The organism is Haloarcula vallismortis ATCC 29715, assembly GCF_000337775.1.
GTDB lineage: Archaea > Halobacteriota > Halobacteria > Halobacteriales > Haloarculaceae > Haloarcula > Haloarcula vallismortis.
In genome coordinates this window covers 53,902-109,941 of sequence record NZ_AOLQ01000012.1, presented here as the reverse complement: position 1 = coordinate 109,941, position 56,040 = coordinate 53,902, and the positions used below count along the sequence as shown (strand labels likewise).

The 56,040-nt window shown below is 63.1% G+C and carries 60 protein-coding genes and 1 tRNA gene (2 of these 61 cut by a window edge); 38 read left to right on the top strand and 23 right to left on the bottom strand.

The features are described 5' to 3' along the window. Positions 1-1,289, top strand: partial view of a DNA topoisomerase VI subunit B gene (locus tag C437_RS04510; RefSeq protein WP_004515705.1) — the 3' portion only. Its footprint begins 1,102 nt before the window's first position; the window shows 1,289 of its 2,391 coding nt (coding positions 1,103-2,391); its start codon lies off the left edge, out of view; it ends in the stop codon at positions 1,287-1,289. Between the two features lies 1 nt (position 1,290). Continuing rightward, the gene (locus C437_RS04505; RefSeq protein WP_004515704.1) at positions 1,291-2,397 is read left to right on the top strand and encodes a DNA topoisomerase IV subunit A; all 1,107 of its coding nucleotides are present in this window, start codon (positions 1,291-1,293) and stop codon (positions 2,395-2,397) included. A gap of 668 nt (positions 2,398-3,065) precedes the next feature. Here C437_RS04505 and C437_RS04500 read toward each other — a convergent pair. From C437_RS04500 to C437_RS04480, 5 genes are all read right to left on the bottom strand, one after another. Then, complete coding sequence (locus tag C437_RS04500; protein ID WP_004515703.1) at positions 3,066-3,812, bottom strand: MBL fold metallo-hydrolase; 747 nt, start codon at positions 3,810-3,812, stop codon at positions 3,066-3,068. A gap of 64 nt (positions 3,813-3,876) precedes the next feature. Next, positions 3,877-5,538: an ATP-dependent DNA ligase LigA gene (gene ligA, locus C437_RS04495; RefSeq protein WP_004515702.1), complete on the bottom strand. Its 1,662-nt coding sequence runs from the start codon at positions 5,536-5,538 to the stop codon at positions 3,877-3,879. Positions 5,539-5,576: 38 nt separating this feature from the next. Next, the gene (locus C437_RS04490; RefSeq protein ID WP_004515701.1) at positions 5,577-8,024 is read right to left on the bottom strand and encodes a type II secretion system F family protein; all 2,448 of its coding nucleotides are present in this window, start codon (positions 8,022-8,024) and stop codon (positions 5,577-5,579) included. A 1-nt stretch (position 8,025) separates the two neighbouring features. Beyond that, positions 8,026-9,645, bottom strand: coding sequence for a type II/IV secretion system ATPase subunit (locus tag C437_RS04485; RefSeq protein ID WP_004515700.1), 1,620 nt, complete (start codon positions 9,643-9,645; stop codon positions 8,026-8,028). A gap of 132 nt (positions 9,646-9,777) precedes the next feature. Then, positions 9,778-10,278 carry a TIGR04206 family protein gene (locus C437_RS04480; RefSeq protein WP_004515699.1) on the bottom strand — a complete coding sequence of 167 codons (501 nt, stop codon included), beginning with the start codon at positions 10,276-10,278 and terminating at the stop codon, positions 9,778-9,780. A 102-nt stretch (positions 10,279-10,380) separates the two neighbouring features. Here C437_RS04480 and C437_RS04475 point away from each other — a divergent pair, with 102 nt between their 5' ends. Beyond that, positions 10,381-10,806 (top strand): DUF5793 family protein, encoded by a 426-nt coding sequence (locus tag C437_RS04475; RefSeq protein ID WP_004515698.1) that lies wholly within the window; start codon positions 10,381-10,383, stop codon positions 10,804-10,806. A 16-nt stretch (positions 10,807-10,822) separates the two neighbouring features. Here C437_RS04475 and C437_RS04470 read toward each other — a convergent pair whose 3' ends face one another. After that, the gene (locus C437_RS04470; RefSeq protein WP_004515697.1) at positions 10,823-11,605 is read right to left on the bottom strand and encodes an NAD-dependent protein deacylase; all 783 of its coding nucleotides are present in this window, start codon (positions 11,603-11,605) and stop codon (positions 10,823-10,825) included. A 213-nt stretch (positions 11,606-11,818) separates the two neighbouring features. Between C437_RS04470 and sucC the strand changes: the two genes are divergently transcribed. From sucC to C437_RS04445, 5 genes are all read left to right on the top strand, one after another. After that, a complete protein-coding gene (sucC, locus tag C437_RS04465) occupies positions 11,819-12,967 on the top strand; it encodes an ADP-forming succinate--CoA ligase subunit beta (RefSeq protein ID WP_004515696.1) in 1,149 nt (382 codons plus the stop codon). Continuing rightward, entirely contained in the window at positions 12,964-13,836 is an 873-nt protein-coding gene (gene sucD / locus C437_RS04460; protein WP_004515695.1) for a succinate--CoA ligase subunit alpha, read from the top strand. Before sucC ends, sucD begins: the two co-directional genes overlap by 4 nt. Before the next feature lie 43 nt (positions 13,837-13,879). Continuing rightward, positions 13,880-14,872 carry an ATP-binding response regulator gene (locus C437_RS04455; protein WP_004515694.1) on the top strand — a complete coding sequence of 331 codons (993 nt, stop codon included), beginning with the start codon at positions 13,880-13,882 and terminating at the stop codon, positions 14,870-14,872. Positions 14,873-15,113: 241 nt separating this feature from the next. Beyond that, positions 15,114-15,353, top strand: a complete 240-nt coding sequence (locus tag C437_RS04450) for a hypothetical protein (RefSeq protein WP_004515693.1) — start codon at positions 15,114-15,116, stop codon at positions 15,351-15,353. Positions 15,354-15,608: 255 nt separating this feature from the next. Beyond that, positions 15,609-16,673 (top strand): sensor histidine kinase, encoded by a 1,065-nt coding sequence (locus C437_RS04445; RefSeq protein ID WP_049919607.1) that lies wholly within the window; start codon positions 15,609-15,611, stop codon positions 16,671-16,673. 19 nt (positions 16,674-16,692) lie between these two features. Here C437_RS04445 and C437_RS04440 read toward each other — a convergent pair whose 3' ends face one another. Next, positions 16,693-17,124, bottom strand: coding sequence for an SRPBCC family protein (locus C437_RS04440; RefSeq protein ID WP_004515691.1), 432 nt, complete (start codon positions 17,122-17,124; stop codon positions 16,693-16,695). 60 nt (positions 17,125-17,184) lie between these two features. On the opposite strand from C437_RS04440, the gene C437_RS04435 reads away from it, so the two are divergent. The 5 genes from C437_RS04435 to C437_RS04415 are packed head-to-tail and all read left to right on the top strand — an operon-like array spanning position 17,185 to position 22,421. Next, a complete protein-coding gene (locus tag C437_RS04435; protein ID WP_004515690.1) occupies positions 17,185-18,087 on the top strand; it encodes an ABC transporter ATP-binding protein in 903 nt (300 codons plus the stop codon). Further along, the gene (locus tag C437_RS04430; protein ID WP_004515689.1) at positions 18,088-19,968 is read left to right on the top strand and encodes an ABC transporter permease family protein; all 1,881 of its coding nucleotides are present in this window, start codon (positions 18,088-18,090) and stop codon (positions 19,966-19,968) included. Then, positions 19,961-21,049, top strand: coding sequence for an ABC transporter permease (locus C437_RS04425; protein WP_004515688.1), 1,089 nt, complete (start codon positions 19,961-19,963; stop codon positions 21,047-21,049). The genes C437_RS04430 and C437_RS04425 overlap by 8 nt, the downstream gene beginning before the upstream one ends. Positions 21,050-21,092: 43 nt before the next feature. Then, on the top strand, positions 21,093-22,070 hold the full coding sequence (locus C437_RS04420; protein ID WP_004515687.1) for an aldo/keto reductase: 978 nt from the start codon (positions 21,093-21,095) through the stop codon (positions 22,068-22,070). Positions 22,071-22,127: 57 nt separating this feature from the next. Then, on the top strand, positions 22,128-22,421 hold the full coding sequence (locus C437_RS04415) for a hypothetical protein (protein ID WP_004515686.1): 294 nt from the start codon (positions 22,128-22,130) through the stop codon (positions 22,419-22,421). 7 nt (positions 22,422-22,428) lie between these two features. Here C437_RS04415 and C437_RS04410 read toward each other — a convergent pair whose 3' ends face one another. Beyond that, the gene (locus tag C437_RS04410) at positions 22,429-22,929 is read right to left on the bottom strand and encodes a macro domain-containing protein (protein ID WP_004515685.1); all 501 of its coding nucleotides are present in this window, start codon (positions 22,927-22,929) and stop codon (positions 22,429-22,431) included. Positions 22,930-23,048: 119 nt separating this feature from the next. Here C437_RS04410 and C437_RS04405 point away from each other — a divergent pair, with 119 nt between their 5' ends. The 11 genes from C437_RS04405 to C437_RS04365 all read left to right on the top strand — a co-directional run bounded on the left by C437_RS04405 (position 23,049) and on the right by C437_RS04365 (position 30,191). After that, complete coding sequence (locus tag C437_RS04405; protein ID WP_004515684.1) at positions 23,049-23,753, top strand: YqjF family protein; 705 nt, start codon at positions 23,049-23,051, stop codon at positions 23,751-23,753. A 21-nt stretch (positions 23,754-23,774) separates the two neighbouring features. Next, positions 23,775-24,449: a DUF2071 domain-containing protein gene (locus C437_RS04400; RefSeq protein ID WP_004515683.1), complete on the top strand. Its 675-nt coding sequence runs from the start codon at positions 23,775-23,777 to the stop codon at positions 24,447-24,449. 80 nt (positions 24,450-24,529) lie between these two features. Beyond that, on the top strand, positions 24,530-25,915 hold the full coding sequence (locus C437_RS04395; protein ID WP_004515682.1) for a response regulator: 1,386 nt from the start codon (positions 24,530-24,532) through the stop codon (positions 25,913-25,915). A gap of 36 nt (positions 25,916-25,951) precedes the next feature. Further along, the gene (locus C437_RS04390; protein WP_004515681.1) at positions 25,952-26,746 is read left to right on the top strand and encodes an HAD-IIA family hydrolase; all 795 of its coding nucleotides are present in this window, start codon (positions 25,952-25,954) and stop codon (positions 26,744-26,746) included. 66 nt (positions 26,747-26,812) lie between these two features. Beyond that, positions 26,813-27,403, top strand: a complete 591-nt coding sequence (locus C437_RS04385) for a DJ-1/PfpI family protein (protein WP_004515680.1) — start codon at positions 26,813-26,815, stop codon at positions 27,401-27,403. A gap of 226 nt (positions 27,404-27,629) precedes the next feature. Then, complete coding sequence (locus C437_RS04380) at positions 27,630-27,854, top strand: zinc ribbon domain-containing protein (RefSeq protein ID WP_049919606.1); 225 nt, start codon at positions 27,630-27,632, stop codon at positions 27,852-27,854. 2 nt (positions 27,855-27,856) lie between these two features. Continuing rightward, positions 27,857-28,027, top strand: coding sequence for a hypothetical protein (locus C437_RS20315; RefSeq protein ID WP_004515678.1), 171 nt, complete (start codon positions 27,857-27,859; stop codon positions 28,025-28,027). 159 nt (positions 28,028-28,186) lie between these two features. Then, positions 28,187-28,435 carry an MTH865 family protein gene (locus tag C437_RS04375; protein WP_004515677.1) on the top strand — a complete coding sequence of 83 codons (249 nt, stop codon included), beginning with the start codon at positions 28,187-28,189 and terminating at the stop codon, positions 28,433-28,435. A 127-nt stretch (positions 28,436-28,562) separates the two neighbouring features. Further along, positions 28,563-28,712, top strand: coding sequence for a hypothetical protein (locus C437_RS20470; protein WP_004515676.1), 150 nt, complete (start codon positions 28,563-28,565; stop codon positions 28,710-28,712). Between the two features lie 82 nt (positions 28,713-28,794). Next, positions 28,795-29,487, top strand: a complete 693-nt coding sequence (locus C437_RS04370) for a metal-dependent transcriptional regulator (protein WP_049919600.1) — start codon at positions 28,795-28,797, stop codon at positions 29,485-29,487. Further along, positions 29,484-30,191, top strand: a complete 708-nt coding sequence (locus tag C437_RS04365) for a TMEM165/GDT1 family protein (protein WP_004515674.1) — start codon at positions 29,484-29,486, stop codon at positions 30,189-30,191. Before C437_RS04370 ends, C437_RS04365 begins: the two co-directional genes overlap by 4 nt. Before the next feature lie 46 nt (positions 30,192-30,237). Here the strand turns inward: C437_RS04365 and C437_RS04360 are convergent, their stop codons facing one another. Genes C437_RS04360 through C437_RS04350 form a run of 3 tightly spaced genes read right to left on the bottom strand, consistent with a single transcriptional unit; the run spans position 30,238 to position 33,097 of the window. Next, the gene (locus tag C437_RS04360; protein ID WP_004515673.1) at positions 30,238-31,209 is read right to left on the bottom strand and encodes a metal ABC transporter permease; all 972 of its coding nucleotides are present in this window, start codon (positions 31,207-31,209) and stop codon (positions 30,238-30,240) included. Further along, positions 31,206-32,003 (bottom strand): metal ABC transporter ATP-binding protein, encoded by a 798-nt coding sequence (locus C437_RS04355; protein ID WP_049919605.1) that lies wholly within the window; start codon positions 32,001-32,003, stop codon positions 31,206-31,208. Before C437_RS04355 ends, C437_RS04360 begins: the two co-directional genes overlap by 4 nt. Positions 32,004-32,011: 8 nt before the next feature. Beyond that, positions 32,012-33,097, bottom strand: coding sequence for a metal ABC transporter substrate-binding protein (locus C437_RS04350; RefSeq protein ID WP_004515671.1), 1,086 nt, complete (start codon positions 33,095-33,097; stop codon positions 32,012-32,014). 152 nt (positions 33,098-33,249) lie between these two features. Between C437_RS04350 and C437_RS04345 the strand changes: the two genes are divergently transcribed. The 3 genes from C437_RS04345 to C437_RS04335 all read left to right on the top strand — a co-directional run bounded on the left by C437_RS04345 (position 33,250) and on the right by C437_RS04335 (position 38,382). After that, positions 33,250-33,840 (top strand): winged helix-turn-helix transcriptional regulator, encoded by a 591-nt coding sequence (locus C437_RS04345; RefSeq protein ID WP_004515670.1) that lies wholly within the window; start codon positions 33,250-33,252, stop codon positions 33,838-33,840. Between the two features lie 128 nt (positions 33,841-33,968). After that, positions 33,969-36,575, top strand: coding sequence for a heavy metal translocating P-type ATPase (locus tag C437_RS04340; RefSeq protein WP_004515669.1), 2,607 nt, complete (start codon positions 33,969-33,971; stop codon positions 36,573-36,575). Between the two features lie 52 nt (positions 36,576-36,627). Then, on the top strand, positions 36,628-38,382 hold the full coding sequence (locus tag C437_RS04335) for an ABC1 kinase family protein (RefSeq protein WP_049919599.1): 1,755 nt from the start codon (positions 36,628-36,630) through the stop codon (positions 38,380-38,382). Positions 38,383-38,414: 32 nt separating this feature from the next. Here the strand turns inward: C437_RS04335 and C437_RS04330 are convergent, their stop codons facing one another. Next, positions 38,415-39,941, bottom strand: coding sequence for a cryptochrome/photolyase family protein (locus tag C437_RS04330; protein ID WP_004515667.1), 1,527 nt, complete (start codon positions 39,939-39,941; stop codon positions 38,415-38,417). 170 nt (positions 39,942-40,111) lie between these two features. Here C437_RS04330 and C437_RS04325 point away from each other — a divergent pair, with 170 nt between their 5' ends. Continuing rightward, positions 40,112-40,687, top strand: a complete 576-nt coding sequence (locus tag C437_RS04325) for a halocyanin domain-containing protein (protein ID WP_004515666.1) — start codon at positions 40,112-40,114, stop codon at positions 40,685-40,687. 23 nt (positions 40,688-40,710) lie between these two features. Here C437_RS04325 and C437_RS04320 read toward each other — a convergent pair whose 3' ends face one another. Further along, positions 40,711-41,013, bottom strand: a complete 303-nt coding sequence (locus C437_RS04320; RefSeq protein WP_004515665.1) for a DUF7521 family protein — start codon at positions 41,011-41,013, stop codon at positions 40,711-40,713. Further along, entirely contained in the window at positions 41,010-41,372 is a 363-nt protein-coding gene (locus C437_RS04315) for a winged helix-turn-helix domain-containing protein (protein ID WP_004515664.1), read from the bottom strand. The genes C437_RS04320 and C437_RS04315 overlap by 4 nt, the downstream gene beginning before the upstream one ends. A gap of 317 nt (positions 41,373-41,689) precedes the next feature. Here C437_RS04315 and C437_RS04310 point away from each other — a divergent pair, with 317 nt between their 5' ends. Next, positions 41,690-42,496, top strand: coding sequence for a halocyanin domain-containing protein (locus C437_RS04310; RefSeq protein WP_004515663.1), 807 nt, complete (start codon positions 41,690-41,692; stop codon positions 42,494-42,496). Positions 42,497-42,533: 37 nt separating this feature from the next. Here the strand turns inward: C437_RS04310 and C437_RS04305 are convergent, their stop codons facing one another. Further along, a complete protein-coding gene (locus tag C437_RS04305; protein WP_004515662.1) occupies positions 42,534-43,307 on the bottom strand; it encodes a fumarylacetoacetate hydrolase family protein in 774 nt (257 codons plus the stop codon). A gap of 163 nt (positions 43,308-43,470) precedes the next feature. Here C437_RS04305 and C437_RS04300 point away from each other — a divergent pair, with 163 nt between their 5' ends. From C437_RS04300 to C437_RS04285, 4 genes are read left to right on the top strand one after another with little or no spacing between them, the layout of a single operon-like run. Continuing rightward, positions 43,471-44,205 carry a prephenate dehydrogenase gene (locus C437_RS04300; RefSeq protein ID WP_004515661.1) on the top strand — a complete coding sequence of 245 codons (735 nt, stop codon included), beginning with the start codon at positions 43,471-43,473 and terminating at the stop codon, positions 44,203-44,205. Next, entirely contained in the window at positions 44,202-45,617 is a 1,416-nt protein-coding gene (locus C437_RS04295) for a small ribosomal subunit Rsm22 family protein (RefSeq protein ID WP_004515660.1), read from the top strand. Before C437_RS04300 ends, C437_RS04295 begins: the two co-directional genes overlap by 4 nt. A 36-nt stretch (positions 45,618-45,653) precedes the next feature. Then, entirely contained in the window at positions 45,654-46,463 is an 810-nt protein-coding gene (gene surE, locus C437_RS04290; RefSeq protein WP_004515659.1) for a 5'/3'-nucleotidase SurE, read from the top strand. A gap of 7 nt (positions 46,464-46,470) precedes the next feature. Further along, positions 46,471-47,394, top strand: coding sequence for a DMT family transporter (locus C437_RS04285; RefSeq protein ID WP_004515658.1), 924 nt, complete (start codon positions 46,471-46,473; stop codon positions 47,392-47,394). Positions 47,395-47,410: 16 nt separating this feature from the next. Here C437_RS04285 and C437_RS04280 read toward each other — a convergent pair whose 3' ends face one another. After that, on the bottom strand, positions 47,411-48,655 hold the full coding sequence (locus C437_RS04280; protein WP_004515657.1) for an alanyl-tRNA editing protein: 1,245 nt from the start codon (positions 48,653-48,655) through the stop codon (positions 47,411-47,413). A 232-nt stretch (positions 48,656-48,887) separates the two neighbouring features. Between C437_RS04280 and C437_RS21045 the strand changes: the two genes are divergently transcribed. Continuing rightward, a complete protein-coding gene (locus C437_RS21045) occupies positions 48,888-49,016 on the top strand; it encodes a hypothetical protein (protein ID WP_004515656.1) in 129 nt (42 codons plus the stop codon). Between the two features lie 145 nt (positions 49,017-49,161). Then, on the top strand, positions 49,162-49,302 hold the full coding sequence (locus C437_RS20465; protein ID WP_169331080.1) for a PALP domain-containing protein: 141 nt from the start codon (positions 49,162-49,164) through the stop codon (positions 49,300-49,302). Between the two features lie 110 nt (positions 49,303-49,412). On the opposite strand, the gene C437_RS04275 is transcribed toward C437_RS20465, so the two are convergent. The 4 genes from C437_RS04275 to C437_RS04260 form a co-directional block, all read right to left on the bottom strand. After that, the gene (locus C437_RS04275) at positions 49,413-49,811 is read right to left on the bottom strand and encodes a hypothetical protein (protein ID WP_049919604.1); all 399 of its coding nucleotides are present in this window, start codon (positions 49,809-49,811) and stop codon (positions 49,413-49,415) included. Positions 49,812-49,873: 62 nt separating this feature from the next. Next, positions 49,874-50,686: an HD domain-containing protein gene (locus tag C437_RS04270; protein ID WP_004515653.1), complete on the bottom strand. Its 813-nt coding sequence runs from the start codon at positions 50,684-50,686 to the stop codon at positions 49,874-49,876. A 46-nt stretch (positions 50,687-50,732) separates the two neighbouring features. Then, on the bottom strand, positions 50,733-51,200 hold the full coding sequence (locus C437_RS04265) for a peroxiredoxin (RefSeq protein ID WP_004515652.1): 468 nt from the start codon (positions 51,198-51,200) through the stop codon (positions 50,733-50,735). A gap of 55 nt (positions 51,201-51,255) precedes the next feature. Further along, entirely contained in the window at positions 51,256-51,501 is a 246-nt protein-coding gene (locus C437_RS04260) for a hypothetical protein (protein ID WP_004515651.1), read from the bottom strand. Between the two features lie 558 nt (positions 51,502-52,059). Here C437_RS04260 and C437_RS04255 point away from each other — a divergent pair. From C437_RS04255 to C437_RS04245, 3 genes are all read left to right on the top strand, one after another. Then, positions 52,060-52,299, top strand: coding sequence for a twin-arginine translocase TatA/TatE family subunit (locus C437_RS04255; protein ID WP_004515650.1), 240 nt, complete (start codon positions 52,060-52,062; stop codon positions 52,297-52,299). A gap of 77 nt (positions 52,300-52,376) precedes the next feature. Beyond that, positions 52,377-52,450 (top strand) — tRNA-Arg (locus C437_RS04250). 301 nt (positions 52,451-52,751) lie between these two features. Then, positions 52,752-54,383, top strand: coding sequence for a GMC family oxidoreductase (locus C437_RS04245; protein ID WP_004515649.1), 1,632 nt, complete (start codon positions 52,752-52,754; stop codon positions 54,381-54,383). Here the strand turns inward: C437_RS04245 and C437_RS04240 are convergent. The 3 genes from C437_RS04240 to C437_RS04230 all read right to left on the bottom strand — a co-directional run. After that, positions 54,380-54,958 carry a metal-dependent hydrolase gene (locus C437_RS04240; protein WP_004515648.1) on the bottom strand — a complete coding sequence of 193 codons (579 nt, stop codon included), beginning with the start codon at positions 54,956-54,958 and terminating at the stop codon, positions 54,380-54,382. The genes C437_RS04245 and C437_RS04240 overlap by 4 nt on opposite strands. Positions 54,959-55,041: 83 nt before the next feature. Next, positions 55,042-55,494: a hypothetical protein gene (locus C437_RS04235; RefSeq protein ID WP_004515647.1), complete on the bottom strand. Its 453-nt coding sequence runs from the start codon at positions 55,492-55,494 to the stop codon at positions 55,042-55,044. Positions 55,495-55,542: 48 nt separating this feature from the next. Then, on the bottom strand, positions 55,543-56,040 hold the 3' portion of the coding sequence (locus tag C437_RS04230; protein ID WP_004515646.1) for a chemotaxis protein CheC. It continues 201 nt past the right edge of the window; the window shows 498 of its 699 coding nt (coding positions 202-699); its start codon lies off the right edge, out of view — the gene reads right to left on this strand; it ends in the stop codon at positions 55,543-55,545.

Here is a 56,040-nt window from a genome sequence, read left to right as displayed (position 1 = left end):
TCGGTTCGACAGTCCGCGAGAACGCCGTCGAGGCCGCCTGGAGCGCCGTCTCCGCCGAGCTGACCGCCGACCTCTACGCGCTCGTCGACGATGTGACGACGAAACGCAAAGACGACGCCGCAATCGAGGGACTTGCGAGCCGACTGGCCGACAAGTTCGCCGACGAGGGCCGCCACCGGCTGACCCGCGACGAACTGCGGGGCTACATCGACCGCGCGGCCGACATGACCGAGGAACAAGACGACGCCACATACGGCGAGACGGCCCGGGAAAACGTCCTCGAAGCGCTCTGGGCGGCCGCCGAGGGCGTTCCGGAGGAGCCGCCGAAAGTCTCTGACATCGCCGACGACCGCGACACTGCGAGCCAGTTGCTGTCGGCGATGCGTGAGACGGACATCATCGCGCCACCGACGGACTGCCTTTCCCCAATCAGCGCGGAACTCGTTGAGGAAGGGCTTCGAAAGGAGTTCGACGCGGACTTCTATGCCGCGTCGACGCGGGACGCGTCGGTCCACGGCGGCGACCCGTTCATCGTCGAGGCCGGCATCGCCTACGGCGGTGAACTCGAAAGCGAGGGCACCGTCGACGTGATGCGATTCGCCAACCGCGTGCCGCTGGTGTACCAGCGCGGGGCCTGTGCGACGACGGACGTGGTGAAGTCCATCCGCTGGCGCAACTACAACCTCGACCAGCCCGGCGGCTCAGGCATCCCGAAGGGGCCGGCCGTCATCATGGTCCACGTCGCCTCGACGAACGTCCCCTTCACCAGCGAATCCAAGGACGCCATCGCGAACGTCCCCGAGATGGAAGACGAGATCGAACTCGCCATCCGGGAGGCCGCCCGCGAACTCAAGAGCTACCTGAACAAGCGCCAGTCGATGCAACAGCGCCGCGAGAAACAGGACAAGCTCGCGACCATCCTGCCGGAGATGGCCGAGAAGCTCACCGAGGTAACCGGCAACGACGACCTCCACATCGACGACTCGCTGGCCCGCATCATGAATAACGTCCTCGTCGAGCGAGAAGTCGAGGACGGCACCGTTCGAGTCCGCATCGAGAACAACGACGACACGAACGCGGACGTTGAACTGACCGACATCGTCACCGCCGAGCCACAGGACACCAACGGCGCGACGGTCGTCGAGATGGACGGCGAGTGGTTCGTCAAGTGGTCCCCGACCGTCGGGGCTGGCGAGACCGCCGTGCTGGAATACAGCGTGTCCGGCGAGGCCGAGTTCACCGTCTCGGTCGACGGCATCGAAGACGAGAAACTCACGGTGAACGCCTGATATGAGCACCGACTCAGACACCACACCAGACACCGAGGAAGCGCGCGAGCAACTCATCGACCTCGCGGCGGACTTTTACGACCAGTTCGCCGGCGGCGAGGTGCCGACGATGACCATCCCGACCCGGACCAAATCGAACATCGTCTTCGACGAGGACGAGCAGGTCTGGGTGTACGGCGACCGGGACTCCACCCGGTCGGCAAAGACGATCTCCGGAGCCGAGAAGATTCTGAAGGCCGTCTACACCATCGATTTCCTCTCCCAGCAACTGGAGGAAGACCGCTCTTCGACCCTGCGTGAACTGTACTACCTCTCGGAGTCCTGGGACCTCGACGAGGCCCAGTTCAACACGCAGGACGAGTCGAACAACCTCATCGAAGACCTCGAAATCGTCTCCGATGTGAAACGCGAGGACTTCCACATGCGCCCGGAGGAGTCCGGCGCGAAGGTGATGGGGCCGTTACTCCTCCGCGAGCAGACCAACCGCGGCGACCGCGAAATCCACTGCCAGGACGACGTGGGCCAGGGCGGCTACCAGATTCCGAACAACCCCGACACCATCGAGTTCCTCGACAACGATGCGAAGTTCGTCCTCTGTGTGGAGACCGGTGGGATGCGCGACCGCCTCGTCGAGAACGGCTTTGACGACGAGTACGACGCGCTGGTCGTCCATCTGGGCGGCCAGCCAGCGCGGGCGACCCGGCGGCTCATCAAACGACTGCACGACGAACTCGACCTCCCGGTCACGGTGTTCACTGACGGTGACCCGTGGTCGTACCGCATCTTCGGGTCGGTCTCGTATGGCTCTATCAAGAGCGCGCACCTCTCGGAGTACCTGGCGACCCCTGAGGCACAGTTCATCGGCATCCGCCCGGAGGATATCGTGGAGTACGAACTGCCGACAGACCCGCTGGCGGACTCCGACGTGAACGCTCTGGAGAGCGAGCTTGAAGACCCGCGGTTCCAGACTGACTTCTGGGAGGAACAGATCGAACTCCAACTGGACATCAACAAGAAGGCCGAGCAGCAGGCACTCGCGTCTCGGGGGCTTGATTTCGTGACGGACACGTATCTGCCAGAGCGGCTGGACGAGATGGGCGTGCTGTAGCGGCCGAAGTTGCGTTCAAAACCTGTCTGTCCGCCGGTTAGGCGTGTTTACTATTCCGTTCAGCCAGAAAGGTGGAGTTCCTTTGGTCAAGAGCGCCGCTGCCAGACGATTGTGACCGTAGTTAGACAACCACCAACGAAGGCCACAAGCCCCCCTCCAGCTTTATACAGCCGCCAGTTACTGAAACAGTCAGTGACAAATAAGCCACTTGTTATATATACTGTATTTTTGTATTCTATCTCTTTGTTTGAGATGTTTTGTACCGTAGAAGCGTTGTGATAAACCTGAGTGGTATTACTCGTCAGGATTTCTTCGAATGTACGTTGATCGCGTGAAGATAGGTTCTGAAATGAGAGGCGTTCCACAGCAGAACTGCTCGTTCTATTCTCCTCAATGGTCTCAATAGTAACCCCGTACCCATCCTCGCAGGCAAGATTGGACTCAAGATATACACCCAGTCCACCGCTCGCAATACCTCCAACTAGTAATATCAAACCAATCATCCGTATGGCACGGATAGCGGGATTCATATAATATCATCAATAGCTTGACTTGAGTACTTTCTGTGTTATATTTCACAAATCCAAAATAGTAGGATAGCACTGTTCCAGAAGGCAATCAAATAGCTTTCAAATTTTTGCCAGACTTACACTGCCACCTCGCTGCGCTCAGTTCTCGTCAAGCACGACCGGAACACCGCGTTTCGCGACATCCTCAGCGAACGCGCCGGAGTCAGCTTCCAACGACGTGAACGTGTTGTAGTGCATCGGGAGCACGAGGTCCGGGTCCATTGCCTCCGCCAGATCGGCGGCCTCGTGGCGGTTCATCGTGTAGTTCTGGGCGATAGAGGGGACGAACAGCGACACGTCGAGTTCGGCGTGACCGTCCAGCACGTCGGTGTCGCCGGGCCAGAACACGCGGGTGTCATCGAGCGCGACGAGGAAGCCACAGCCGATGCCCTTCGGATGAATCGGACTGCCGTCGTCGTTGACGTTCGGCCCGTCCTCGTGGTTGTAGGCTGGCATCGTCCAGATGGGTACGTCGTCGACCAGCAGGTCGGCTTCCATCCCTACCTTTCGGACCTCGTAGTCGAGGTCGGCCAGGCGGTCGAGGTCACGGTCGGTCGCGTGGACGTTGATGCCCTCGAACGCGACGACGGTGGCGTCCTCAGCGGCGACGCGGCGGATGCCGTCCGGGTCGTAGTGGTGGATGTGGGTCACGCAGACGATGTCCCCGTCCTTCGGCGCGTAGTCCTGCGTCGGCGGGTGGCCGATACCGGGCGTGTCCGGTTCCCACTCACCGGTGAGGACACCGTAGCGACCGGGGTCGAAGTAGACGACAGTGTCGTCGCCTTCCAGCCGCAGCGTCGCGTAGCCGAGCCACTCCGCGGTGATGCCGTCGTGTCTGACTGTCATGTGCGAGGGTACTCGGAGCGGCCCATTACGCGTGTCGGTCCATTTCGAAATAGCCCCAGCGGCGCTACTGTGACGCTGCCAGCCGCTTGACCCGTTCCAGCGAGTCGGCGTCCTCTGGCGTCTTGTCCTCGCGGACCGAGATGAATCGGGGGAACCGAAGCGCGTAGCCCGAATCGTAGGACTGGGACGCCTGAATCTCCTCGTAGCCGACCTCGAAGACGATGGCTGGGTCAAGGGTCACGTCGCGGCCGTCCTCACTGCGGATGTGCGCCTCGAAGCGCTCGGTCAGGTCGTCGAGTTCCGCGTCGGTGATGCCTGTCGCGACGTTGCCGACGGTGGCGTAGCCGTCGTCGGTTCGCACCGAGAGTTCGAACGACCCTAGGGCGTTCGCCCGGCGGCCCTCGCCCCACTCCGCGCCGGTGACGACGCAGTCCAGCGTCTCCACGTCGGGCTTGCGCTTGCGCCAGTGCTTCCCCCGCTTCCCGGGGGAGTACGACGCGGTCGGGTCCTTCAGCATAATTCCCTCCTGCTCGGCGTCGAGGGCCTCCGTTTCCAGGTCTTCAATCCCACCGGCGTCATCGGACAGCCACATCTGCGAGACTATTTCGCTGTCGGGTGGAAACAGCGATTCGAGGCGGTCGTGGCGCGTCTCCAGCGGGGCGTCGAGCAGGTCCTCGCCGTCGGCGTGCAGGCAGTCGAAGGCGTGCAGGCGGACGGCCACGTTCTCGCGGGCGGCGGCCACATCATGCTTCCGGCGGAAGCGACGCAGCACCTCCTGGAACGGGAGCGGCTCGCCGTCCGCGTCGACCGCGACCACTTCGCCGTCAAGGATTGCCGGCGCGTCCAGCGTCGATTCGACAGTATCGACGACTTCCGGAAGCGGGTCCGTGACTTCCTCCATGTTCCGAGAGAAGAGCCGCGCGTCCTCGCCGTCGAAGTGGACCTGCACCCGAGCGCCGTCGTACTTCCACTCGACTGCGGCGCGGTCCCAGTCCTCCAGCGCGCCGGCGACGGTCCCAGCCTGTGCCAGCATCGCCTGAACGGGGCGGCCGATTTCGAGCCTGATTGTGTCCAGTCCAGCCTCGCCTTCGTCGCGGGCCACCTCGGCGACCATGCCGTAGTCGTTTGACACCTGCACGGCCCGTTCGACGGCGTCGACTGGAACACCGAAGGCGGCCGCGACGGCGTCCCGGACGGTCCCCTCGCCGACGCCGATGCGCATCTCCGAAAGGACGAGCCGAGCGAGGTAGCTCGCTTCCGTCGGAGAACACCGCGAGAACAGGCCAAAGAGGATGTCCACTTTCGTCCCCTGGCTCCCGCTGCCGTCGACGGCCGCGAGGTCCCGTAGCTCGGCGTCGAGTTCCGCGACGGTCAGCGCGTCACTCCCGCCGCCAGCGCCGAACGCGGCGAGGCCCTGCTGGCCGCCGAGGTCGTAGCTGGCCGCGACGGCCCCGATTTCGCCCATGTCCGCAAGGCGCTGCTCCACATCGTCAGCACTGATGTTTTGGCCCGCTGCCCGGGCAATCGCCTCGTAGCAGAGCCGCGGCCCGATATCGAGCGTTCGGGCTTCGTAGGCTGGAAACACCCGGCCCTGCACGAAGCGAGCGAGCGTCGGGAGGTCCGACCCCGCGTCCGTGAACAGGTCGGTTACTGCCTCGGTAATCGCGGTGTCGGCGCTCTCGGCTTCGATTTCCTCGGCCCGGTCGGCGAAGGCGGCGAACTCCATCAGCGCACTCTATCCGGTTGGACACCGTAAATCCAGCGTCACTCGACCGTGTACTCGACCGTGACGTTCTCGCCGGCCGTCGACGACGCATATGGCTGGTCCGGCGACCCCGAATTGTCGCCGAAAGGATAGTCGAGCTGCTGGTTCCCATTGGTGTCCTGATGCACGACGAGCACGAGTGACTGGCCGGTCGACGGCGGCCTGTCCAGCGGTATCTGGACATCGCTGTGGGACCCCGAGGAGAGGTACTCGGAAGTCCCGAGTACGCGCCCGTCGGCCTCGAACTCGCGGACGACAATGAACCCACCCTCTGACAGCGATGCTGATTCGACCGTTATCTGGTCGCCGGAAACAGCGGGGCTGGTGACCGTCATCGACGCGACTGGCGAGGACAGCAGGATGAACGCAACGTAGGCGACGCCCAGCAGAATTGCGGCGTGTTTCGCGCCGTCCTTGAGCGTGCCCTCGCCAAGCTGGCCGCCGATGAAGCCGGTCAGGACCGCCTGAATGAGCGCGGTGTGGAAGAACACGAGCGTGTATGCGGCCTTGTCGACGCGGCCGAACCGAGCGAACTGGTCGACACCGACGCCAAGGCGGTTCGACTCGCCGGCCGGCGTGGGCACGCTCGACGGGAGGCTCGGGACCAGCACCTCCTGAACGGCGACGATGATGACCAGAAACACCAGGAAGGCGATGTAGATGACGACGAGGTACGTGAGCATCTGCTGGCGTCGCCGGCGTTTCAGCCGGAGGTCAGCCCGCGATTGGGTGGCCGCGATACGGAACACCGGCCCGAGCTGGCCCGAGGCGTGCATCGCGTGGGTCAACAGCGTCACGATGCGTGTTATCGCCGTGGTCTGGACCCGGCGGCCGAATCGGACCAGAGCGTCATTGACGTTCGCACCCATCCGGATGTCGGCCCAGATGCGGTGCATCTCCTGAGTGAGTACGCCGATGTCACTGCCACGGACCCGGCGGAGGCTCTCGACGACAGTCATCCCGGCCTCGTTCAGGCTTGCCAGCCGCTCAAGCAGGTCCGGTGTGGCGTTCTCGATACGTGAGAGCCGCTGCGTGTAGACGAACCGCACCAGTGCGAACGGCCCCAGAACCAGCAGGATGGACTGGATGACGAGGTCGTCGAGAATGCGGACGTTGACAGACGACGTCTGGAACGCCGCGGGGGAACGGACGAGCAGCAACACCACCGCAACTGGCACGGCGAGATAGAGGACGTAGACTGGATTCCAGACGAGCGACTGAACGGGAGAGCCGAGGAGGTCCCGAAGCGACTTGATGCGGTCGTAGAACTGCAGTCGGAGCCAGTTCGCCTCGTCGGCCGGGACGACGCCGCCATCGGTCAGGCCGAGACGGCCGGTTCCCAGGCTGGGCTTGCCGAGCGACGCCGTCTCGTAGCGCTCTAGAACGTCCGTCGTGCCGGCACTCCCGATACCGAGCGACTGGAGCTTACTGTCCAGATACACCATGAATCCGACGTTAGCCAACGGAATGACGAGATACGCCATCATCTGTAACAGCCAGAGCGTGTCCGTCGTCGTCAGGCCGAAGACGAGCAGAATCGTCATCAGGAAGAGTACGGCGGCGACGAACACGGTGACGTACGCCTCCGCGACCGTTGCCAGCCGTTCGAGCAGGTCTGCCTGCCGCTCGGCGGCCTCTTCTTGATGGCGTTCGTACTGCTCGCGGAGGAACGGGGCCAGCGACTGGCCGCTCTGGAGGACGCTTGAGAGGTTCTCGGTGAACGTCTTGAACTGTTCACTCGGGGTTCGCCGAGAGACGTGTTCCAGCGCCGTAATCATATCCCGGCCGAACAGGTCCATCTCTCTGACGGCGACGCCGACTTCCTTCGCGGTGTCGCCGTAGATTTCCTGATTCCGGGCCAGAACGCGCATCACATCCGGGAAGGACATCCCACCGCGGGAGAGGGCGTACATGAACGCGATGGTCCGGGCCATCCCCTCGTCGATGTTCCGGCTCCGGACATCGGCCTGATTTTTCAGTCGCTCCCAGCGGTAGAGATACGTGAGTCCGGCCGTCGCCGCGCCGGAAAGCACGCCGCCACCGATAAGAATGTACAGCGTCTGTGTCGGCGTCAACACGAGTTCGAACGTGCGCAACCCAAAAGCGGTCACCATCGTCGAGGGGAGTCCCTGCGCAAGCTCTACCAGCGCCGGCAGAATCAACAGCAGGCCGCCGATAGCGTACGCCCCGGTTATTGCTCCCGAAACAGCACCAGCACAGGCGTACACCAGCGTTCTGGCGGCATAGCCGCGGTAGGTCTCGTCGACGTATGCGGCTTCGAGCTGGCGTTCCCGCTCGGGCGACTGTCCCACGTACCGACCGAAAAGCCGTCGTGATAGCCGCGTGACGTTGCGGTCGAAGTGCTCGTTGACCGTGCTGTAGCTGATAAGCCCGAGGATTCCGACGACGACAGCGAGCGGTGCCAGACCGAGCGGGTTCAGCGCCATGTCAGGCTATCTCGTCGTCGATGTTTGCTATGACCTGCTCTTTGTCCGCATAGTACTTGTTGACCATCGCCGTGAACTTCCGGTAATCGGTGATGCCCTCGGACTGGAGATAGCGGAGGAACCGCTGGCGGTTACGGAGTTCGGTGAGTAGTTCCGACTGCGTCCAGCCGCGTTCCTCACGGATCTCGTCCAGCAGCTCGCTGTTGTTCTCGGAGAAGTGGTCCTCCGTGGCCCGCCAGTTGTACGTCGTTGAGTAGTCCAGTTCGCCGGTTCGCTGGTCGATGCCTTCGATCTCAGCGAGCGTCTTCGCGCGGCGGACGCGCTCGTCGCCCGAGCGGGCCAGCACCTGCACACAGAGGATATCGAGGCTCTGGACCATCGGCCGTGGAACGTTTATCGGCTCGTTTTCCAGCCGGTTGATGACCGTCTGTACCGAGTCCGCGTGCATCGTCGAGAACGTCGTGTGGCCGGTGTTCATCGCCTGGAACAGCGTAATCGCTTCCTCGCCACGAACCTCGCCGACGATGATGTATTCGGGGCGGTGGCGCAGCGCTGACCGCAGCAAGTCGTACATCGTGATGTCCGAATCGCCCAGTCGCTCGCGGGTGACCGAGGAGAGCCAGTTGTCGTGGTACAGCGACAGCTCGCGGGTGTCCTCGATGGAGAGCACCTTCGACCGAGGCGGCAGAAACATCGCCAGCGCGTTCATCGACGTGGTCTTGCCGGCCGCCGTCCCGCCCGCGAAAATGAGCGACTTGTTTGACTCGATGGCGAGCCAGAGGTAGGCCAGCATCTCCACCGAGAACGTGCCATACTCCAGCAGTTCGATTGGCGTGAACGGCTCGTCGGCATATTTCCGGATCGTGAACGCCGAGCCGCGCGGGGTGACTTCTTCGCCGAGCGCCAGCTCGATACGCGAGCCGTCCGGGAGCGTCGTGGAGACGACAGGGTCCGAAACGGAGACGTGTCGTCCCGAGCGCTGGGCCAGTTGGATGACGAAGTCGTTCAGTTCGTCGGCGTCGTAGGTGATGTTCGTCTCGATGTCCGTGTAGCCGTCGTGGTAGACGAAGATGGGGAGGTTCGCTCCGTCACAGGAGATGTCCTCGATGTCCGGGTCGTGCATCAGGGGGTCAATGTGGCCGTAGCCCTGGAAGGAGCGATACAAGTAGTAAAACAGTCGGTGGAACGTCTCTGGTTCGATAACGACGCCGTACTCTTCGAGCCTGGCTTCGAGTTCCTCGGCGAGGACTCGCTCCGGGTCGGTGTCGACGTCCTCGCGGTAGATGAGCGGGATGCGGATGTCCTCGAACAGGCGGTCGAGCAGTTCTCGCTCGATATCAGTCAGTGACGGCTCGACGACGTGATACAGGTGTTCGTCGCGGTCGGGGTCGTGATTGATAGAGGCGAAGGCAAACGGGGCGTTCAGCCAGTAACGTTCCACTTCGTTGTAGCCGTCAAGACCGTCGAACTCGACCAGCGCCCCGTGGCGGCTCGGGTCGTAGTTCGCCGTTGGAACCGCAGCCCCGCTCAACACCGTCGCGGTTCGCGAGAGCCACGATTGGATGTGGCCGAGCGGGTCCGAAACGAAGTCACCGGGTTCGGGGGATTCTGGGTTCGACATCTGTGGTGCGGTGGGGAGCACACGGTGCTCCGCGGAATATACCTCTGCTATCGTATCCACCTACTTAAATTCGCTCGCCAAATTATCAGGAGTATAATCGACAGCGGTCGGACGAACGGGAGGACCCTGCCCTCACGCTCGGTCGACGGTCAATAAGAGATAGGCGAACACGAGGGCGACGAGCGCCCCGATGGGGACGGTGATGCCGGGAAAGGACGTGATGAACAGCCCGCTGGCCGCGAGCGTAAGAACGCCAACAAGGCCGAGCAGCCCGCCGAACAGTCGGACGGGGTCCACAGGGAGAGCCGCCTCAACGCGGTCTTCAGCGGCGTAATAGTAGAGGCTGAGGCCGAACGGCAACAGGAAAACGGCCAGGGCCGCGGCCCCGAGTGTCCCGGCGAGCACAAGCGGGGCCGACTGCTGAAACGCGGCGACCTGCCAGGCCCAGAGAAAGGGCCGCTCGCCGGGGAGCGTCGCACCGAAGATGAACTGAAACCGGAACGGGAGAAAGCGGAGTCCGATGACAGTAACCCCCTCGATCTCGAACAGTGACACCGACCACGGGGCCAATCCCACGAGCCACGTCGCAAGCACCGCGAACTCCCCCGCGTACTCTGATTTCACCCAGGCCATACTACTGTCAGAGGGTGGGCCGGTCCGGTAAAAGCTACCGATACCGACAGTCGGTGCGCCGTTACGTTCATTTGGCCGGGCCACGTACCGATAAGTACCGGAATGAGGCGTGATTACTTCACCGTCGACATCCAGGCTTCGGCCACCGACAACGACGACCCGACGATCGCGATTGTATACGATGGGCCGACAGGAGAGCTCCGCGAGCGCCTCAGCAAAGTAGACGGCGGCACCCTCGATGGCGAGGACATTGACGTGACCTTCCGCCGCCAGCCCGAAAGCGACGGCGTGCTCTCGCTAACGAACCGACTCACCGGCGAGTACGTCTTCGAAGCGACAGCCCCGACGGCGGACGTCGACGCGCTCGTTTCTGCGGCGGACGCTCAAGAAGACCCACAGTTTACAGTCCGTCTCACTGACGGCGACGGCGAGTCACGGACCTACGAGCTGCGGACGCTGCTCGTCTACGACCACGACGGGGATCTCCTGCGCGGGCAAAGCCTGATTCCCGGCGGCGTCGAGCTTTAGATCCGTCTCCGCGCTGTCACACTCGCTCGGCAATCGCCGGGAGCACCTGCGTGACATCCGCACGAAGCACGTGCGTCGCACTCCCGTCACGCGGCGTCTCCTCGTAGTTCATGACGACCAGTGTGCTGTCCGCCTCTGCCGCGATTTTCGGCAGGAGCGATGCCGGCCGAACCGACAGCGACGACCCCACGGCCAGGAACACGTCGCTGTCCCGGGCGAGGCGCTGGGCCTCGTTCATCGCCACGTCGGGCATGGGTTCGCCGAACAGCACCACATCGGGGCGGTAGACGCCGCCGCAGTCACAGCGGGGCGGCAGGTCGCCGTCCCCGGAAGCCGCCTCGAACACCGCCTCGGCATCCCGGCGGTGGCCGCAGTCGTCACAGACCACGCGCCGGTGGGTCCCGTGCAGTTCGATGACTCGGTCCGTGCCAGCGGCGTCGTGCAGTCCGTCGACGTTCTGCGTGAGCACGGCCTCTATGTGCCCCGTGGATTCGAGTGTCGCCAGCGCCTCGTGGGCGGCGTTGGGTTCGGGGTCTACGTCGCCGTAGATGGCCTCCCGGAGTGAGAGCCGGTCTTCCCAGAAGCCAGCCGGGTCAGCGTCGAGCCGGCGGCGGTGGAAGTCCGCCGGGTCGTGGCGCTCCCAGATACCGTCATCGCCGCGAAAGGAGGGGATGCCTGACGCCGTCGAGACACCAGCGCCGGTGAGCGCAACAGCGGTTTCGGCGGTGCGAAGTGCCTCAGCTACGGCATCGAGCGTCTCACTGTCAACGTTGCCGATTCCGTGCCTGTCCTCGGCCATACGCTCGCTTCGGAGTGCGACGGTGTGGGTCTATCGGATCGAACCTAACGACCGTGGATGCGCTCTCACAGCCTGAGTCGCCGTACAATAACACGTCACACTGTGCTTCAAACACAGTCGCGGTACCCACAGTAAACTGGGACGCTCCCCCGCGTGGTCGCAGGAAGAGAAACGGACGGATTTAAATCGCCACCGCTCGCCTTTCTGCATGACATGCGCTTGCACGAATACCAGGCGAAGCAAGTCTTCGCTGACGCGGGCATTCCGACGCCCGCCTCGCAGCTGGCCGAGACAGTAGACGAGGCCGTCGACGCGGCCGAGGAAATCGGATATCCGGTCGCAATCAAGGCACAGGTACACGTCGGCGGCCGCGGTAAGGCCGGCGGCATCAAGCTCGTCGAGTCCAAGGAGGAGGCTCGCGAGGCCGCCGAGGACATCATCGGGATGGACCTCAAGGGCTACCACGTCTCGAAGGTGCTCGTCGAGGAAGCCGTCGACTTCGTCAACGAGCTGTACGTCGGCGTGACAATGGACCGCAACGAGGGCCGGCCCGTCGCGATGGTCTCGACGAAAGGCGGCGTCAACATCGAGGAGGTCGCCGAAGAGGACCCCGACGCTATCGCCCGGGAACACATCGACCCCGCCTTCGGGATGCACCCGTTCCAGGCCCGGAAGGTCGTCTACGAAGCCGGTGTCGACCGCGAGGTCGCAAACGACGTGGCGAGCGTCCTCACGACGCTGTACCAGCTCTGGGACGACCGCGACGGCGCTGACACGGAAATCAACCCACTGATGATTACGGCCGACGACGAGGTCATCGCGGCCGACGCCGTCATGAACATCGACGGCGACGCCCTGTTCCGCCAGCCCGAGATTGCCGAGATGGGCGAGGAGGCCGCGGAGGGCGACGAGCTCGAACAGAAGGCCGACGAGTACGGCTTCGACTACGTCCGACTGGACGGTAACGTCGGCATCATCGGCAACGGTGCGGGCCTCGTGATGACGACGCTCGACCTCGTGGACTACTACGGCGGCGAACCCGCCAACTTCCTCGATGTCGGTGGCGGCGCGAAGGCCGACCGAATCGCCAACGCGCTCGATATGGTGTTTTCCGACGACAACGTCGACTCGGTCGTGTTCAACATCTTCGGCGGCATCACCCGCGGTGACGAGGTCGCCAACGGCATCAACCAAGCGCTGGAGCAGTTCGACGAGATTCCAAAGCCGGTCACCGTCCGACTCGCGGGGACCAACGCCGAGGAGGGCATGGAGATTCTGAACGAGGACCTGGTTACGGTCGAGCACACGCTGGAGGACGCCGTCCAGCGTGCGGTTGAGTACGCAAAGGAGGTGGAAGCATGAGTGTTCTAGTCGACGAAGACACCCGAGTCGTTGTACAGGGAATCACCGGCGGTGAAGGGAAGTTCCACACCGAACAGATGCTTGAGTACGGCACGAACGTCGTCGCCGGCGCAGTGCCCGGCCGCGGTGGCCAAGAAGTCGCTGGCGTGCCGGTGTTCGATACTGTGCAGGGCGCGGCCCGCGAAGCCGATGCGAACGCCGCCGTCGTGTTCGTGCCGCCGGCCTTCGCCGGTGACGCCTGTTTCGAGGCCCTCGATGCAGACGGCATCGACCTCGTCGTCGCCATCACTGAGGGCATCCCGACCCAGGACATGGCCCGGGTCTACCGCAAACTGCAGGAGACCGACACGCATCTGGTCGGTCCGAACTGTCCCGGCGTCATCACGCCGGGCGTCGCCAAACTCGGCATCCTCCCGGGGAACATCTTCTCGTCCGGGAACGTCGGGCTCGTCTCCCGCTCGGGGACGCTGACCTACCAGGTCGTCGACAACCTCACCAACCGCGGTATCGGTCAGTCGACGGCCATCGGTATCGGCGGCGACCCAATCATCGGGACGGACTTCATCGGCGCGCTCGAACAGTTCGAAGCCGACCCCGACACCCACGCCGTCGTGATGTGCGGCGAAATCGGTGGCGAGGACGAGGAAGAGGCCGCCCGCTATATCGGCGAGCACATGGACACGCCGGTCGCCGGCTTCATCGCCGGTCGAACCGCGCCGCCCGGAAAGCGCATGGGCCACGCCGGCGCTATCGTCTCCGGCTCCGGCACCGGGACCGCACAGTCGAAGATCACCGCGCTGGAGGACAACGGTGTCCCGGTCGGTGACACACCCGAGGAAGTCGCCGACCACGTCGAAGACCTGCTGTAGGGCACCGTCGGTTTCTTATCACCTGTTTTCGTAGTGCCAGAGGATGACGCCTGCTCGTGGGACCGTCTATCTCGTCGCCGGTAGCGAAGTGACTGATCTAGCTGGGACACTTTCTGACGCACTGGCCACGGACGAGGCAACAGCCGAGGCGGTCCCAGACACGAGTGACATACAGGACCGGCTGCGTGACGGGAACATCAGAGGTGCCGTTATCAGTGATGACGGTGATTGTGACGGGGTTGCGGTATTCGAAGCGCTACGGGCAGCAGGCACCGATATTCCGATTGTACTCGTCGGGACAGACCCCGAGCCCGACCGGGTCACCGAGGCGCTCCGAGCCGGCGTCACCGAATACGTGACCGCAGCAACGCCGGCATCACTGCTGGCCGCGAAGCTCGAAGCGTACGCGACCCGGTGGCCGACGGACTGGCGGGTCGGTGCCAGCCAGTGGGACGATATTTCAAGCGGCATCTCCCACGACGCAAAGAATCCCCTGAACGTCGTCATGGGCCGGTTAGAGCTACTCGATATCGGTGAGCCCCATGAAGACGCATTGCTTCGGTCCGTCACCCGAGTCGAGTCGCTGCTTACCGACCTGTCTCGTATCGGAAGCATTGGACGCCCTGTTTCGGAAACCGACTCGGTGTCGCTTTCTGACGTCGCCACTTCGGTCTGGGCCGCAGCGAGCTACGAGGATGCGACGCTCGACGTGACGACAGACGCGGCTATCGACGCCGAAAACGACCGACTGCAGTTGTTGCTTCGCGAACTGTTCGACAATGCCATCGCTCACACCGAGGGGCCGGTGACCGTCACCGTCGGTGACACCGAGTCAGGATTCTACGTGGCCGACGACGGCCCGGGGATTCCCGAATCAGACCGCGACAGAGTGTTCGAACAGGGCTTTGGGACAACGCGAGAGGGGGAGGGATACGGGTTGTTCCTCGTCGACACCGTGGCGCGGGCACACGGATGGACAGTGTCAGTCGGGACCAGCGAATCCGGCGGCACGCGCATCGACGTAGCGACAGCTTAGCGGCGTTGGGACAGACGATAAACGACACTCCTGGAACGGTAGCTTGCGTCTGGTCCCGAACTGGCTTTGCCGAGATGTGCACATCGGTAGTCAGCGTTGTCAACCATTACTGTCCAAGATATGAGGTGTACAACATATCGAAAATCGACGGACGGCGGGCGGCCCGAATCCTCCGTCAACGGAAAGAAGCGGCCGTGAACGTTCCGGTATCGCTATAAGGGATGAATTTGTATCTTCGAATATGCCTCATATTTGTCGGAACTGCAAGCGGACCTTCGGCACAGAACTCGAACTCGAACTTCACCGCGACACGTGTTCGGACGGGCAGCTCTACTGTGACGAATGTGGTGACCGGTTTACCGAGCGAGCGGCGACAGAGGATGGCTGGCACTATCGATGTCCGAATGACGACTGTGACGGCACCGGAATCGACGACGACATCCACAAAGTATCGGACGCACGCGTAACCAAACGCAGCTAGAAGGAATAGCCGGCTAGCAGTTCGGTGGACGACAGCGCGGACAACTCGACATGTGCCTGTTCCGCTGGCCAACAGCGGTAAATGTTCATCCAACAAACTACTGGGGAAGTGACAGATCCAGAGCGCCACTCCGATTCCCTGCCAGCCCTTATTCAGGGAGTTGGATGGCTCCTGCTGCTCGGGATCATCGGCAATTATTTTTACTTCTCCGATGCTGGACTTCCAGCTGTTCTCACGGCCGATTTCGTCGTCAGTATGCTGGCAGTCGTGCCGTTTGCCGCGGTGATTATCGTTGGTGGCTTCTGGCTGGGGAACTCAGACCTAACCTCGTCGCGGTACCAGCGAGTCGGAATCTGGTTCATCGGTGGACTCGGCGGCTTCCTGCTGTTGAACCTGATGATGATGTGGACCTGGCCCGCTGGGTCGCTACGGTGGACCATCGGATGGGCACTGTTTGCCGTTGCTGTCGGCGGCTCCGGCGGTCTGGTCGCGGGCATCTTCGAGGCTCGTGCGATATCTAGAGCCGTCGAAGCCGAGCGACAGCGGCTCCAGCGAGAAGCTGTCGAGCAGCGCAACGAACGCCTTGACGAGTTCGCGGCCGTTGTCGCACACGACCTCCGGAACCCGCTCAACGTCGCGTCCGGTCAGCTCGAACTCGAACGAATGGACCGCGACTCGGAGCACCTGCAGACGGCTGCGACAGCCATGGGCCGGATGGAGACACTCATTGACCGGACGCTGACGCTGGCTCGGAGCGGACACGTCATCAGTGAGACGGAGGCCGTTGATATCGGAGCGCTGGTCGATAGCTGCTGGGAGGCCGTGCCAACAGGGGACACAACGCTGCAAAACGAAACGACAGCCGTCATCGACGCTGACCCGGATCGGCTCCGTCACCTGTTCGAAAATCTGTTTCGGAACGCCGTGGAGCACGGCTCCACGGGGAGTCGGACAGAGTCCGATGACAGTGTGAGGTACAGTCACACAGGCAGTCGGCCGGGGGCCGACGACCTCGAACGTGGCAGCACCGGCCTGACAATTCGTGTCGGCGATATTACTGGTGGGTTTTATATCGCCGATAACGGCTCCGGAATCCCGCCAGAAAAGCGTGAGGCGGTACTCGACGACGGCTACACCACTACCGACGGCGAAGGTGGGCTTGGACTGGCAATCGTCCAGCGAATCGTCGAAGCCCACGACTGGAACATTGACGTGACGGAAAGCAACGAGGGCGGAACGCGCTTCGAGATTACGGATGTAACGAGAGACCGCTCAAAGAACGGCACCGACACCCGCTCGAAGACGCCAATACAGCCCTGATTGGGCGGCCCAGCGCTGCCTACGCCTCGCGTTGCTGTGACAGAGCGGCGATCCGTTGGCACGCTCGGGCACACACCGGAGCGTAGCCAGTCGCCAGCGGCGGGATTTCGAACCCGACGACGGAGCCGCCGGCCCGTTCTTCAGCGAAATGGCCCGTCGCAGGGAGCCGTGCGACGGTCCACGTCCAGCGGTACGGCGCACATGTTGTCACTTCAAACGGGAGCCACACTGCGCCAGCGACGCGAACGCGACCGGTCGTCCCCCCGGTGATGTACCGGTCCGCTGTCTCAACGGCTGTGACAGACGGGCCCCAGTCTGCCCAGCAGTCGGTGTCAGTCAGGACGTTCCAGACGGTGTCGACCGACGCGTCGACGTCGTGCCGGACGAGCAGTCGTCGGCCGTCCGGTGTTCGTTCGAGTGAGACGCGACGCCCGCCGAGTTCGAGTGCCATTATCAGAAGCAATAGACCGGAGCCAAGGTATAGGTTGGTTCACTCACAACCAATCGCCAGATGATTGACGCCCGGGATATTCGAAAGGAGTACGGCGGTTTCGTCGCTGTACAGGGCAGTTCGTTTTCGGTCGACCGCGGCGAGGTGTTCGGTATCATCGGGCCGAACGGGGCCGGCAAGACGACGACGCTGAAGATGCTCGCGGGCCTGCTGGAGCCGACGAGCGGTACCGCCGAAATCGCAGGCCTGGACACCGAAACGGCCGAGATGCGCCAGCAGTTGGGCTTTCTCCCCGAGGAGTCGCCGCTGTACGAAGAGATGACGCCGATCTCCTATCTGAAATTCTTCGCAGACCTCTACGACGTGCCACCGGACGTGGCCGAGGAGCGGATGCACGACACGCTTGACGAACTGGAGCTCGAACACCGGGACCGGAAGCTCGGCGACATGTCCAAGGGCATGAAACGGAAGGTCGCTATCGCCCGCTCGCTCATCAATGACCCTGACGTGCTTATCTACGACGAGCCAGCCTCGGGACTGGACCCGCTAACGACGAACTACGTCATCGAGTTCACGGAGCAGTTGGCGAAAGAAGGCAAGACCATCGTTTTCTCCGCACACAACCTCTTTCACGTCGAATCTATCTGCGACCGGGTCGTCATCATGAACGAGGGTGAAATCGTCGCCCGCGGTGACCTCGACGAACTCCAGGCCGAGTACGGCCACACGCGGTATCACGTCTATACGACCGTCGATGTGCCCGACGGAGTGCAGGAAAACGGGTCGTACAAGCGGGTGGTCGAGAGCATGGACGCCGTCGAGAAGACACGCGAACAGGCGGAGGCAAACGGCGGTGACGTGGTCGACATACGAACGGAGGAGTCCAGCCTGGAGGAGGTGTTCCTCAACGTCGCCGAGGCCGGGACCCGCGGCACACGGTACGTCGAGGAGGACGCGGAGTAGATGCAACTCGACAAGCTCCTGCGCGTCGCGAAGTGGGAGGTGACGAAAAACGCCGGCGGCGTCGACAAGCGGACCATCCTCGTGATGGCGCTGTCGCTCGTCGCGATGGGCGCGGTCGCCGCGATAGCCGTCAGCGGCGGTACCGGCGCGGGCATGGATAATGGCATCTACCGCATCGGCGTCGACGAGAGCAGCCCGTACTACGGCGTCGCGGCCGACGACCCGACCTTCGACATCCGAGAGCCCGACCCCGCGGCTATTGAACGACGCCAGCAGGAACTCCTGTATCGGGGGACCCAGCTCCAGAGCGTTCCGCAGACGGCGAAAGAGCGGGCCGCACTCACCGAACTCCGCGACAGCACGGCGCGGTATAACGACCGAACACTCGCCCGGGACGACAATCAGACCGCCGCCTTCCCCGTATCTGTGACGCTCGTCTACGAGCAACAGTCAGGGAGTAGCCAGCTTGACCCCCGTGGTGGGGACAGCAGTGACGGGTCGGGCTCCTCGGACGGCGGGTCCGGTACCTCGGACAGCAGCGATTCGAGCGCCGGCGGCAGCGGCGACGGTTCAGACACCGATACCGCCGGCGGTAGCGGCGACGGTGGAACCGCCGGCGGCAGCGGTGCAAACCTCGGCGCTATCGGCGCGCGGCTGACCGGCGACGTGCAGGGCGGCACCCCCTCTGATATCTCGCCGCCGTTCCCCTTCGAGTCGCTCGTCCTTGCCTTCCTCTACATCGTGCCGATGAACTTCGTCATCCAAGCGTACGGCTCGTCGATGCTCTCGGAACGGCTCAATCGGCGCGGTGAACTCCTGCTGGTGACGCCAGCCTCGCGGGGCGACATCATCGGCGGAAAGACACTCCCGTACCTCGCGGGTGCTGTCGGCGTGGCGGCACTCATCACCGCGGCGCTACGGTTCGGGAACATCGCGCCAGCGGGAAGTTACGTCGCGGTACTGGCGGTGGTCCCGCTCGTCGTTCTGTTCCTCTCGGCAACGTTCTGCGGGGCGATGTTCGCTCGCTCATTCAAGGAGCTCACCTTCGTGACGGTGACCATAACGGTGACGCTGACCTCCTACGCGTTCGTGCCGGCCATCTTCACCGACGTGACGCCGATTGCGCTCATCTCACCACTGACGCTGGTCGTCCTCGACCTCACTGGCCAGCCGGTCGGGCTCTCGTCGTTCGTCTTCTCGACGGCCCCGCCACTTTTGACCGGGCTGGTGCTGTTCGGTCTGGGGGCCGGCCTCTACCGGGAAGAGGATATGTTCACCCAGCGCCCGATTCCGCTGAAGGTGCTCGATGCGCTGGCCGGCGGTATCAACTCCCGTCGTAGCGCGCTGAAGATGAGCATCGTCCTGTTGCCATTGGTCATCGTCGCCGAGCTGGCAGCCATCGCGTTCCTGTTCGTCCTCGACTCGGTGTCGCTGAACGTCTTCGGGACGAACCAGTCGCTCGGCATCGTGCTCGTGCTCGGCGTCATCGTCGTCATCGAGGAACTGGCAAAGAGCCTGCACGTCTACGCCGGCTACGAGCACGCCCGATACGAGCGGACGCTCCGGTCGGCGCTCGGCATCGGCGCGCTCTCCGGACTCGGCTTCTTCATCGGAGAGAAAGGGCTGCTTATCGCAAGGCTGTCTGACTTAGAGAGCCTGCCTATCGGCGAGGCGGCGCTGCAGGGTGCAACGTTGCCTGCTGGCCTGCCGCTGTGGGTTGCAGGGCTCCTGTTCCTGCTCCCGCTGGCGCTGCACACGGTGACAGCGGCCATCTCGTCGGTTGGCGCGAGCCGCGGGCGACGGGCCTACGCCGCTGCCCTGACCGTGGCTATCGTCGTCCACTTCGCGTACAACTTCACGGTGGTGAGCACCCTTGTCTGAAGATCGCCCCTTCTGGCGCGACCCGCGAGTCGTCATCGCTCGGCGGGACATCCGGTCGCTGTCCCGCGAGAAGACCATCGTGCTGGCGCTGCTCATTCAGCTGTTCGTCGCGGGATTCTCTTCGTTTCTCGTTGTCGGCCTCACGTCGCTGTACGACCCCGGCTCGGTCGCAGCCGGCGAGGTGGAGATGGCCGTCACCGGTGACGCCCGGGAGGAACTTGAGGCCGCGGCCGCCGAACAGGACGGCACAAGCGTCACCGCCTTCGAGAGCGAGGCCGCCGCACAGCGGGCGTTCGACCAGCGGCGGGTCGACGCGATACTGCGCGGAGAGTACGTCCCGTCGGCGCGCGGGCCAGGGGAGCAGATACAGGTCACTGCCGTCGTCCCCGAGGGAAGCATCCGGTCGACGCTCATCGTCGTCGAAGTGCGCCGGGTCCTCAGCGCCTTGGAGCGCCAGGAGCGACTGGAGCGGACGCCGTATCTCGACCAGCCGCCGGTGCCACTGCCTGACACTGTGAGCGCGAGCCAGTACTTCGGGTTCACCTACACCATCCTGATTCCGCTGCTGCTGTTCCTCCCGCCCTTTATTAGCGGCTCAGTGGCCGTCGACACCGTCACCGAAGAACTCGAACGCGGCACGATGGAACTGCTCCGCGTGGCTCCGGTATCGCTGCTCGACATCATCGACGGAAAGGCCCTCGGGATGGTGTTGCTTGCCCCTGCACAGGCGCTGCTGTGGCTCGGGTTGCTGTCCACGAACGGCATCGCCGTCTCGAACCCGGCGGCAATCTTGCTGTTCATCACGGCCGTCACCGTCGTCGTCGTGACGCTCGGGGTCGTGCTGGGCATCACGCTCCAGAACCGTCGCCCGGCGCAGTTGCTGTTCTCCGTGCTCACGCTCGTACTCTTTGGCGGGGCCGTGCTCCTTCCGGAGCACCCGGCGACAACGGTGGCGAAGCTTGCGGTCGATAGTCCGACCTTACTGACTTACGGCCACGTCGGTGGGGCGGTCGTGCTGGCGGTTGCTGGCTACGCTGTGGCCAGAGTGTACATGGGGCGAATTGCGGCAGAATCGCTGTAGCCGACGCCGAACCTTTTTCGCCAGCGCGTACGCGACTCCGAGCATGGAGTACACGACACTCGGGTCGACTGGCATGGAGGTCAGCCGGCTCTGTCTGGGCTGTATGAGCTTCGGAACCTCGGAGTGGCGCGACTGGGTGCTCGACGAAGAGGAGAGCCGCGAGGTCATCGAGCGGGCCATCGACCTCGGCATCAACTTCTTCGATTCCGCCAACATGTACTCGATGGGTGAGTCCGAGCGCGTCCTCGGGACCGTCCTCGACGACTACGACCGCGACAGCCAGGTCGTGGCGACGAAGGGGTACTTCCAGATGGACGAGGACAACCCCAACTCCGGGGGGCTCTCGCGGAAGGCCATCGAACAGGAGTTGTCGAACTCGCTTTCCCGGCTCGGGATGGACACCGTCGACCTCTACCAGATTCACCGCTGGGACTACGACACGCCCATCGAGCAAACGCTCCGGGCGCTTGACGATGCCGTCCGGCGCGGACAGACGCGCTACGTCGGCGCGTCGTCGATGTGGACCCACCAGTTCGCCGATGCGCTGCGGACGAGCGAGCGCGAGGGGCTGGAGCGATTCGAGACGATGCAGAACCACTACAATCTGCTGTACCGCGAGGAGGAACGCGAGATGCTCCCGCTGTGTGACAAAGAGAACGTCGGCGTCATCCCGTGGAGCCCGCTTGCACGGGGCTATCTCACCCGGCCACACGAGCAGGTCGAGGAGACAGTTCGGGGTGAGACAGATGACTACGCTCGTGAACACCCCTACTACGAGGGTAACGGCCGCGAGGTCAACGAGCGCGTACAGGAACTGGCCGACGAGTACGACGCGTCGATGGCACAGATCGCGCTGGCCTGGGTACTGGACAAGGAGTGGGTCGACGCACCGATTATCGGGACGAGTAGCCTCGAACACCTCGAAGAAGCCGTCGCGGCGCTTGAAATTGACCTCTCACCGAGCGACGTAGAGTGGCTCGAAGCCCCCTACGAGCCAGTTCGGGTGTCGGGCCACGAGTAAGCCGCCGAAACGGTTAATGCGCTGTGTGGTGAACTCTAACAATGAGGAAAGGTAACAATGACCAACGCTCGGGGACCGAGCAACGAGAGACTCGATGAGACAACGGGCGGTGACGGTTGTGTCTGCTCGATAGGGAACGCGGCCGAACACTACGTGACCGGGATACTCGGACTCGTCGTGACGCTCATCATTGGTGTGCAAGCGTATCCGTGGCTCCAGCCCATCGCTGGAACCACGACGTACCTCGGCTCGACGTGGCTCGTGTTTACTTTCGCGGCGATATGGCTCGTCTGCTGGATCGCACTGGAACTCGCCTGGGAGTGGCGCGCCGGGCGCGTGCACCTGCTATAGGGGACCGTCAGTCGCGAACGTCGGCCGCGGCCCGTTGCATTTCTTCGAAGTCGTCGTCGGCGTAGGCGATGAGTCGAACGTCTGTCAGGGAGTCGGGCTGGTACTCGTCGACGACAGTGCAGATAATTCTGATACCCGCCTCGAAGTCGAACCCGGCGATGCCACAGCCGATGGCTGGGAGAACCAGTGATTCGCAGTTCAGCGCGTCTGCCTCCGCCAGCGTATTCCGGGTCGCAGTGCGGATGCTTTCCGCTGTCGACTGCCCACCCGGCGGCATCGCGGCGGCGTGGATGACGTACTCGGCGTCGAGGTCGTAGGCGTCGGTCGTGGCGACACCGCCGAGCTCGACGGGACCTTTGGCGACGGCTTCGTCGTTCAGCCCAGACCCGGCCGCGCGCTTGAGCGCCCCCGCGACGCCCGAGCCCATCCGCAGGCTGGTGTTCGCCGCGTTGACCAGTGCGTCCGCCGACTGTGCAGCGATGTCGCCCTGGATCACCTCGAACTCCATACGCGACGCTGGGAGTGGCACTGACAAAGTTTTAGCGCCGGCGCGACCGGTGGCTTTCATTGGTGCCTGTCATCGTACCCCACGTCAGGCAAAAACCCCTCTGGCCACTACAAACAGGTATGGACCTGTTGACGATGACGTGGCGGGACGTGGGGTTCATGCACTGGCCGGTCGAGCCAGACAGTGTCCAGGCGACACTACCGGATGGGCTCGATGTCGACACGTACGATGGGCAGGCATGGCTCAGCGTGGTGCCGTTCCAGATGGCGGATATCAGACCGCGAGGCAGCCCAATCGGGCGGTCCTTCGGAGAGCTGAATCTCCGGACCTACGTGGTCGCAGACGGGACGCCGGGCGTGTACTTCTACAACCTCGACGCCGACGACCGCCTCAGCGTCACGATGGCCCGGCGACTGTTCCAGTTGTCCTACTACCGGGCGTCGATGCAGGTCCGGACCGACGGCGACAGCGTCGAGTTCCGGAGCCGTCGGACCAGTTCGCGGGCACCGCCGGCGGATTTCCACGCCACATACGAGCCGACTGAGCCGCCGTCGACGCCCGAACCGGGCTCGGTGGAGTCGTTCCTGGTGGAGCGGTACCGCTTCTACGCCGCGAGCGACGACGGGACGGTGTATTACGCAGACATCGACCACGAGCCGTGGCCGCTTCAGATGGGGCAGGCAGACATTCGGACGAACGGCCTGTTCGCCGCGTCGGGGTTCGACAGACCCGGCGGCGACCCGCTCGTCCACTACTGCGCCGAGATTCCGGTGACTGCGGGCCGTCTCCACCGGCTCGACGGGGTTACCCAGTACACTGATTAGCGTGTCGACCCCAGTGAGTATGTGGTCGCCCTCCGCCCGCTGCAGGTCACGCTCGATGACGTGTGCTTCTGTCACTGGCCGGTCTCGGAGACAGCGGTGCGAGCGGCAGTTCCCGACTGGGTCACCGTCGATACGGCCGACGGCAACGCCTGGGTGTCAGCCGTCGCAGCGACCGTTGACTGCGTCGAAACGTTCGGTGTCGAAGTCGCCGGGTCGTCGGAGTTGCTCACAGTTCGAACCTACGTCCGCGGCCCGACCGGCCAGCGTGGGGTCTGTGTGCTGGGGCTGTTCGGTGACGACAAACGGACAACGACGGCAGTTTCGGAACTGTTTCGAATCACGGTTGGCGATGCCGTCCCGCGGACGCTCTCGACGGCTGACCGTCGCCGAGTCCTTGATGCCGGGGAGCGACGACTGTTCGAGTGTCGGTACACGGCTGGCGGTGAGCCAGTGGCGATTCCACCGGACTCGCTGGCTTCCTTCCTCGTCGACCGACAGCGCTACTTCACGACCGGGCGCTTCGGGACGCCCCTCGTCGGCAGCGTCGGTCACGACCCGTGGCGACTCGACCGCGTTGACGCCACTGTGATTGGATCTGTCCTCTCACTGGTTGGTGTATCGGCCCCTAACTCGGACCCGCTAGTCCATCACAGCCCGGCGCTTCGAGTGTCGATTGCCCTACCGGTACCGCCATAGCCGGAATCTGCGGGCAACCTGACTCCCTTGAAATATAAGTACGGACAGACCGTTGAGGGGACAAGGACCTTGCCGCCCATATGACAGCTGAAACCAATATACGAACCCTTGTTGTTGACGATAGCGATTTTTTCGCGGAGATGACCGCCGATACGCTCACGCAACAACACGGCATCGAGTCCGTTGCTGCAAACAGCGCTATGGAAGCGCTGGAACGACTTGACGGGGGCGGGTTTGATTGCGTCGTCAGTGACTACGAAATGCCTGAAATGGATGGGCTAGAACTGCTCGAGGCGATCAGAGAGACGAACCCGTCTATCCCGTTCATTTTGCTGACCGGGCGCGGGGACGAAGAGACGGCGAGCGCGGCTATCGCGGCAGGCGTCGCCGACTACCTCCTCAAACTCGAAGTTGTCGAAGACAAGCAGTACGGTCGGCTGGCGAACCGAATCGAGAACGGCGTTTCCCAGGAGCGGACCCGCAAGAAGTTCGAATCGCTCGTGTCGGACTCACCGGACGGTATCGTCCACCTGACGACTGACGGGACCATCCTCTCAGCGAACCCCTCGATGGCACGCAGACTGAGTGCCGAGCCGGACACGCTTGTCGGACAGCAACTGAGCGAGGTGATGGACAGCGAGGCGGCCAGCCAGCGTCTCGAAGCCGGAAAGAGCGCAGTCGAAAATGGGACTGCGACACGCTCCGAGGACGCCGTTGGGGGACGACATTATCATAACCAGTACATCCCCGTTGACAGCCACCGCAAGGCAGATACCTTTCAGTTGGTCTCACGCGACATCACGGAGCGTGTCGAACGCCAGCGCGAACTGGAACGCCAGAACGAGCGACTCGAAGAGTTCGCCAGCGTCGTCAGTCATGACCTGCGGAACCCGCTAAACGTCGCGCATGGCGCGGTCGACCTGCTCGAAGAGCCCGCCGATAGCGAGGAAGCCGAACTGGTCGCCAAGATCGACCGGTCGCTGGACCGGATGGGCTGTATCATCGAGGATGTGCTCACGCTGGCGCGGCAAGGCCAGACGGTCAGTGACCCACAGGAGACAGAGCTGTCGACGCTGGCGTCGACTGCGTGGACCTGGATCGAGGCTGAGCAGGCATCCATGTCGGTCGATTCAAGCACGGAACTCAACGCCGACAGCGGTCGTGTACAGGACCTGCTGGCGAACCTGTTCCGGAACGCCATCGAACACAACGACGGCGACGTGGAAATCGAGGTCGGCCTGCTGGAGTCAGACAACGGTTTCTACATCGCAGACAACGGCGAGGGTGTCAAAGGCGACGCTGAGGACGTGTTCGAGATGGGCTACTCTTCGACGACGGACGGCACCGGGTTCGGTCTGGCCATCGTCGAACAGGTCGCTGAGGCCCACGGCTGGGAAGTATCACTGACCGAGAGTGACAGCGGCGGGGCGCGGTTTGAAGTGACAGGCGTCGAACTGCACGACTGAGACGGACTTTTCACTGCCGGGGCCCGAATAGTGGCAATGACAGTTGCAGGGGCTATCATCGACCTGGATGGAACGGTGTACCACGGAGACACGCTATTGCCGGGCGCGGCCTCGGCGGTCGACGTGTTCAGGGAGCGGGGCATGGGAATCTGCTTTTTTTCGAACAACCCGATCCACGACGGGAACGAGTACGTCGAGCGGTTACAGGGAATGGGCGTTGACGCCCGTGAGGGTGAGGCCTGTTCCTCCGGCGTCGTCACCCGCGAGTACCTCAACGAGTCCCATGCGGGTGACGACGTGTTCGTCATCGGGAGCGAACCGCTCCACAGCATGGTCATGGGGACAGAGGCACGGCTCACCGAGACCGCTGCCGAGACCGACGTGTTACTGGCCTCCTGGACGGACAGCTTCCACTACAACGACATGGTCGACGCGCTCCGGGCCGTCGATGACGACACCGTCTTCCTCGGGACTGACCCGGACCGGACGTTCCCCGGCGAGAACGGCGACCCGGTTCCCGGCTCCGGGGCGATAATTAACGCCGTTGCCGGCGTCATCGAGCGGGACCCGGACCGGATACTCGGAAAGCCATCAGAGATTGCTGTTCAGGCGGCGCTAGAGCGGCTAAACTGTGCGCCGGCGGATTGCCTCATCGTCGGCGACCGGCTGGAGACAGACATCGCGATGGGCGAGCGGAACGGAATGACGACCGTTCTCGTCCGGACCGGCGTGTCAAACGAGCGGTCGCTTGAACAGAGTGCCGTGACGCCCGACTACGTCATCGATTCGCTGGCGGACATCGACGAAGTGCTGGCATCGCTCGACGAGTGACACGGAACTGGTAATTCACCTGCGACTTTATTTCGACGGCGACCGTAGCGCTCAGTGGTGTTTCCAATGGGCAAAGACATCCTCATGATCGTCGGCGATTTCGGCGAAGACTACGAGATAATGGTGCCGTTCCAGGCGCTCCAGATGGTCGGCCACAAGGTCGACGCGGTGTGTCCCGACAAAGCGGCTGAAGAGACCATCAAGACAGCGATACACGACTTCCGCGGCGACCAGACCTACATGGAGTCCCGCGGCCACGACTTCGTCCTGAACGCGACGATGGCCGATGTGAATCCCGGCGACTACGACGCGCTGTGTGTGCCCGGCGGTCGCGCCCCCGAGTATCTCCGAACGTACGACGAGGTATTGGACGCGGTACGGCACTTCTTCGAGGAAGACAAGCCCGTGGCGGCACTGTGTCACGGCCCGCAGATTCTCGCCGCCGCCGACGTACTGGACGGTTACGAGATGACGTCGTACCCGGCCTGTCGCGCCGAGTGCGAGGCCGCCGGCTGCTCGTGGGTTGACGAGGTAGTCACCGACGGGAACCTCGTCACCGGTCAGGCCTGGCCCGACCACCCCGAGTGGCTCGCGCAGTTCATGGCCCTGCTCGGCGACGAAGTGTCCCACGGTGACCCGATTCCGGCCGACGACTGAGACAATACACGTTTAGACGAATTCATAACAGCCAAATAACGTGCCCGTTTCCCTCCGTTGAGGCGGGTGGGAACTGGCATAGTGCACCATTACGTTCGCCCGCCTCGTTTTCGACGACGCTGAGAGATAACAGCTGCCAGTAACTAACTGCGAGCACTAACGGAAGCCGCGTACGTGTCACAGTGGCACCAGATTTGTTATGCTGGGGAGCGAACAGTCGTGTGCAATGCCCTCCGACACGCGCTCCACTGACGACCGCGGTTGTCCGAAGTGCGGCCACACCGGCACTGACGTGGGTAGTATCTCGACCACCGGCGGCGGTCTCTCGAAGATGTTCGACATCCAGACAAACCAGTTTCAGGTGGTCACGTGTACAAACTGCGGCTACTCGGAACTGTACCGGGACACCGGGTCCGGCGGGAGCGATCTGGCAGACATCTTCCTCGGCTGACGATGGCCGCCATGACCGGGCTGTTCCTCGTAGCCGTGGTGCTTGCGCTGGCCGCACCGCTGGCCCTGTACGCGCTGGTCCGAAGCGAACACGACCAGCGCGTCGAGACGGACCGTGAGACTGCCGAACGGCTTGCCCGCCGCGATACGAACGACGAAGGCCGAGTGCGGTGAGTAGCCCGGGGCTGTCTCGTCACGGTAGGGGTGTGGCGTTCATACATTGAGACAGCACTACGAGGGTCCAGAGCGGTGCAACCTCCGAATAAACTCCAAACAATGGGAGAGTGTACCGATGTCGAACCTTTTATCATAACACTCGCACAACGTCCGACCATGGTTGACAAAGAAGACCTTCGATCACAGTTCGTCGATGCGTTCGAGGAAGCAGACTACCCGATTTCCAGCCCGATGGACCTCGTTCCGGCACTTCCGGGCGGCCCGTCGACGAAGTTCGAGTCCGGTGACTTCTCGATGACAGCGATGGAACTGAACACGAAGCTCAACGGGGAGTTCCCGTACGAGAGCGTCGACGACTTCGTCGACGACGTCATGGCCTCGCTGGAAGATCAGGACCTCATCTAATCGGCTACACTGACCCCGACCGCTGTACCGGTCTCGCGCCACAACTCGTGAGATTTCCGGACGAGCGAGTCGGGAGCTGTCTCCGCATACCCTTGAGGTTTATCAGGGCAACGCCCCTATTCTGGGTATGGTCGGTTTGCCGGGGATCGAGACGCTCGTTCGAACCTTTGGACCGTTTCTCATCCCCGCGACGCTGTTCGTTCTGGGTGCCATCGGCTATCTGTTCCTGTGGCTCCTGACCCGGAACCGGCGAGAAACGTACGCTGCCGACGAGTGACAGCAATCGTCCGGACGTGTCCGGTACGCGCGAATTTGTTGGAACCGCCAATCTTTTGGGTTAGATTCGTCTAATTTGGTGTATGCTGAGTGCCAAGATGGAGGATTATCTGAAGGCCATCTATCGCCTCGAGCGGGACGGCGACCCGCCGATTGCTCCGTCTACTATCGCCGAGATGCTGGACGTTACCGCACCGACGGTCACCAGTATGGTCGAGAAGCTGGCCGACCGCGGGCTGGTCGAACGCGAGAAGTACAAGGGCGTGCGGACGACACCGGAAGGCGAGACGGTAGCCCTAGAAATCATCCGCCACCACCGCTTGCTTGAGACGTTTCTCACCGAGCAACTGGGCTACGACTGGGCCGAGGTCCACGAGGAAGCGGAGGTACTCGAACACCACATCAGCGAGGAGTTCGAGTCCCGGGTCGCGGCTGTTCTCGACGAGCCGGAGTTCGACCCCCACGGGGACCCGATTCCCAGCGACTCGCTCGACCCCATCGACGACGAGTCCGCGACGGCGCTGTCAGAGCACAGCGAAGGGGGACAACTCGAAGTCGCACGGGTCCGTGACCGCGACCCCGACGAACTCACGTATCTCTCCGATGCCGGTATCACACCGGGAACCGTGTTGACCGTCGAGGAAGTCGCGCCCATCGGGATGGTGACGGTCCAGCTAGAGAGTGGGTCGTCCGTGTCGCTCCCGGACCATATCGCCGACGCGATTCAGGTCCGCGCACCGGACACGCAGGGCGAAGACGGAGTGAGCCAGGCGTGAGCGACGCGACGTGGCTGACAGTGGTCGCGATAGCAGCCGGTGCGCAGCTTGCGGTCCTCCCCGGCGAGAAAGTCCAGTTCATCATTGCTGGCCTGTCGACGCGGTTCAATCCGTTCCTCGTCGTCAGCGCCGCGGGGACGGCCTTCGCCGGCTGGACGGCGCTTGAGATCTGGTTCGGCTCAGCGATTACGTCGGCACTGCCTGACATCGTTCTCGAAAGCCTCACCGCCGGGATGTTCCTGCTGTTCGCGATACTGCTGCTCCGTAGCGCCCCGGCGGCCGATTCAGAGCAACAGGAACCTGCATCCGGCTTCACCACCGATGGGGGCCAGTTGGACGTGCGTGTCCCCGTCGTCGACCGGCAGGTTCCGAACAAGCTCGGCGGCTTCCTGCCCATCTTCGCGATGATGGCCTTCGGTGAGTTCGGCGATAAGACCCAGCTCATTACGATCACGCTCGCCGCTCAGTACAGCGCCCACGCCAGCGCTATCTGGACTGGGGAGATGCTCGCCATCATTCCGGTGAGCCTCGTCAACGCACTGTTTTTCCACCGGTTCACCCACCGTTTCGACCTGCGGAAAGCGCACTTCGTCGGCGCAGGACTGTTCCTGTTTTTCGCCGCGGATTTCGCTCTGAGCGTGACGATGGGGTTCTCGCTGTGGGAAACCATGGTCTCGTCCATCGCGGCGCAGATGGGCGTCTGAGGCGGGCAGTGTTGTCACTTGGATATGGCCCTACTAGTGGGTGCTCTCAGTCCTGACTGATGCTTTCGAGTTCTCGCGTTTCATCCGGAGCGCCGGTCTGCCGGACGTTCCCGGCAAGGACCGAGAGGGCGTAAATCCCCACTGCGACGAGAACGATGACGCCGCCGGCTGTCGCACCGACGTAGTACGAGATACCGATACCGAGCAAAACAGCGAGTTCAGCCAACACAATCGAGACCAGCAGTGATTCAGAGAAGCTTCGGGACACCTGTGTCGCGCCGGCGACCGGGACGACCAGCATGGCCGCGACGAGGATGACGCCCATTATTTGCATCGCACCGACGACGACGAGCGCCGTCAGCATCACCATAATCCGGTTGTACCAGGCGACCGGGAGTCCAGAGACGGCGGCGGCGGTCTCGTCGAACGTGACGTACAGCAACTGGTTGCGGGTCAGCGCGACCGTCGCGACGATGATGCTGAACAGCCCGAGCATGATGACCGCGTTCTCGGCGGACACCGTCGAGAGGTTACCGAAGAGGTACTGATTGATACCGACGGCCAACCCGCCGGCGTTGAGGCTGATGAGGACCGTCCCTAGGGCGAACCCCGTCGAGAGGACAATCGCCATCGACACGTCGTTGTAGGCGTCTGTCGCCTCGGAGATGAGTTCGATGAGCAACGCCGCGATAACGGCCACGACGACAGCGGTGAGATACGGCGAAACGCTCAGTTCGAGAACGGCGTTGAGAAACAGCCCGACGGCGACGCCGGCGAAGGCCGTGTGGGCGAGTGCATCCCCGATGAGCGCGAGCTGACGGTGGACGAGAAAGGTCCCGATTAGCGGCGCGATGACGCCGACACACAGCCCGACCAGTATCGCCCGATACATGAACGTGTACTCGGGGTTGATAAGCTCCAGTCCGGTCAGGTGGTAAAGCAGTGTCAGGAGCCAGTACCACACTTCGAGGATCGGAACGAACGCCTCATACACGCCGCCGGCAAACGCGAGCGTCATCCGTTGCCTCCGGTCAGCAACCGCGTACCCGTCCCGAACGCTCTGGCTAGTGCCGCACTGTCCGTGAATTCCGCTGATGGCCCGTCAAAGTAGATCTCCTGGTTCAGACAGATGACGCGCTCTGCGTGTTCGATGACGGCCTGCAGATCGTGTTCGATAAGCAGGACGGTGATGCCGTCGACGTGGAGCGATTCGAGCAGTCCGTAGAAGGCGTCGACCGATTCGGTGTCCACGCCGACGGTCGGTTCGTCCAGCACGAGCAGGTCAGCCTCACCCGCGAGTGCCCGGGCGATAAACGCACGCTGGCGCTGCCCGCCAGAGAGTTGGGTGATTCGCCGGTCGGCAAAGGCCGACATCCCGACTGTGTCGATAGCCCTGTCGACGATACGCCAGTCGGCTGCGGAAAGACGCCCGAACCCGACGTGTGGAAACCGGCCCATCTTCACCACTTCGCGGACCGTAATGGGCATCTCCCGACTCGTCCCGGCGCGCTGTGCGACGTAGCCGACTCTGGCTCCGTCGTCGAACGCCGTCGCGTCGACGCCGAACAGCTTTGCAGTCCCGCTATCAGGCTCCAGCAGGCCGAGCAACAACTGCATGAGCGTTGACTTGCCGGACCCGTTGGGGCCGACAACGGCGACGTACTCTCCGGCGTCGATGCTGACAGTGATGTCTTCAACGACAGGCGTAGACGTGTACCCGAACGACACGTCTGTGAGGTCGACGACTGATGGCCTGCTTTCGTTCGATTCGGTCGTCGCTTCGTCGGTATCGTCTCGGTGGTGTGAGCGCATTGTCGGTTTCATTCAAAATTCCGCCAGTCCTCGCTCCAGCCGTCGGGGCCCGCGTCTTCAGGTGCTGTGTTGCCCAGAACGACCTCGAACGTCGGCATATTCACACGGTAGGCGATTTCCTCGTACCCCCAGCTGTTTTCCACCCACTCCTCGCGGACGCCAGCATACGGCGTCACCGGATAGTAGGCTTCGACCGATGTTTCGGCGAGTAGCTGCTTGGCGGGCTTGCGCGTCTCGAAGACACCGGCTCCGATGTACCGGATATCGTTGTCATCGATGACCGCTTTCGCCTCAGTGATGTCAGAGGGCTTCACGTCCCCGCTGGCAGCGAGGTTAACCACGAGCGGACGCATCTCAACGCCGTAGCGCGTTCCGATGTACTGGAATGCGTTGTGCGCCGCGAGCTGGACCACGTTCCTGTCGGCCCGGTCGAAAATATCGGCGTAGTCCGCGTCGATGCGGTCGAGAACGTCCGAGTTGTACGCCTCGGCGTTGTCTCGGAGCGTGTCTTCGGCGTCGGGTGCGAGCGCGACCAGCCCCTCTGTGATGTTGTCGACCGACTGTTTCGCGCGCTTGGGGTCAAGCCAGAAATGCGGGTCGCTGGCCCTGTCCTGTCCGACGCCCTCTTCGTCGCGGTCGAGGCTCGCCGCGAGCGATTCGAGTTCGATGCCCTCGCGGACGTTGATGAGTTCGGTATCGACGTTGTCGTCTTTGAGCGTCTGAATCGCGCGGTCGGCCCAGGGCTGGAAGTCCGGGCCGACGTGGATGAACGCGTCCGCGTCGATGATATCTCGCGTGATTCCGGCGTCTGGTTCCCAGCCGTGGCCGTGCAGTCCGGTTGGGATGAGGTTCTTGACCGTTATCGACGTCCCGCGTGCGACCTTGCGGGCGAAGTCGTAGAAACTGAAGAACGAGGCGACTGCGACCGGCCCGTCCGCGCCGTCCGTCCCGCCGCTGCTAGTCGATGCCGCTTCTCTCCCGCCGCCGGTCAGACAGCCGGCGAAGCTGGCCGCAAAGGCTCCCGCTCCGGCACAGAGTGCTTGCCTGCGGGTAACGCCATACGGCCGATCGTCACAGGGTTGGTTACTTGCCATGTGTGGCTTGCTATCGGAGAAGAATATAACAGTTTCCATCTAATAATAGAATTAGACTAGTCTAATCAAAGCCCCCTCGTGCCTGAAACCCACTCTGTGGCACAGACGCGGGTGTGCACAACACATAAACCGGCGCTGGAAGTTGGTCCGATATGCCCGGACTCGACGACACAGACCACGAAATCCTCAGACTGCTACTCGAAGACGCCAGGCGGCCCTACAGCGACATCGCGGAGCGAGTGGATCTCTCGGCCCCTGCAGTCTCCGACCGCGTCGACAGGCTTGTCGAGATGGGACTGATACAGGGGTTTACCGTCGATGTCGACCGCTCACTGCTACAGGCCGGCGTGCCAGTCCTGATCGATGTCAGTGCGAAGCCGGGTCAAGCCGCCGACATCGCTGCAGAGGTCAGCGACGCAGATGCCGTCGAGCGGGTCTATCGAACCGCCGGCGGCCGAGTAGTACTGGTAGCGAACGTCTCCCAGTCCGATGCCAGCGAACTCCTCGCCGAACACGTCGACCTCGGGGATGTGGACCGTTACGAGGTCCAAATGATCGCGGACAGCGAGTGGACCGCTGGGTTGGGGGAAGCGGAGTTCGCACCTGACTGTGCGGAGTGTGGCAATAGCGTCGACGAGGAAGGCGAACAGCGCACGCTCGACGGTGAGCGGTACTACTTCTGCTGTGGCTCCTGTGCCGAGCGGTTCGTCGACCAGTACGAGTCGCTGAAAGACGGGGCCTGAATGCAATCTGAAGTTCAGAATGGTATCTTCTCGCCGGCTTGACTTTAATTCTAAAATCCACAGCCGAATCTGACCTTCGAATCAAAGGGACAAACCGCATGAATATGGGGGGCGTACAATAAGACAAGATGAGCAACCGGACCACTCGGCTCGAACTGACGGGGATGAGCTGTGCCAACTGCGCGGGCACCATCGAAGAGTCGGTGGGCGAGCTGGACGGGGTTACGTCCGTCGACGCGAATTACGCCACCGACGAGGGGAGTGTCGAGTACGACCCTGCTGTGGTATCACTGGCCGACATTATCACTGCCGTCGAGGACGCCGGCTACGGCGTAGCGACTGAGACAGTGACTATCGGCATCACCGACATGTCGTGTGCGAACTGTGCGGCCACTAACGAGGAGGCGCTGGAAGGGACCGCAGGCGTCATCGAAGCCAGCGTGAACTACGCTACCGACGAAGCACAGGTCACGTACAACCCGGCCGACGTGTCGCGTTCGGACCTCGACGACGCTATTGAGGCCGCCGGCTACACGCCCGTCCGGGGCAATGACGGTGACGGCACCGGCGGCGAACAGTCCGGCGCTGACCGCCGCGCCGCCGCACGTAACGAGGAAACGCGCAGACAGCTCCGGCTCACGCTATTCGGAGCGGTGTTCTCTGCCCCGCTCCTGCTGTTCATGGCGGACCACCTGTTCTCGCTCGGCCTCGTCGGCGAGACGATTCTGGGAGTGCCACAGGGCTGGGTCGCGTTCGCGCTGGCGACACCGGTCCAGATTTTGCTTGGCAAGCCCTTCTACGAGAACTCCTACAAAGCGCTGGTCAACAACGGCCGGGCCAACATGGACGTGCTCATCGCGCTTGGTTCCTCGACGGCGTACGTCTATTCGGTGGCCGCGCTGGCCGGCCTCATCGCGAGCACGGGGCTGTACTTCGACACGGCCGCGCTGATTCTCGTGTTCATCACGCTCGGGAACTACCTCGAAGCCCGCTCGAAGAGCCAGGCCGGGGCCGCCATCCAGCAACTGCTGGAGATGGAGGCCGACACGGCGACGGTCGTCCGTGACGACGGCAGCGAGGAAGAGGTTCCCATCGACGAGGTGGGGGTCGGCGACCGGCTGAAAGTCCGACCCGGCGAGAAGATTCCGACAGACGGCGTCGTCGTGGACGGCGATTCAGCCGTCGACGAATCGATGGTGACCGGCGAGTCCGTCCCGGTCGAGAAAGGCGCGGGCGACGAGGTCATCGGCTCGACGGTGAACCAGAACGGTGTCCTCGAAATTGAAGCGACGAAGGTCGGCTCGGAGACCGCTATCCAGCAGATCGCCGAACGGGTCCGGCAGGCTCAGTCTCGACAGCCCGACATCCAGAACGTCGCCGACCGCATCTCAGCGTACTTCGTCCCGGCAGTCATCGCCAACGCCGTCCTCTGGGCGGTGCTGTGGGCGGTCGCGCCGGAGACGCTGGCCGCCGTCGTCGACGCGCTCCCGCTGTGGGGGCTGGCTGCGGGCGGCCCGGCGGCCGTCGGTATCTCAGAGTTCGCCGTCGTCGTGTTCGCCTCCGCCGTGCTCATCGCCTGTCCCTGCGCGCTGGGACTGGCGACGCCCGCCGCGACGATGGTCGGGACGGCTATTGGCGCGCGCAACGGCGTCCTGTTCAAAGGCGGCGACGTGCTCGAACGCGTCCACGAGGTTGACACCGTCGTCTTCGACAAGACGGGGACCCTGACGAAAGGCGAGATGGAACTCACAGATGTCGAGGTCATCGGTCCCGCTGCGGACGGCGGGACGCTCAAGCCAGAGACCGGACGGACCGAGGCGTTCGTCCTCGAAGTTGCTGCAAGCGCCGAACACGCCAGCGAGCACCCACTGGCCGAGGCCATCGTTGAGGGCGCACGCGAACGCGGTATCGAAGTGGAGGACCCCGACGAATTCGAGAACGTCCCTGGCCAGGGGGTGAAAGCGACGACGCGCCACGGTCGCGTCCTCGTCGGCAACCGGAAACTGCTGTCCGAGGCCGGCGTCGACACCAAGCCGGCAGAGGAGCGGATGGACGCGCTCGAACGTGAGGGCAAGACGGCGATGCTAGTCGCACTGGCTGACGGGGCCAACGAGAGCAGCGACCCGGATTACCGTCTCATCGGCATCGTCGCCGACGCCGACACGGTCAAAGAGTCTGCGAAGGCCGCCGTTAGTGGCCTGCGCGAGCGTGGACTGGGCGTCTGGCTCATTACCGGCGACAACGAGCGAACGGCTCGTGCTGTCGCCGAGGAGGTCGGTATCGACCCCGATAACGTGATGGCCGACGTACTCCCCGAGGACAAGGCCGACGCCGTCGACGAACTCCAGAGCAACGGCGACCAGGCGATGATGGTCGGCGACGGGGTCAACGACGCGCCCGCGCTGGCGGCCGCGAGCGTCGGCTGTGCCATCGGCTCGGGGACCGACGTGGCAATCGAGGCCGGGGACGTGACGTTGCTCCGGGACGACCCCGCCGACGTGGTGAAGGCCATCCGGGTCTCCGAGGCCACGCTCCAGAAAATAAAACAGAACCTGTTCTGGGCGCTCGGATACAACACCGTGATGATTCCGCTAGCCTCGTTAGGACTCCTCCAGCCGGTGCTCGCCGCCGCCGCGATGGCCGCCTCGTCCGTGTCGGTGCTCGCAAACAGCCTCGCCTTCCGCCGGTACAAACCAGATTCGGAGTACCGGCTGTTCGGTTTCCTTCGTCGCTGAGCGGGAACCGTCTCCAGCAGACTCATTTGTCGCCGGGTCCCACGTGCGAACAGTGACTGCTGAGGAGCGTGTCGCCGACGAGCCGATGGGGCAGACAGTGTCACAGCCGGGCGGTGTCGGCGTTCGGCTCCGTGCGCTCTGGCGCGCGCTCGTCATCGTCTGGCAGTTCGTCCCGCTGCTCTGGCAGTGGGGCCGGGACCGCAAGCGGTTCCTTCTGTTCGGTCGGTCCCGGTCGGTGACCCCTGAGACACGGATGCGGCGCGCTCGCTACCTGAAGGACACGTTTGTCGACCTTGGCCCCGCGTTCATTAAACTCGGACAGATGCTCTCGACCCGGCCCGACGCGCTGCCGCGGGCCTACGTCGACGTGCTCTCGGAACTACAGGACAACGTCCCACCGGACGCGTGGGCGACCATCGAGCCTGTCATCGAACGGGAGCTGGACGACGACATCGACGCGCTGTTCGAGGAGTTCGACACGACGGCGATATCCGGGGCCTCGCTCGGGCAGGTGTACGAAGCGCAGGTCGACGGCCAGCGGGTCGCGGTAAAGGTCCTCCGTCCAGACATCAGGACACGTGTCGAGTCGGACCTGCGCGTGCTATCGACGTTGCTGCCGGTGCTCACGTACGGCGCGGACCCCGGCCAGGCGTTTACGCTCGAAAATCTCACTGAAGAGTTCGCGGCGACGGTCCGCCGGGAGATGGACTACGGCCACGAAGCGCGGATGCTCCGGGAAATCGGCGACAACTTCGCAAACGACGACGACATCGCCATTCCGGACGTCGTCGGGAGCCACTCGACGGACCGCGTGCTGACGATGACGTACCTCGACGGCGTGAAGATCGACGACGTGGAGCGGCTGGACGAACTCGGCATCGATAGGCCGTCGCTCGTCCGCCGGCTGGAGGAAGTGTACATCCAGATGATCGTCGAGGACGGCCTCTTTCACGCCGACCCCCATCCCGGTAATCTGGCGGTCCAGCCCGACGGGACGCTCGTCTTCTACGATTTCGGGATGACCGGCTACCTCGGTCCCCGGACGCAGGACCAGTTGCTTGAGTTCTACGTCGGACTGGCGACAGACGACGTGGACCGCGTGATGGACGCCTTTGTCGAGATGGGGGCACTGGACCCGATGGCCGACCGTGACGTGATGCGGGAGGCCTTCGACATCGTCATCGAGCAGTTCCGGGGCGAGGACATCAGCGAGTACCGTATCGAGCAACTGGTCGGGCAGTTCGAGACGCAACTGTACGAGTTTCCGATGCGCCTCCCACAGGACCTGGCACTGGTGGTCCGCGTGACGACGGTGCTCGAAGGCGTCTGTCGGACGCTCGACCCCGAATTCGACTTTATCCAGATCATCTCGGAGTACGTCATGGAGCAGGGGGCCGGAGACGATGTCAGGGAGCGAGTGAAAGCAGAGATAGAGGACGCGGTGACGGGATCGACTCGGTCGGCTGTCCGGACAGCGCCGAAGCTAGAGGACGCCCTCGACAGAGTCGAACGCGAAGAACTGCTTGTCAAGACCGTCCTCGAAGACTCCGACGGACTGAGCCGAGTGCTCGCGAAGCGGCTCCTGCTTGGTATCGTTGCCAGTGCCGGCGTGCCGGTGAGTGCCTACCTCTACACTGTGAGCGGGCTTCAGCCTGCAGCCCTCGCACTGGGCGGGAGCGCGGCGGTGGTCGGCGTTCTCGCGTGGTCGTTCCGCCGGCGGCGCGGACCGGCGCTGTCGACCCCGCAGTTCACCCGCCACGAGATGCAACAGCGGCAGGCGACTGACACTGCAGAGAGAGAAGAGTAGTCAAGCCGCTGTTCTCAACGACACAGCACCGCTTAGAGTTCGCCCTCGGCCGCCATGTCCCGGATTTCTGCGGCCCGCTCGCGGATCTCCGTGAGTTCCTCGTCGCTTTTGTTGTCGACGTGGCTGTACATCAGCCCCATCCGGTGGTTCGACCGGAGCGTCTCCTCGTTGCGGTCGAGGAAGTCCCAGTACAGCGCGTTGAACGGACAGGCACCGTCGCCGGTGGTCTTCGTCTTGTAGTATTGACAACCCGAACAGTAATCGCTCATCTTGTCAACGTAGTTCGCCGATGAGGCGTAGGGCTTGGTGGCGAACACGCCCGCGCCGTAGAGTCCCATCTCGACGACGTTCGGGGTCGTCACCCAGTGGAAGGCGTCGACGTAGCCGGCGTGGAACCACCGGTTGAGCTGGGCCGGTTCGACGCCGTAGATGAGCCCAAAATTGGCAAGCACCATCAGCCGCTCGATGTGGTGTGAATAGCCTCGTTTCCGGACCCCGTCGACCACGTCGGAGAGGCAGGCCATGTCGGTGTCGCCGTCCCAGTAGAAATCCGGCAGGGCCTCGCTCGCGCCAAGCTGGTTTGCCTCGGCCAAGTCCGGCATCTCCCGGCGGTAGACATGCCGGAGGAACTCACGCCAACCGAGCACTTGCCGGACGAACCCCTCGACGCTGTTCAGGGGCGCGTCGCCGTCCTCGTAGGCCGCAATCGCGCGCTCGATGACCTCCGCCGGACCCAGCAGGCCGAGATTGAGCGACGTGGAAAGCAGGCTATGGCTCATCGCCCACTCTCCCGCCACCATCGCGTCCTGATACGGTCCGAACTCGGTTAGTCGGTCCGTAACGAAGTGGTCCAAGGCGCGGACGGCCTGTCGACGAGTAACGGGCCAGCGGAACGGTTCGGGGTCGGCCCAGTCGCCGCCGTACGGTCGCTCATCGTAGCTACCCTCAAACGTTTCTTCGACCCACTCGATTACGTCCTCGGTTACGGCGTCCGGCTCGAAGCGCGGTGACTCCGGCGGCGTCCACCCATCGGGTGGTGTCTCCCGGTTCTGATCGTCGTAGTTCCACTCGCCGCCGATGGGGTCGCCCTCGTCCATCAGGTAGCCGGTCTCCTGGCGCATGAATCGATAGAAGTCTTCGTGGCGGTAGCGACCGTCACTGCACCAGTCGTCGAACTGGGCGGGGGAACAGAGGAACCGTTCGTCGGCGACGAACTCTACTGTTCCGCCGGCATCGGCCGCCAGCGATTTGAGCCGCGCCTGTGCGGGCTCGGTCTGTGGTCGGGGGGTTACGAGCGTGTCGTCAGGGTTGGCTTCGAAATGTGCTGCCAGTCCAGCCTCGAAGGTCGCTGTTTGCTGGTAGTGCACCGTTCGGCCGGCGTCCCGGAGTTCGTCGCGGAAATGCCGCATCGCGCTGAACAGCAGAATCAGTTTGTGTGGGTGGTACGGTAGCTTGCGAGCGAACGACTCGGATTCTATCAGAAGCACTGGTTCGTCAGGCCGTCGAGCGACAGGACCGGACCGCCGGACGAGGTGGTCTCCGCGAAGCCAGACAGTCATCGACAAACAGACACTCCCATTGGTCTTCCTGTGGGCCTGTATCAGCATCAATCCCCGTCCGAACTGTGTTGGTATTCCGGGATAGCGGGACGATGAAAACCTCAATTATTGTCTCTTTACAAACGACAGAAACGACTCGCTTATACGTGCACAGTCACAACTTTAAGTGTATGACAGACGACCTCGATAGACGGACGTTCATCCGCGCGACGGCAGCCGTATCAGGCGCTGGACTCCTCGCTGGCTGTGGCGGGTCCGGCGGCGATGGCGGTAGTGGCGGCGACGGTGGCAGCGACGAAACGGAAGCCGCCGAAACCGAGGAGATGGCGACCACTGAAGCCGAGGAGATGGACACCGAGAGCAGCGGTGGGATGGAAACCGTCGAAGCGTCGAGCGAGGTTGCGGACTACGTCGGCGAGTCGTCTAATTTCGACGGGAACACGGTCGTGATGACGGATCAGGACGAGGTTTCCGTTGCAGTCGGGGCCGAAGGAAACGGCGGCGCGTTCGCCTTTGACCCGCCCGCAATAAAAGTCTCGACCGGAACGACGGTCGTCTGGGAATGGACCGGCCAGGGAGCCGGCCACAACGTCAAGTCCGAGGGCGACGGCCCGCTCGACTCGGGCTCGGCTGTTGCAGAGGAAGGCACCACCTACGAATACACGTTCGAAGAAGCCGGCACCTACCTCTACAACTGCGTCCCGCACAAGGCGCTCGGGATGGTCGGCGCAGTCGTCGTCGAATAACGCGACTTGTCGCAATCGGGTTTTTATCGTGTTACCAGCGCAGAGCGACTGGTAACGTACAGCGAGTACGCGATGATGACGAATCCGACCGCCGTGAGCGCGTTCTCGAAGATGAGTGCAACATCGGTCGGTAAATCGAACAGTTGGTCCGCGACGCCGGCGACCAACGATCCGACAGTAATCGTCCCGAATCCGACGGCGAGATACGTGAGCCCGGTTGCCCGCGTTTTTAATGCTGCACGAACAGCGAAGTAGGTGATGAGCCCACCGAGTAGCACTGTTACAGTCTTGAATCCGATAACGATGAGTGGGATATCTCCGTTCATAGTTCCTCGCTAACACGTGACCACAGGAGGGCGAGCCTATCGCTTGGCTGCTCCTCGGCCGGCAGAACGTCGACCTCGAACGTACCGTCAGGGTCGATGCCGACGAACACGCCATCACAATCTCGGACGTACGCCGTCGCGTGATGGCCGTCGGCACGCACATCTGTTTCCTCGGCGACGAGCTCGGCCTCGCTCAACTGTTCGAGCTTCCGGTAGGTGCTTGTCTGGGGTAGATCACAGACAGAGGCAACCTCCTTGGCTGGCAACGGCTCGTCGAGCACCCTGAGTATGTAGCGACAGTCAGGGTCGGCGAGGGCGTCGAACAGCGCCTGTGTCTCGCTCACGTCGTTGTGTGCCACGGCGGGACCTCTCAGGGTACGGGCGGAAGTGGTTCTGCGGACGGTTCGATTCCGATATGACGGGGCAGCGACCTGAATCCTGTGGGATACGTCGACCCCAGTGTCCTGCGGTACCCCGGTAGCGGTTTCCGGCCAGTGTCGGAAATATAAAAGACCCTCAGATAAAGGGTGACTGTTCGTTTCCAGAATCTGGAAAGGGCACACCCCCTTTTCTATCATCGCAGGACAACGACTAGCTTGCTATGCAACGGCCCTCCACTCGCAGACAGTTTCTCACAGGCACAGGCTTAGCAGCCCTCGCCGTTACCGCCGGGTGCGTGTCCTCGGGGAGCAGTTCGGAACCAGCGGCGGAAACCGGCACCGAAACCCCTACAGCGACTGAAACTGCAACGCCTGAATCGACACCCGAGTCCCTCGACGACTGGCTTGAGGACGCTAACGGGTACGACGGCGAGCTCCGCAGATACGGACCGCAGTCCCGACCAACAATTATGCTTGGCGAGGAGACAGACGATGGACTGGCGTTCAGCCCACCGGTCATCGAAGTTCCGCCGATGACGAACGTTCGGTGGGACTGGACGGGCCACGGCGGCCAGCAGAACGTCGTCGCGCTCGACGGCACCTTCGACAGCGGCCGGACGAACGCTCAGTCCGGGACGATGTATCACTACTTCTTCGAGGAGACCGGCGAGTACCGCTACGTCTCCGAACCGCACCGCGACGATGGTATGAAGGGTGCGATTATTGTGAAGGAGCCGCCGTCTTCAGGCAACACAGAACTCGACGAGTGGCTTGTTGAGTCAAGTAACTTCGACGGCACCATTGCCGACCGCACCGACACTGACACTGCAACTGTTACAGCCGGTGCAGACGGCAACGGTGGGCAGTTTGCCTTCGACCCGCCTGCACTGAAAATCTCGACTGAGACGACCGTCCGCTGGGACTGGACCGGCGACGGTGGCCCGCACAACATCGTCTCGAAAGACAATGGCCCGCTCGACTCGGAACTCGTCGCTGACGAGGGGAGCGCCTACGAGCACACATTCGAGGCAACCGGGACGTACCTGTACTCGTGTAAACCACACGAGGGACTGGGGATGAGAGGCGCAGTCGTCGTCGAATAGCAATCTGAGCTAGCGTCGGAGCTGCCGTGCTGGCCGCCTATGGAATCTTGACGCTGTGTTTGAGCGTGCCGATTCCTTCGATTTCGACTTCGACCTCGTCGCCGTCTTCCATCGGGCCGACGCCCTCCGGCGTTCCCGTGGCAATGACATCGCCCGGTTCCAGCGTCATGTATGACGTTATCTCGGCGATTAGTTCGGGGACGGAGAAGATGAGGTGTTCGCGGGAGGAGGATTGTTTCGTCTCGCCGTTCAGTCGGAGTTCGATGCTGGCGTCTTCCGGGACGTGTTCCGGTGTGGCCACGAGCGGCCCGATGGGACAGGCGTTGTCGAAGGCCTTCCCACGGACCCAGTTCTGCTCCTGCCGCTGGTCGTCGCGGTTCGAGATGTCGTTGACGCAGGTGTACCCTGCGACAACATCCATTGCGCCCGATTCGCTGACGTTCTTGCACTGCTCCCCGATGACAACGCCGAGTTCGGCCTCGTAGTCGATGCGTTGCTTCCCCGAGGGCATCGTGAGGTGTTTGCCGTGGGACGCGACTGCGTTTGGCGCTTTGAGAAACAGCATCGGCCGGTCCGGGAGCTCCGAGTCCATCTCCTCGGCGTGGTCGGCGTAGTTGCGCCCGATACAGACGACTTTCGTCGGCTCGCAGGGCGGGAGAATATCCACCTCGTCGGGGGCGTAGGACTCGTCGCCGAAGGCGATACGGCCGTACGGTCCGGCGGCGGCGGTGACGACGGGTTCACCGTCCTCGACGGTCCAGCGACCCCCCCGGACGTTCCCCGCGGTATCACGGAATCGAACGCGCTTCATGTCACCGTTCTCTCAGGGCCGACAGATAAGCGTTTAGGAGGGGGAAACCGGACCACAGCGGCCTGTTCGACGGCTGTCTACTCGTCCATCGTCACCTGCGGTGTCGCGGCGAGCAGAAGTGTGACCGAACGGCTTTTGAGACGGGACGGGCTACGCTGGGCCGATGAACGTCCTCGTCGTTGGTGCCGGCGCGATGGGCCAGTGGTTCGCACGCACGGTCCAGACCCATGCCGACGCGTCCGTCGCTTTCACCGACCTCGACCAGTCGGCCGCTGAAGCCGCTGCAACCGCGGTCGGCGGGCGCGCTGTCACCAGCGACGCGGCCGAGACTTTCGATGTCGTCTGCATCGCGGTCCCGATGCCCGTTGCCGAGACGGCTATCGACGAGTTCGCGCCGCTGGCCACGGGCGCAATCGTCGACGTGACGGGGAGCATGGCCGGCCCAATTGCGGCAATGCAGAACGCGATGCCTGACGGCCAGCGACTGAGCCTCCACCCGCTGTTCGCCCCCGAGAACGCGCCCGGGAACGTCGCCGTCGTCACCGATGCACCGGGGCCGGAAACCGAGGCCGTCGTCGACGCCATCGCCGCGGCCGGGAACAACTGCTTCGAGACGACGGCGGCGGAACACGACGAAGCAATGGAAACGGTACAGGCCAGCGCCCACGCCGCCGTACTCGCATTTGCGATGGTAGCCGCCGACGTGCCCGACCGGTTTCAGACGCCGATTTCGGCCGGCCTGTTCGACCTTGTCGAGCAGGTCACTGGTGGCGACCCGCGAGTGTACGCCGACATCCAGGACACCTTCGACGGTGCGGACGCGGTCGCCGACGCCGCCAGCAAACTCGCCGACGCCGACGCAGATACGTTCGAACGGCTCTACGAGCAACTCTCATGAATCAGGACACACGCCAGCAGATACGCGAAAACGCCCAGTACCTCCGCAACGTCCGACCGCTGGACCCCGAGGAGCTACAGGAATACGTCGAGGGCCAGCCCCACCCAGCCGTCGTCAAACAGGTGCTCCGGGAGGAAGCATTCGACCTGGGCATCGTCGAACAGGACGACGGGACCTTTGTCCCGGCACCGGAGGGCCGCCTCTCGGTGGATTTCGGCGGTGTCGACCGGTTCCCGGACCGCTACGAGCAGCAGGTCATGGACCTGCTGACGGAGTGGGGTGGGCTGGAGTGGTACGACGGTGAACGGGGTGACGAACTCCGCGAGCGCATCCGCGACATCAAGGAGCGGTACCTCCAGGGCCAACCCGTAGAGTACGACGAACTGACAGCGCTTGGCTACGCTGTCTACCACCTGCCGGACTACTACGCCGTGGCGAAGTACGTCCTCGCGGACCTCGCTGCTGACGGACTGCTCCCGTCGCAACTCCGCGTGCTGGACGTAGGAGCAGGCGTCGGCGGCCCGGCGCTCGCACTGCGTGACCTGCTCCCCGACGACGCCCTGCTGGACTACCACGCCGTCGAGCCAAGCGCCGCAGCGGACGTGCTAGAGGAACTGCTGGAAGACAGCGGTCAGAACGTCCGCTGTGAGATTCACCGGGCGCTCGCAGAGGAGTTCGAACCCACAGGAGCGGATGCAGCGGAATACGACCTCATCATCTTCGGTAACGTCCTCAGTGAACTCGACGACGCGGCGGCGACCCTCTACCGGTACGTCGAGGCCCTTGCCGATGACGGGACGTTGCTGGCGCTGGCTCCTGCCGACCGCAACACGGCGATACAACTCCGAACGGTCGAGCGTGAGGTGGCCGACGGCGGGCCGGCGACGGTGTACGGGCCGACGGTGCGGCTCTGGCCCCACCAATCGCCCGACAGCGAGTCGTGGTCGTTCGACCGGAAATCCGACATCGAGGTGCCGACCATGCAACAGCGTCTCGACGACCCCGCGGACGGGACCGGCGAGTTCGTCAACACGGACGTACAGTTCGCCTACAGCGTCCTGCGAACAGATGGGAAGCGAATGCACGACGTGACGCCGGACCGCGGCATCCACGCACCGATGGCTGAGGCCGAGAACTACGTCACCGACCGGGTGAATTTTCTGGGTGTGAAACTCAGTCACGACCTCGCCGAGCGGGAGGGCGCGAATCCGCTGTACTTGCTCGGCGACGGAAGCCAGCAGGTCGATCACTTCGCCGTGCTCACCGAGGCATCGATACTGAACGAAGACCTCCGGACAGCCGACTACGGCGACCTGCTGTCCTTCGAGAACGCGTTAGTGCTCTGGAACGACGACGAGGAGGCCTACAACGTCGTCGTCGACGGCGAGACGGTCGTCGACCGAGCCCGCTAGCGGTGGGCTTTTCTCGGGGACGGCCCGACAGAGCGTATGGACGAGCCGACGATTCTGCTGACGAACGACGACGGCATCGAGAGCGCCGGCCTCCGGGCGGTGTACGACGGTCTCTCGACAGTCGGCGACGTGACCGCTGTCGCCCCGGCGGAAGACCAGAGCGCGGTTGGTCGGGCTATTTCCCACGAAGTGACCGTCCACGAGCACGAACTCGGCTATGCTGTTGAGGGGACGCCCTCGGACTGCGTTGTGGCGGGACTAGAAGCGCTCGTCACCGACACCGACCTCGTCGTCGCGGGCTGTAATCGCGGAGCAAACCTCGGTGCGTACGTCCTCGGCCGCTCGGGGACAGTCAGCGCCGCCGTCGAGGCCACCTTCTTCGACGTACCGGCGATGGCCGTCTCGATGTATATCCCGGTCCGCGAAGACGCTGCCTTCTCCGATATCGAAGCTAACGGGGAGAGCTACCGCGAGGCGGCGAAGGCAACGACCTACCTTGCCGACCACGCCGCCGATGCCGGCGTGTTCGAACAGTGCGACTACCTGAACATCAACGCCCCCGTCGCCGAATGGGGTGACGCACAGATGACGGTCACGCGACCGTCTCACCTCTACGAGATGGACGCTGTTCAGGATGGCGACGCCGTGACCCTCCACGACCGCATCTGGGAGCACATGGCCGACGGCGACATCCCCGACCCCGAGGGGACGGACCGTCGCGCCGTCGTCGACGGAAAAGTCAGTGTCTCGCCACTGACCGCACCACACACGACGGAACACCACGAGGCTCTCGACGCCATCGCAGAGACCTACGAACCGAGAGACAGCGGCGAGGCAGCCGACTGAGCGGGCGATGCGGTTCCGCAACGCCATCCTCTTCGTCGCGCTGGCAATCGCCTGGGGCAGTGCCTTCACTGCCATCAAAGCCGGACTGGAGTACTTCCCGCCGATCCTGTTTGCAGCGTTCCGCTACGACCTCGCCGGGGTGTTGATGCTCGGCTACGCGGTGTACGCTACCGACCAGTGGGTCCCGACGGGCCGGACCGACTGGATCGTCGTGGGAATCAGCGGCTCGCTCATGATCGCCGCGTACCACATCTTCCTGTTCGTCGGCGAGCAGGGGACCACCAGTGCCGCCGCCGCTATCGTTGTCAGCCTCTCGCCAATTCTCACGACCGGGTTCGCGCGTGCGTTCCTCCCGGACGAACGGCTCACGACGCTGGGTATCATCGGCCTCCTCGTCGGGTTCGTCGGCGTCGGCGTTCTCAGCAACCCCGACCCGAGCAACCTACTCGACCCCCGAACCGTGTCGCTGTTCCTAGTGTTTCTTGCGGCCGCGTCGTTCGCCCTCGGGAGCGTCCTGACCCGCCGGTTCGACGACGATCTGGAGATCGAGACGATGGAGGCGTGGTCGATGCTGCTCGGTGCAGTGCTTATGCACGGTGTCAGCCTCGGAGCCTCCGAATCACTCGCCGACGTGCAGTGGACTGCCGATGCCGTGGTGGCCCTGCTGTATCTGGTTGTCATCGCCAGCGCGCTGGGCTTTCTCATCTACTTCGATCTGCTGGAGCGACTGGGTCCCATCGAGATTAACCTCGTCTCCTACGCCGCGCCGGTCGTCGCCGCCGCCACTGGGCTGCTGTTCCTCGGTGAGACACCGACGGTCTACACGGGTGTCGGATTCACCTGTATTCTCGTCGGGTTCGCGCTGTTGAAACGAGACGCGCTGCGAAGCGAGGTCGCGCGATTCAGCGGGTCGCCGAACCGTAGCGATTGAGGTCAGCCGCCACGGCTTACGCCTCTGGCACGTTTCGGAGGAACGTAACGATATCAGCCCCGTCAGCACTGAGTCCCCCGCCCTGCGCGACCGTCGGCCGCCCGCCCCCACCGCCACCAAACTCTGTGGTCACCCGCTCGACCACCTCGCTGGCGTCGACGCCGCCGTTCGTTGCGACCCCCAGATACTGGCCGTCAGCATCCACCAGTGCGGCCACGTCGGTATCATCGCCGACGGTCCGCTCCGCTCGGTCGGCCAGCCCGTTCGCATCGAGGCCCGTAACAGTCCCGACGAGCCACGTCCGCCCGTCCGCTTCGATAGCGTCGTCGCGAAGGTCATCGAGACGGGAATCGACGAGGCGCTCTCGCAGGCTCGACACCGTTTCCCGGAGGTCGTTGTGCTCCGATTGGAGTCCGTCGACAGCGGCCGGGAGTTCGGCGACATTCGTATCCAGTGACTGCGCGGCAGTCATCGCCCGCTCGTGCTCGGTCGCCCGCTGGCGGATCGCTCGCGGGCCGACAGCGAACTCGACGCGGGTGAGTCCTTCGCCGGGGTTGGACCGACTGAGTACCGTCACCGGCCCGATTTCCCGCGTGTTCCCGACGTGTGTTCCACCACAGGCTGCCACGTCCCAGTCTTCGATGGTGACGACCCTGACCGTCTCGCCCTTTATTCCTTCCTCAGTCTTCGTGTTGAACGCGATATCGTCGCGGTCCAGTGCCTCGTCACGCGGAATTTCGTCCCAGCTCACGTCGTATGATTCCCAGACGGCGCGGTTGGTCAGCCGCTCGAGTTCAGTGAGTGTCTCGTCGTCGATTTCGGTCGTCGTGTCGAAGTCCACCCGCACCTTCCCGGTGATAGCCGGTCCGAAGTCGCCGTCACCGGCAGCGTCCGGGAGCGTCGCGCTGATGTCGAACCCGCCGTAGCCGAGGTCAGAAAGGAGTCGACGGCCAGCGCCATAGAGAACGTGACTGGCCGTGTGGGCACGCATGCAGTACGTCCGAAACGCTGTGTCAATCTGGCCCTCGACTGTCTCCCCCGTGTCGAAAGACGGCGGTTCGGCCAGCTCGTGAACGATATCGCCGTTTCGGTGCTGGACGTCGATGACCTCAACGCCGCCGAGAGTGCCCCGGTCCGCTGGCTGGCCACCGCCTTCGGCGTAGAAGTACGTCTCCGTTAGCACGACGGCGGTCGAATCGATACTGTCGACGGTCGACGTAAACGTCGTCACAGTGGGCTCGGCCGCGGCTGTTCCCGTCATCAGACGTGGCTACGTCGGCGTGAACAAAAACGTCTGGGCGTGTCCCTGACAGACGGGGGCCTGGAACCACTCAGTCGACAGGAGGGCAGTGCTCGTCCGCATCGGGTCGGTTAGTAGGGGAAGCGACCGACGCCGGTTGCATCGTTATCCACGGCATAATCTGTTGTGTGACACTGTGCCCGTTCCCGATACAGTGCTACTAATTAAGTACCGACACTGTTGCGTACAGTTCATGCACGGGAGTGGGGTCCAGTTGCTGGTGCTCTGGCTTGTTGTTATCTGGCTGGCCGGAGTCGGCCTGTTTCTGGCGCTTCTGTACGCGTTCGGCAGGCGGGACCGACGCGGGCAAGCCCGGGTGTAACAGGGGTGGCTGTACAGGCTCTGCGGTCTGACAGCGGCGTCTGACGCTTGGCTGACGGGCCACCAGCATCGACCCCATGTCTTGCGGTTTTCACTTTCGCCGTGGATTGACTGATTATATGTGTCCTGATGTCCTGTCTGGCAATATGATGGAGCGATTACGCCGGGTCGTAGGGACTGGACAGCCGTCACATCTGGAGTGTCGGCGCTGTGGAACGACCCTCGAAACGGATGGGACGACCTGTCCGGTCTGTGGCTCCAGCAACATCGCACAGTACGACTTCTGACTGGACGGCCACTTTCACGCCCGCTGTTTTCTCTTTCTCCAAACGCTACCGGACGGGCGGCTCTCGTCGACGGTTCATCTATCGACGGAAGAACAGGCCGGCAGACGCACTTACTGCTCAACAGGTTCCCACACGTCAGACGAGATTTTTGCCTCAGCGCTATCCGGGTGGGTCATTGTTAGTTGGCCGCTGGACTCAATCGCGACAAGATCGACGGTGTTGCTCTCCGCGTGGTTCCGCGTCGGGTACGTAAATGGTCGTGACCGCGTCGGCAGATTGCTTATCGACGGGCACTCCGGCGGCGCAACGACATCATCGGCGAACCCATCGGTGTGAATCTTTGACTGTGGTTTGTCTCGACCACGTCTATCAAGCCACTCAAAACATCGCTCCCCAACCGAAGTAGTCTCAATGGCTGAGCGCACGCGGTACCTGACCTGGTCCAGAAGCGAGGGCGACGGCACGTCGCCGTCATCCGGATTGCTCCGGACACCCCGTGGCTCATCCATGGGTGTGAGACTCATGCGCATAGCTAGGGAAGCACGGTACAAAACCGTTGTGTCGCTCCGGTTCAGAGTTCGATTCGTTCGACGATCTGGTTCCCGTCTTCTCGGGTGTTGAGCGCAACGATACGGACGTGTTCCTCCAGACCGGAATCTTTGAGCTTGGCTTTCAGGAGATTGTCGACCTGATAGACGCCAGCCGCGTTGTTCATCGCGATTTCGACGAGGACGGGGTAGTCGTCGCCTAAGCTCAGCGTCACCGTCTCGATAGCTTGGCTGGAGACCGTGTCGATACCACGACCGCCGCGCTTGTAGGGAATCCGCGAACGGCCACGCTCCATATCCAGCGCGTCGGCGACACGAACAACGCCGGCTTCCAGCGTCAACGGGTTTTCCTCGGTATGATGGCAGAGAATCGCGTGGAGCACCTCTCCCTTTATCTGTACCGCCTGACGGACATCGTAGAACTCCGGGAGGATGTCATCAAGGATGTCAGCCGCAAGCGGAATCGAATAATACGGATGTGAATCGCGGTGGACGACGTGTCCGATGTCGTGCAGCGTCGTTGCAAGTGCGATGATGACAGCCTCGTCGGCCTCATCGAGGCCGTGGTCGGCCGCGCCGTTGAACTCGACGCCGCCCTGTTTGAGGAGGTCATACAGACACAGCGCTCGGTTGCGGACGATGCCGATGTGTTTCGCGCCGTGGTCGTTGTACCGCTTGCGCGCGACAGGGTTGATGTTCTGCGCTTCAAGATACGCTTGGATCTCCTCGTTGGTCGTAATGGTGTCGAGAACCGCGTTCAGCCGCCCGTCCGGGAACGCGTGGTCCGCCTCAGGGTCGTAAATTCGGCCTTCGGTATCGTCTCTGTCAACGCTCATACCACATCCCAGACGACCCACCGCGAAAAATCCCCCACCGGCGCGATCAGGTGGCGGCGTCGATAACTTCGTCGTAGTCCGGTTCGACGCCGGGGTCGTCACTGACCCAGGCGTACGTGACTTCCTGGTTCTCGTCGATAACGAAGACGGCCCGCTTGGCTACGTTCGGAACGCCGAGGGACTCAAAGTCCATCGAAATGTCGTAAGCATCGACGATCTCCCGCCCGGAGTCACTGACGAGATCGAATTCGAGTCCCAGTTCGTCCCGGAACGCGTTCTGTGAGAACGGTGTATCGATGCTGACACCGTACAGCGTCGTCCCCGCTTCAGTGAGTTCGCCGAGTCGGTCCTGAAACGAGTTCATCTCGTGACTGCACACGCTGGTGAACGCTCCGGGAAAGAACGCGAGCACAACAGGCCCGTCGTCGAGCGCCTCGGACAGCGTTATCTCGTCAACGTCGCCGTTTGCGATCGGTGCCGTGAAATCAGGCGCAACGTCTCCAACTGAGACCATACTACTGACCTTGATCTAACTAAGTAAAACCCTTTTTGACCTGATCCGATCGCAGTCAGAACTGTGCGAACTTTGCCGTGACCTCGTCGATCCATTCCGGTAGCTCGCGGTCCGCGAGCGTCCCGTCGGCATCACGAGTCGTGACGACATCCGCAATCTCGCCCTCGCGCGTAATATCGAGTCGCCACACCCCATCGGCCTCAATGTCGACCCGAACGACGTCCTCTCCGACGGGTTTGATCGGTCGAATCGTTACCTCTTCTCCGCTTCTGACTTCCATCGTGTGGCTATCGGCCGGCATCTGGTATCTTTGAGCGCCCGACAGTAGTTATATGTCCGGGCAGAAAGTGCATCTCTCCGACACTGTGGCTGGTGAACAGTAGTTCAACGAGCATATAATAGATTGACAGACCCGTGTAGCCAGTACTGCGGGTACGAACCCGCACGCAGGCAGACCCTGCATGTCGGACACGACCACGGACGTTCTGTCACATGCACAGCCCCAGCTATTGGGCCCGTCCCGTGGACACGTTGCGGTCTCTCTGTTGACCTGCCAACCTGAGTTGGCGACACCGAGAACCAAGCGACCGAGTGCCTCCTGTTAGCGCTTCCGAGCCACCCCATTGCCCGCTCCTGTGTCAGGCCTCGCCGGTTCCCGGCAAGGCCGTTTCGACAGGCCAAGCGGCTACGGTTCGGTTTGCATCATCGGTCCGCCTCCGGCCTCCGTCAAATAGTGTCGGAGAGCCGGCCCCGACAGCGGCAAATAGGCCAGTTTGCCGTCCTGAGCAAAAAGGTTATAATAGCAACCACGTAACCTTCGGACACAATGTTAGGGACATCCGGAGTACTGTTCCCGGGGATGCCCGGGACGACGGAGATGATGGTCATCCTCCTCATCGCCGTCCTGCTGTTCGGCGCGAACAAGATTCCAAAACTAGCGCGGTCGACTGGCGAAGCCATGGGCGAGTTCCAGAAGGGGCGAGAAGAAGTCGAGCAGGAACTCGAGGAAATGCGTGATGGCGGCGCTGCAGAAGGGGCCGACGCGTCCACCGTGGACTCGGCCGAATCGACCGAGACGGCGACTGAAACCGAGACGTAATCTCGACCACTTCTCCGTTCTTAGCGGGCTCTAGTGATAACGAAAGGATTTTTCGCCGCTCAATCGACCACCCGATGGGGCGTGTGGCCTAGTGGACCAGGGCGAGGGGTTCCTAACCCCTAGAACGCGGGTTCGAATCCCGCCACGCCCGCTTCGTGGTTCTCGTGTCCGCTCGAAACACACTTGCGGCCGTGGCGTAGCTCGCAAACGCTCCGCGTTTGCTCACTCCCGCCACGCCCGTTTTCCGGCGAGCGACAGTGAGGCGTGAGAACGGTCCGGAGATTCGAACCCTACGAGACGAGCAGAGCGAGTCTCGGTCCGGTTCGAATCCCCCGGTTTCGCTCACTCCCGCCACGCCCGCTCTGCGAGGAGCGGACGCAGCGAACAGCGACCGAACACACGACGCCTGAGATGCCAACGTATAAGTTTAGGCTTGCCTAACTCCTGCTGAAATGGACCGGGAGCCGTCCGAGCGGGCGGATGTCTGTGTCGTCGGGGCCGGGCCGGCAGGTGCACTCATCGCGAGCCGGCTCGCTAGCGACGGCCAGAAAGTGGTCGTGCTGGAGGCCGGACCGCGATTCGACAGGTCGAAGCGAGAGCAACAGATGGAAGAGGCGATTCGGCCAGGCGATCACGGCTCAGTCTGGGAGATGGGTGGCGACCGCGACGCGTTCAGTGCGAGCGGCGACCGGTACTACCCGCTGAATACCTCGCGAGTGAAAGGCGTCGGCGGGTCGACGCTGCACTGGCAGGGGATGGTGATGCGGCTACACCCCACAGATTTCGACGGGAGCCACGACACCGACGATCCGGCGTGGCCGGTCAGCTACGACGACCTGCGACCGTACTACGCTGACGCCGAGCGGGCGTTTGGGGTCGCCGGTGACGCGGACAACCCCTTCGCACCGCCACGTGACGGCGCGTACCCCTTGCCCGGGTTCCCGCCGTCGTACAGCGACTCGCTGTTCGCTGAAGCCTGCGAAGAACTGGGCATCACGATGCACTCTGTCCCCAACGCACGGAATTCCGAGCCATACGACGGCCGTGGACCATGCGTCGGCTACGGGACCTGCCAGCCGGTCTGTCCCTCCGGGGCGAAATACGACGCCAGTGTCCACATCGAGGACGCCGAGGCAGCGGGTGCCAGAGTCATCGACCGCGTGCCGGTCCAGCGCCTCGAAACCGACGCTGACGGACGCGTCGAGGCGGCCGTCTACGCGACGCCGGACGGGACCGAACATCGCCAGAGGGCCCGCGAGTTCGTCATTGCGGCGGGCGGCGTCGAGACGCCACGGCTCCTGCTGCTGTCAGCGGCTGACGAACACCCGGACGGGATCGCAAACAGTTCTGGACTCGTCGGGCACTACTTCATGGACCACCTGTTCGCGGGCGCAGGCGGCACGCTCGACCGAGAAACGCGTCAGAACCACGTCGGCTTTCTCACGAGCGAATGTCACCAGTTCTACGACGACCCCGGCCAGCCGGTCGAGCGCGTCGCAGACGGCGAAACAGTGGTCGAGGCGACCGACGAGGCGCTGTCGCCGCTGAAACTGGAGTTTCTGAACTACGCCGGTCCGTCGCCGGTCGAACTCGCGCTTTCTGGCGAAGAATGGGGTGATACGTTGCTGTCGAGCCTCCGTGAGAGGTACGGCAACAGCATCGCGATGGGCGGACTGGTCGGCCAGCCGCCGCGGAAGGAAAACCGGGTGACGCTGGACACGTCGACGACGGACGACCACGGCAATCCAGTTCCAGATATTCAGTGGTCGTGGGGCGACCGGCTGGAACGGTCGCTGGCTCGCGCGAACGAGATACAACATGCCGTCCTGTCGGAGCTAGGCGTCGACATCTCGTGGACCGTCGGCCCGGGAGACACCGGGCCGGCGTACCATCACATGGGCACGACACGGATGGGAACTGACCCACAGGAGAGCGTGGTCAACCCACAGTTGCAGACTCACGACGTGGCGAACCTCTCAATTGCGTCATCGTCGGTGTTCGTCACCGCTGGGTCCATGAACCCGACGCTGACTATCGCCGCACTCGCACTGAAATGTGCGGACCACGTCGCGGAGCGGCTTTAATCGGCAAATTCAGTGAACACTGCCTTGCTCCGGCGGGTGACCGACCGGAGCCCGGGCGCGCCATGGGCGAGCCACACAGCGACGGCGAGACCGAACAGTCCGAACTGAAACAGGACGTACGGCTCGAAAGAGAGCGACGCGAACTGCTTGACGAAGGAGGTATCGTTGGCGTACGGCGGCGGTGGCTGGAGCGGCCAGACCAGAAAGCGCAGCCACTGGAACTGTGTCAGGTCACCGCCGAGTAATCCGGCCACCGCCGTCGGGCTCATGTCAGTCAGGGTGTGTACGAATGCACCGAGTGTGAACGCAATCGAGAGGTCCGTTCTACGATACCACGCGGCGACACGGTGCAAGACCACGGCAAGCAAGAGAAGCGTGAGCAGCGAATGGGCGAGGGACCGCCCGGACGGCAGGATGCCGAACGTCCAGGCCAGCGGTTTGTCTATCAGGTCCGGGAACTGCGACCCGACCGCAAGAGCGGTCAGCGTCCCTGCAGTCTGGCGACGGGCCGGGCCGATTCGGGTGTAGACGACATACACGAGGTAGGCGACGGCGAGGTGTCCCCACGGCCACATTGGATTTCGGTACGCCGGATAGTGATTTGTATCTGCTGATACAGGTTCGTGAGGAGAGATTCAGAAAACCGCTCGGTCAATCTTCAGTACAGGCCGAGAATCGCGCCGGCGTCAAGCAAGAGCAGAATCGACACGAGAGACGCGCCCAGCAGGAACGGGCGTGCGTTCCGGGCCGGTTCGCGCACTTTCTGCTGGTCGAAGCCGTCGCTGAGCTTCGACGCCGCGACCTCGACGAGGCCGGCCAGAATGAACCACAGGACGATCATCGTGATGACTAGGTGGCCGCGGCCGGTTCCGGTCAGCGACTCGGCGGTGTAGCGGGTCGCCGCCAGATGCCCGCCCGTCAGAAACAGGAGCGTCGCGCTCGCACGCGATACCGTCTGAAGTTTCCCAGTAATCGCCGACAGTGGCCCCGGCGAGGAGTCGCCGTTCATCGCTGTCGGGAGGACAGCATAGGTCATGAACAACACCGTTCCAGCCCACAGCGCGGCGAATATCAGGTGGACCCCGAAGATAGCCGCGTTTACGACACTCATATGCGGCGGTTGGCCGCGACCCTCTTCAACGTCGTGGGTTCGGTGTTGTCACTCCGAGGAGTCGAAGGCGTCGAGGGCGTCCGCGTCACCCGACATATCGAGTTCTTTGACCGCGTCGGTGTCGGCGGAGATGTGCGTCTCGCGGTCCGTGTCGTAGTCCAGTTGGTCGATGAGATGGACGAACGAACCGGGGTCGGGGATGAGGAAGATACGGAGCGAGAATGCGACATCGCTCTCTTTGATGTCGACAAGCGAATCGAGCACGATGGTCAGCGAGTCCCGGCGGACGTGCGAGAGGGCCTTATCTGCGATTTCGGTCGCATCGTCCTGTACGACCGTCGGCGTCCCCATGTTGATTGTCGCGTTCAGCGTGTTCGCGATGCCGTCGATGAAACCCGAGGTGAGGATGTTACACATCTCCTGGAGCGCGGACTCGTGGAGCTGTGTGAACCCGTCGTCGACACTGGACCCGGTCATCAGCTCCGCGATTTCGGCGGCCGTTTCCGTCTCGAAGGTCATCAGGAAGACGCCGTATGGCGGCTCTGT

Bases quoted from the DNA above. Each gene is read 5' to 3' on its own strand.
- C437_RS04405 (WP_004515684.1), top strand. From the start codon at position 23,049: ATGGACCTGTTGACGATGACGTGGCGGGACGTGGGGTTCATGCACTGG.
- C437_RS04295 (WP_004515660.1), top strand. From the start codon at position 44,202: ATGAATCAGGACACACGCCAGCAGATACGCGAAAACGCCCAGTACCTC.
- C437_RS04470 (WP_004515697.1), bottom strand. From the start codon at position 11,605: ATGGCCGAGGACAGGCACGGAATCGGCAACGTTGACAGTGAGACGCTC.
- C437_RS04385 (WP_004515680.1), top strand. From the start codon at position 26,813: ATGGGCAAAGACATCCTCATGATCGTCGGCGATTTCGGCGAAGACTAC.
- C437_RS04475 (WP_004515698.1), top strand. From the start codon at position 10,381: ATGAGGCGTGATTACTTCACCGTCGACATCCAGGCTTCGGCCACCGAC.
- C437_RS04320 (WP_004515665.1), bottom strand. From the start codon at position 41,013: ATGAACGGAGATATCCCACTCATCGTTATCGGATTCAAGACTGTAACA.
- C437_RS20315 (WP_004515678.1), top strand. From the start codon at position 27,857: ATGGCCGCCATGACCGGGCTGTTCCTCGTAGCCGTGGTGCTTGCGCTG.
- C437_RS04505 (WP_004515704.1), top strand. From the start codon at position 1,291: ATGAGCACCGACTCAGACACCACACCAGACACCGAGGAAGCGCGCGAG.
- C437_RS04340 (WP_004515669.1), top strand. From the start codon at position 33,969: ATGAGCAACCGGACCACTCGGCTCGAACTGACGGGGATGAGCTGTGCC.
- C437_RS21045 (WP_004515656.1), top strand. From the start codon at position 48,888: ATGCACGGGAGTGGGGTCCAGTTGCTGGTGCTCTGGCTTGTTGTTATC.
- C437_RS20470 (WP_004515676.1), top strand. From the start codon at position 28,563: ATGGTCGGTTTGCCGGGGATCGAGACGCTCGTTCGAACCTTTGGACCG.
- C437_RS04450 (WP_004515693.1), top strand. From the start codon at position 15,114: ATGCCTCATATTTGTCGGAACTGCAAGCGGACCTTCGGCACAGAACTC.
- C437_RS04435 (WP_004515690.1), top strand. From the start codon at position 17,185: ATGATTGACGCCCGGGATATTCGAAAGGAGTACGGCGGTTTCGTCGCT.
- sucD (WP_004515695.1), top strand. From the start codon at position 12,964: ATGAGTGTTCTAGTCGACGAAGACACCCGAGTCGTTGTACAGGGAATC.
- C437_RS04410 (WP_004515685.1), bottom strand. From the start codon at position 22,929: ATGGAGTTCGAGGTGATCCAGGGCGACATCGCTGCACAGTCGGCGGAC.
- C437_RS20465 (WP_169331080.1), top strand. From the start codon at position 49,162: ATGATGGAGCGATTACGCCGGGTCGTAGGGACTGGACAGCCGTCACAT.
- C437_RS04350 (WP_004515671.1), bottom strand. From the start codon at position 33,097: ATGGCAAGTAACCAACCCTGTGACGATCGGCCGTATGGCGTTACCCGC.
- C437_RS04485 (WP_004515700.1), bottom strand. From the start codon at position 9,645: ATGTCGAACCCAGAATCCCCCGAACCCGGTGACTTCGTTTCGGACCCG.
- C437_RS04300 (WP_004515661.1), top strand. From the start codon at position 43,471: ATGAACGTCCTCGTCGTTGGTGCCGGCGCGATGGGCCAGTGGTTCGCA.
- C437_RS04420 (WP_004515687.1), top strand. From the start codon at position 21,093: ATGGAGTACACGACACTCGGGTCGACTGGCATGGAGGTCAGCCGGCTC.
- C437_RS04370 (WP_049919600.1), top strand. From the start codon at position 28,795: ATGCTGAGTGCCAAGATGGAGGATTATCTGAAGGCCATCTATCGCCTC.
- C437_RS04265 (WP_004515652.1), bottom strand. From the start codon at position 51,200: ATGGTCTCAGTTGGAGACGTTGCGCCTGATTTCACGGCACCGATCGCA.
- C437_RS04240 (WP_004515648.1), bottom strand. From the start codon at position 54,958: ATGTGGCCGTGGGGACACCTCGCCGTCGCCTACCTCGTGTATGTCGTC.
- C437_RS04235 (WP_004515647.1), bottom strand. From the start codon at position 55,494: ATGAGTGTCGTAAACGCGGCTATCTTCGGGGTCCACCTGATATTCGCC.
- C437_RS04285 (WP_004515658.1), top strand. From the start codon at position 46,471: ATGCGGTTCCGCAACGCCATCCTCTTCGTCGCGCTGGCAATCGCCTGG.
- ligA (WP_004515702.1), bottom strand. From the start codon at position 5,538: ATGGAGTTCGCCGCCTTCGCCGACCGGGCCGAGGAAATCGAAGCCGAG.
- C437_RS04455 (WP_004515694.1), top strand. From the start codon at position 13,880: ATGACGCCTGCTCGTGGGACCGTCTATCTCGTCGCCGGTAGCGAAGTG.
- C437_RS04390 (WP_004515681.1), top strand. From the start codon at position 25,952: ATGACAGTTGCAGGGGCTATCATCGACCTGGATGGAACGGTGTACCAC.
- C437_RS04280 (WP_004515657.1), bottom strand. From the start codon at position 48,655: ATGACGGGAACAGCCGCGGCCGAGCCCACTGTGACGACGTTTACGTCG.
- C437_RS04380 (WP_049919606.1), top strand. From the start codon at position 27,630: ATGCCCTCCGACACGCGCTCCACTGACGACCGCGGTTGTCCGAAGTGC.
- C437_RS04360 (WP_004515673.1), bottom strand. From the start codon at position 31,209: ATGACGCTCGCGTTTGCCGGCGGCGTGTATGAGGCGTTCGTTCCGATC.
- C437_RS04270 (WP_004515653.1), bottom strand. From the start codon at position 50,686: ATGAGCGTTGACAGAGACGATACCGAAGGCCGAATTTACGACCCTGAG.
- C437_RS04275 (WP_049919604.1), bottom strand. From the start codon at position 49,811: ATGGATGAGCCACGGGGTGTCCGGAGCAATCCGGATGACGGCGACGTG.
- C437_RS04430 (WP_004515689.1), top strand. From the start codon at position 18,088: ATGCAACTCGACAAGCTCCTGCGCGTCGCGAAGTGGGAGGTGACGAAA.
- C437_RS04395 (WP_004515682.1), top strand. From the start codon at position 24,530: ATGACAGCTGAAACCAATATACGAACCCTTGTTGTTGACGATAGCGAT.
- C437_RS04345 (WP_004515670.1), top strand. From the start codon at position 33,250: ATGCCCGGACTCGACGACACAGACCACGAAATCCTCAGACTGCTACTC.
- C437_RS04500 (WP_004515703.1), bottom strand. From the start codon at position 3,812: ATGACAGTCAGACACGACGGCATCACCGCGGAGTGGCTCGGCTACGCG.
- C437_RS04445 (WP_049919607.1), top strand. From the start codon at position 15,609: ATGCTGGCAGTCGTGCCGTTTGCCGCGGTGATTATCGTTGGTGGCTTC.
- C437_RS04480 (WP_004515699.1), bottom strand. From the start codon at position 10,278: ATGGCCTGGGTGAAATCAGAGTACGCGGGGGAGTTCGCGGTGCTTGCG.
- C437_RS04260 (WP_004515651.1), bottom strand. From the start codon at position 51,501: ATGCCGGCCGATAGCCACACGATGGAAGTCAGAAGCGGAGAAGAGGTA.
- C437_RS04375 (WP_004515677.1), top strand. From the start codon at position 28,187: ATGGTTGACAAAGAAGACCTTCGATCACAGTTCGTCGATGCGTTCGAG.
- C437_RS04440 (WP_004515691.1), bottom strand. From the start codon at position 17,124: ATGGCACTCGAACTCGGCGGGCGTCGCGTCTCACTCGAACGAACACCG.
- C437_RS04325 (WP_004515666.1), top strand. From the start codon at position 40,112: ATGACAGACGACCTCGATAGACGGACGTTCATCCGCGCGACGGCAGCC.
- C437_RS04490 (WP_004515701.1), bottom strand. From the start codon at position 8,024: ATGGCGCTGAACCCGCTCGGTCTGGCACCGCTCGCTGTCGTCGTCGGA.
- C437_RS04415 (WP_004515686.1), top strand. From the start codon at position 22,128: ATGACCAACGCTCGGGGACCGAGCAACGAGAGACTCGATGAGACAACG.
- C437_RS04305 (WP_004515662.1), bottom strand. From the start codon at position 43,307: ATGAAGCGCGTTCGATTCCGTGATACCGCGGGGAACGTCCGGGGGGGT.
- C437_RS04330 (WP_004515667.1), bottom strand. From the start codon at position 39,941: ATGACTGTCTGGCTTCGCGGAGACCACCTCGTCCGGCGGTCCGGTCCT.
- surE (WP_004515659.1), top strand. From the start codon at position 45,654: ATGGACGAGCCGACGATTCTGCTGACGAACGACGACGGCATCGAGAGC.
- C437_RS04255 (WP_004515650.1), top strand. From the start codon at position 52,060: ATGCCCGGGACGACGGAGATGATGGTCATCCTCCTCATCGCCGTCCTG.
- sucC (WP_004515696.1), top strand. From the start codon at position 11,819: ATGCGCTTGCACGAATACCAGGCGAAGCAAGTCTTCGCTGACGCGGGC.
- C437_RS04245 (WP_004515649.1), top strand. From the start codon at position 52,752: ATGGACCGGGAGCCGTCCGAGCGGGCGGATGTCTGTGTCGTCGGGGCC.
- C437_RS04355 (WP_049919605.1), bottom strand. From the start codon at position 32,003: ATGCGCTCACACCACCGAGACGATACCGACGAAGCGACGACCGAATCG.